The 56614-nt window shown below is 72.8% G+C and carries 51 protein-coding genes, 1 pseudogene and 1 riboswitch (1 of these 53 cut by a window edge); of the genes and pseudogenes, 15 read left to right on the top strand and 37 right to left on the bottom strand.

All coding sequences use genetic code 11. The features are described 5' to 3' along the window. The 3 genes in view from VK501_RS26810 to VK501_RS26800 are tightly spaced (each overlapping or abutting the next) and all read left to right on the top strand, a layout consistent with a single transcriptional unit that may run on beyond the window. On the top strand, nucleotides 1-439 hold the 3' portion of the coding sequence (locus tag VK501_RS26810; RefSeq protein WP_324343056.1) for a MurT ligase domain-containing protein. Its footprint begins 947 nt before the window's first position; the window shows 439 of its 1386 coding nt (coding positions 948-1386); the start codon falls outside the window, past its left edge; the stop codon is at nucleotides 437-439. Next, nucleotides 436-1173, top strand: a complete 738-nt coding sequence (locus VK501_RS26805; protein WP_324343054.1) for a class I SAM-dependent methyltransferase — start codon at nucleotides 436-438, stop codon at nucleotides 1171-1173. The genes VK501_RS26810 and VK501_RS26805 overlap by 4 nt, the downstream gene beginning before the upstream one ends. Then, on the top strand, nucleotides 1166-1906 hold the full coding sequence (locus VK501_RS26800; protein ID WP_324343052.1) for a glutamine amidotransferase: 741 nt from the start codon (nucleotides 1166-1168) through the stop codon (nucleotides 1904-1906). The genes VK501_RS26805 and VK501_RS26800 overlap by 8 nt, the downstream gene beginning before the upstream one ends. A gap of 92 nt (nucleotides 1907-1998) precedes the next feature. Here VK501_RS26800 and VK501_RS26795 read toward each other — a convergent pair whose 3' ends face one another. Next, nucleotides 1999-2427 carry a GFA family protein gene (locus VK501_RS26795; protein ID WP_324343050.1) on the bottom strand — a complete coding sequence of 143 codons (429 nt, stop codon included), beginning with the start codon at nucleotides 2425-2427 and terminating at the stop codon, nucleotides 1999-2001. Nucleotides 2428-2633: 206 nt separating this feature from the next. On the opposite strand from VK501_RS26795, the gene VK501_RS26790 reads away from it, so the two are divergent. The 3 genes from VK501_RS26790 to VK501_RS26780 are packed head-to-tail and all read left to right on the top strand — an operon-like array spanning nucleotide 2634 to nucleotide 5871. Further along, entirely contained in the window at nucleotides 2634-3446 is an 813-nt protein-coding gene (locus tag VK501_RS26790) for an ABC transporter ATP-binding protein (RefSeq protein ID WP_324343048.1), read from the top strand. Continuing rightward, nucleotides 3443-4162: an ABC transporter permease gene (locus tag VK501_RS26785; protein WP_324343046.1), complete on the top strand. Its 720-nt coding sequence runs from the start codon at nucleotides 3443-3445 to the stop codon at nucleotides 4160-4162. The genes VK501_RS26790 and VK501_RS26785 overlap by 4 nt, the downstream gene beginning before the upstream one ends. Then, entirely contained in the window at nucleotides 4159-5871 is a 1713-nt protein-coding gene (locus VK501_RS26780) for a glycine betaine ABC transporter substrate-binding protein (protein WP_324343043.1), read from the top strand. Before VK501_RS26785 ends, VK501_RS26780 begins: the two co-directional genes overlap by 4 nt. A gap of 52 nt (nucleotides 5872-5923) precedes the next feature. On the opposite strand, the gene VK501_RS26775 is transcribed toward VK501_RS26780, so the two are convergent. Beyond that, nucleotides 5924-6622, bottom strand: coding sequence for a DUF4097 family beta strand repeat-containing protein (locus VK501_RS26775; RefSeq protein WP_324343041.1), 699 nt, complete (start codon nucleotides 6620-6622; stop codon nucleotides 5924-5926). 119 nt (nucleotides 6623-6741) lie between these two features. Here VK501_RS26775 and dut point away from each other — a divergent pair, with 119 nt between their 5' ends. Together dut and VK501_RS26765 are read left to right on the top strand one after the other, a co-directional pair. Continuing rightward, complete coding sequence (dut, locus tag VK501_RS26770; protein WP_324343039.1) at nucleotides 6742-7194, top strand: dUTP diphosphatase; 453 nt, start codon at nucleotides 6742-6744, stop codon at nucleotides 7192-7194. 75 nt (nucleotides 7195-7269) lie between these two features. Next, nucleotides 7270-7566, top strand: a complete 297-nt coding sequence (locus VK501_RS26765; protein WP_324343037.1) for an antibiotic biosynthesis monooxygenase — start codon at nucleotides 7270-7272, stop codon at nucleotides 7564-7566. Nucleotides 7567-7578: 12 nt separating this feature from the next. Here the strand turns inward: VK501_RS26765 and hflX are convergent, their stop codons facing one another. Then, nucleotides 7579-8886, bottom strand: coding sequence for a GTPase HflX (gene hflX / locus VK501_RS26760; RefSeq protein WP_324343036.1), 1308 nt, complete (start codon nucleotides 8884-8886; stop codon nucleotides 7579-7581). A gap of 172 nt (nucleotides 8887-9058) precedes the next feature. Here hflX and VK501_RS26755 point away from each other — a divergent pair, with 172 nt between their 5' ends. Genes VK501_RS26755 through VK501_RS26745 form a run of 3 tightly spaced genes read left to right on the top strand, consistent with a single transcriptional unit; the run spans nucleotide 9059 to nucleotide 11665 of the window. Then, complete coding sequence (locus VK501_RS26755; protein ID WP_324343035.1) at nucleotides 9059-9454, top strand: TOBE domain-containing protein; 396 nt, start codon at nucleotides 9059-9061, stop codon at nucleotides 9452-9454. A gap of 28 nt (nucleotides 9455-9482) precedes the next feature. After that, the gene (gene dapE / locus VK501_RS26750) at nucleotides 9483-10547 is read left to right on the top strand and encodes a succinyl-diaminopimelate desuccinylase (RefSeq protein ID WP_324343033.1); all 1065 of its coding nucleotides are present in this window, start codon (nucleotides 9483-9485) and stop codon (nucleotides 10545-10547) included. Next, entirely contained in the window at nucleotides 10538-11665 is a 1128-nt protein-coding gene (locus VK501_RS26745; protein ID WP_324343031.1) for a pyridoxal phosphate-dependent aminotransferase, read from the top strand. The genes dapE and VK501_RS26745 overlap by 10 nt, the downstream gene beginning before the upstream one ends. A 465-nt stretch (nucleotides 11666-12130) precedes the next feature. On the opposite strand, the gene dapD is transcribed toward VK501_RS26745, so the two are convergent. The 3 genes from dapD to miaA are packed head-to-tail and all read right to left on the bottom strand — an operon-like array spanning nucleotide 12131 to nucleotide 14893. Then, nucleotides 12131-13132, bottom strand: a complete 1002-nt coding sequence (gene dapD, locus VK501_RS26740) for a 2,3,4,5-tetrahydropyridine-2,6-dicarboxylate N-succinyltransferase (protein WP_324343030.1) — start codon at nucleotides 13130-13132, stop codon at nucleotides 12131-12133. Between the two features lie 12 nt (nucleotides 13133-13144). Beyond that, on the bottom strand, nucleotides 13145-13993 hold the full coding sequence (gene dapF / locus VK501_RS26735; RefSeq protein ID WP_324343029.1) for a diaminopimelate epimerase: 849 nt from the start codon (nucleotides 13991-13993) through the stop codon (nucleotides 13145-13147). A gap of 12 nt (nucleotides 13994-14005) precedes the next feature. Further along, a complete protein-coding gene (gene miaA / locus VK501_RS26730) occupies nucleotides 14006-14893 on the bottom strand; it encodes a tRNA (adenosine(37)-N6)-dimethylallyltransferase MiaA (protein ID WP_324343028.1) in 888 nt (295 codons plus the stop codon). Between the two features lie 60 nt (nucleotides 14894-14953). Here miaA and VK501_RS26725 point away from each other — a divergent pair, with 60 nt between their 5' ends. Next, a complete protein-coding gene (locus tag VK501_RS26725; protein WP_324343027.1) occupies nucleotides 14954-15745 on the top strand; it encodes an SDR family NAD(P)-dependent oxidoreductase in 792 nt (263 codons plus the stop codon). A gap of 241 nt (nucleotides 15746-15986) precedes the next feature. On the opposite strand, the gene VK501_RS26720 is transcribed toward VK501_RS26725, so the two are convergent. The 12 genes from VK501_RS26720 to VK501_RS26665 all read right to left on the bottom strand — a co-directional run bounded on the left by VK501_RS26720 (nucleotide 15987) and on the right by VK501_RS26665 (nucleotide 33692). Beyond that, complete coding sequence (locus tag VK501_RS26720) at nucleotides 15987-18071, bottom strand: intein-containing Rv2578c family radical SAM protein (RefSeq protein ID WP_324343026.1); 2085 nt, start codon at nucleotides 18069-18071, stop codon at nucleotides 15987-15989. A 39-nt stretch (nucleotides 18072-18110) separates the two neighbouring features. Continuing rightward, nucleotides 18111-19442 carry a tRNA (N6-isopentenyl adenosine(37)-C2)-methylthiotransferase MiaB gene (miaB, locus tag VK501_RS26715; protein ID WP_324343025.1) on the bottom strand — a complete coding sequence of 444 codons (1332 nt, stop codon included), beginning with the start codon at nucleotides 19440-19442 and terminating at the stop codon, nucleotides 18111-18113. Between the two features lie 18 nt (nucleotides 19443-19460). Beyond that, complete coding sequence (gene rny, locus VK501_RS26710; protein ID WP_324343023.1) at nucleotides 19461-20915, bottom strand: ribonuclease Y; 1455 nt, start codon at nucleotides 20913-20915, stop codon at nucleotides 19461-19463. 371 nt (nucleotides 20916-21286) lie between these two features. Continuing rightward, nucleotides 21287-22420 (bottom strand): peptidoglycan-binding protein, encoded by a 1134-nt coding sequence (locus VK501_RS26705; protein ID WP_324343021.1) that lies wholly within the window; start codon nucleotides 22418-22420, stop codon nucleotides 21287-21289. A gap of 6 nt (nucleotides 22421-22426) precedes the next feature. Next, nucleotides 22427-22585, bottom strand: a riboswitch (cyclic di-AMP (ydaO/yuaA leader). Nucleotides 22586-23931: 1346 nt separating this feature from the next. After that, nucleotides 23932-24450: a GNAT family N-acetyltransferase gene (locus VK501_RS26700; RefSeq protein ID WP_324343019.1), complete on the bottom strand. Its 519-nt coding sequence runs from the start codon at nucleotides 24448-24450 to the stop codon at nucleotides 23932-23934. A gap of 10 nt (nucleotides 24451-24460) precedes the next feature. Continuing rightward, a complete protein-coding gene (locus tag VK501_RS26695; RefSeq protein WP_324343017.1) occupies nucleotides 24461-24937 on the bottom strand; it encodes a regulatory protein RecX in 477 nt (158 codons plus the stop codon). Between the two features lie 109 nt (nucleotides 24938-25046). Further along, nucleotides 25047-26159 (bottom strand): recombinase RecA, encoded by a 1113-nt coding sequence (gene recA / locus VK501_RS26690; protein ID WP_324343015.1) that lies wholly within the window; start codon nucleotides 26157-26159, stop codon nucleotides 25047-25049. A gap of 115 nt (nucleotides 26160-26274) precedes the next feature. Continuing rightward, a complete protein-coding gene (gene thpR, locus VK501_RS26685; RefSeq protein WP_324343217.1) occupies nucleotides 26275-26829 on the bottom strand; it encodes an RNA 2',3'-cyclic phosphodiesterase in 555 nt (184 codons plus the stop codon). Next, the gene (locus VK501_RS26680; protein ID WP_324343013.1) at nucleotides 26826-28148 is read right to left on the bottom strand and encodes a competence/damage-inducible protein A; all 1323 of its coding nucleotides are present in this window, start codon (nucleotides 28146-28148) and stop codon (nucleotides 26826-26828) included. Before VK501_RS26680 ends, thpR begins: the two co-directional genes overlap by 4 nt. Next, the gene (locus VK501_RS26675; protein ID WP_324343011.1) at nucleotides 28145-28969 is read right to left on the bottom strand and encodes a helix-turn-helix transcriptional regulator; all 825 of its coding nucleotides are present in this window, start codon (nucleotides 28967-28969) and stop codon (nucleotides 28145-28147) included. Before VK501_RS26675 ends, VK501_RS26680 begins: the two co-directional genes overlap by 4 nt. Nucleotides 28970-28996: 27 nt before the next feature. After that, entirely contained in the window at nucleotides 28997-31708 is a 2712-nt protein-coding gene (locus VK501_RS26670) for a DNA translocase FtsK (RefSeq protein WP_324343009.1), read from the bottom strand. A 49-nt stretch (nucleotides 31709-31757) separates the two neighbouring features. Beyond that, the gene (locus VK501_RS26665; RefSeq protein ID WP_324343007.1) at nucleotides 31758-33692 is read right to left on the bottom strand and encodes a bifunctional diguanylate cyclase/phosphodiesterase; all 1935 of its coding nucleotides are present in this window, start codon (nucleotides 33690-33692) and stop codon (nucleotides 31758-31760) included. A 123-nt stretch (nucleotides 33693-33815) separates the two neighbouring features. On the opposite strand from VK501_RS26665, the gene VK501_RS26660 reads away from it, so the two are divergent. Next, nucleotides 33816-34505 carry a response regulator transcription factor gene (locus VK501_RS26660; RefSeq protein WP_324343005.1) on the top strand — a complete coding sequence of 230 codons (690 nt, stop codon included), beginning with the start codon at nucleotides 33816-33818 and terminating at the stop codon, nucleotides 34503-34505. After that, nucleotides 34502-35938: a HAMP domain-containing sensor histidine kinase gene (locus VK501_RS26655; RefSeq protein WP_324343003.1), complete on the top strand. Its 1437-nt coding sequence runs from the start codon at nucleotides 34502-34504 to the stop codon at nucleotides 35936-35938. Before VK501_RS26660 ends, VK501_RS26655 begins: the two co-directional genes overlap by 4 nt. A gap of 103 nt (nucleotides 35939-36041) precedes the next feature. Here the strand turns inward: VK501_RS26655 and VK501_RS26650 are convergent, their stop codons facing one another. Genes VK501_RS26650 through VK501_RS26640 form a run of 3 tightly spaced genes read right to left on the bottom strand, consistent with a single transcriptional unit; the run spans nucleotide 36042 to nucleotide 38952 of the window. Then, a complete protein-coding gene (locus VK501_RS26650; RefSeq protein WP_324343001.1) occupies nucleotides 36042-37706 on the bottom strand; it encodes a ribonuclease J in 1665 nt (554 codons plus the stop codon). A gap of 6 nt (nucleotides 37707-37712) precedes the next feature. After that, nucleotides 37713-38585, bottom strand: coding sequence for a 4-hydroxy-tetrahydrodipicolinate synthase (gene dapA, locus VK501_RS26645; protein ID WP_349261067.1), 873 nt, complete (start codon nucleotides 38583-38585; stop codon nucleotides 37713-37715). Between the two features lie 10 nt (nucleotides 38586-38595). Then, entirely contained in the window at nucleotides 38596-38952 is a 357-nt protein-coding gene (locus VK501_RS26640) for a hypothetical protein (protein ID WP_324342998.1), read from the bottom strand. A 60-nt stretch (nucleotides 38953-39012) separates the two neighbouring features. Here VK501_RS26640 and VK501_RS26635 point away from each other — a divergent pair, with 60 nt between their 5' ends. Then, nucleotides 39013-41133 (top strand): ATP-dependent RecD-like DNA helicase, encoded by a 2121-nt coding sequence (locus VK501_RS26635; protein WP_324342996.1) that lies wholly within the window; start codon nucleotides 39013-39015, stop codon nucleotides 41131-41133. 33 nt (nucleotides 41134-41166) lie between these two features. Here VK501_RS26635 and VK501_RS26630 read toward each other — a convergent pair whose 3' ends face one another. The 16 genes and pseudogenes from VK501_RS26630 to nusA all read right to left on the bottom strand — a co-directional run. Continuing rightward, entirely contained in the window at nucleotides 41167-41565 is a 399-nt protein-coding gene (locus VK501_RS26630; RefSeq protein WP_324342994.1) for a hypothetical protein, read from the bottom strand. A 98-nt stretch (nucleotides 41566-41663) separates the two neighbouring features. Further along, on the bottom strand, nucleotides 41664-42002 hold the full coding sequence (locus VK501_RS26625; protein WP_324342992.1) for a hypothetical protein: 339 nt from the start codon (nucleotides 42000-42002) through the stop codon (nucleotides 41664-41666). A gap of 14 nt (nucleotides 42003-42016) precedes the next feature. Beyond that, nucleotides 42017-42940: a GNAT family N-acetyltransferase gene (locus tag VK501_RS26620; protein WP_324342990.1), complete on the bottom strand. Its 924-nt coding sequence runs from the start codon at nucleotides 42938-42940 to the stop codon at nucleotides 42017-42019. Beyond that, nucleotides 42937-43596 (bottom strand): 4-hydroxy-tetrahydrodipicolinate reductase, encoded by a 660-nt coding sequence (locus VK501_RS26615; protein WP_349261071.1) that lies wholly within the window; start codon nucleotides 43594-43596, stop codon nucleotides 42937-42939. The genes VK501_RS26620 and VK501_RS26615 overlap by 4 nt, the downstream gene beginning before the upstream one ends. Before the next feature lie 17 nt (nucleotides 43597-43613). Beyond that, nucleotides 43614-44870, bottom strand: coding sequence for a pitrilysin family protein (locus tag VK501_RS26610; RefSeq protein ID WP_324343216.1), 1257 nt, complete (start codon nucleotides 44868-44870; stop codon nucleotides 43614-43616). Between the two features lie 52 nt (nucleotides 44871-44922). Then, nucleotides 44923-47241, bottom strand: coding sequence for a polyribonucleotide nucleotidyltransferase (locus VK501_RS26605; protein WP_324342988.1), 2319 nt, complete (start codon nucleotides 47239-47241; stop codon nucleotides 44923-44925). Nucleotides 47242-47318: 77 nt separating this feature from the next. Next, a complete protein-coding gene (locus tag VK501_RS26600) occupies nucleotides 47319-47771 on the bottom strand; it encodes a DsbA family protein (RefSeq protein ID WP_324342987.1) in 453 nt (150 codons plus the stop codon). Between the two features lie 361 nt (nucleotides 47772-48132). Beyond that, complete coding sequence (locus tag VK501_RS26595; RefSeq protein WP_324342986.1) at nucleotides 48133-48609, bottom strand: redoxin domain-containing protein; 477 nt, start codon at nucleotides 48607-48609, stop codon at nucleotides 48133-48135. Further along, nucleotides 48606-48878: a 30S ribosomal protein S15 gene (gene rpsO / locus VK501_RS26590; protein WP_324342985.1), complete on the bottom strand. Its 273-nt coding sequence runs from the start codon at nucleotides 48876-48878 to the stop codon at nucleotides 48606-48608. Before rpsO ends, VK501_RS26595 begins: the two co-directional genes overlap by 4 nt. A gap of 25 nt (nucleotides 48879-48903) precedes the next feature. Further along, nucleotides 48904-49785, bottom strand: coding sequence for a bifunctional riboflavin kinase/FAD synthetase (locus VK501_RS26585; protein ID WP_324342984.1), 882 nt, complete (start codon nucleotides 49783-49785; stop codon nucleotides 48904-48906). Next, on the bottom strand, nucleotides 49782-50612 hold the full coding sequence (gene truB, locus VK501_RS26580) for a tRNA pseudouridine(55) synthase TruB (RefSeq protein ID WP_324342983.1): 831 nt from the start codon (nucleotides 50610-50612) through the stop codon (nucleotides 49782-49784). The genes VK501_RS26585 and truB overlap by 4 nt, the downstream gene beginning before the upstream one ends. 11 nt (nucleotides 50613-50623) lie before the next feature. Continuing rightward, nucleotides 50624-51634 (bottom strand): DHH family phosphoesterase, encoded by a 1011-nt coding sequence (locus VK501_RS26575; protein ID WP_324342981.1) that lies wholly within the window; start codon nucleotides 51632-51634, stop codon nucleotides 50624-50626. After that, nucleotides 51634-51990 carry a 30S ribosome-binding factor RbfA gene (gene rbfA / locus VK501_RS26570; protein ID WP_324342979.1) on the bottom strand — a complete coding sequence of 119 codons (357 nt, stop codon included), beginning with the start codon at nucleotides 51988-51990 and terminating at the stop codon, nucleotides 51634-51636. Before rbfA ends, VK501_RS26575 begins: the two co-directional genes overlap by 1 nt. Before the next feature lie 105 nt (nucleotides 51991-52095). Continuing rightward, nucleotides 52096-55233, bottom strand: coding sequence for a translation initiation factor IF-2 (gene infB, locus VK501_RS26565; protein ID WP_324342978.1), 3138 nt, complete (start codon nucleotides 55231-55233; stop codon nucleotides 52096-52098). After that, nucleotides 55211-55447 (bottom strand): annotated as a pseudogene (locus VK501_RS28855) (YlxR family protein); the annotation flags it as partial. The pseudogene VK501_RS28855 and the gene infB, both read right to left, overlap by 23 nt. Nucleotides 55448-55473: 26 nt before the next feature. Next, nucleotides 55474-56614: transcription termination factor NusA (nusA, locus tag VK501_RS26560; RefSeq protein WP_324342976.1), on the bottom strand; the 1141-nt coding region annotated here is incomplete at its 5' end.

The raw sequence follows: 56614 nt of genomic DNA, 5'->3' as shown, positions 1-56614 counted from the left end.
CGCGGAGACCGTGACCGTCGGCGGCCACGACATGCTGCTCCTGCTGGTCAAGAACCCCGCGGGCGCCAACGAGGTGCTCCGCACGCTGGCGCTCGAGGACGGCGAGCACGACCTGCTGGCGGTCCTGAACGACCACACGGCCGACGGGCGCGACGTCAGCTGGATCTGGGACGCGGACTTCGAGACGCTGGCCGGGCGCCTGCGCCGCGTGACCTGCAGCGGCACGCGCGCGCCGGAGATGGCGCTGCGGCTGAAGTACGCGGGGGTGCCGGAGGACCGGCTCGTCGTCGAGCCGGAGCTGGCGGCCGGGCTGGACCGGGCGCTGGCGGCCGTCCCCGACGATCCCGGCCGGCTGGTGGCGATCCCGACCTACACCGCGATGCTGGAGCTGCGGCGCGAGCTGGTGGCCCGCGGCGTCGCCGGGAGCAGCTTCGGATGATCCTCGACGTGCTGTGGCACGACGTCGAGTGCGGCGGCTACGCGGAGGACCTCCCGCTGTGGCGCCGGCTCGCGGAGTCCGAGACGGACGGCGGTCGCGGCCCGGTGCTCGACGTGGGCGCCGGGACCGGGCGCGTGTCGCTGGACCTCGCGGCGCGCGGCGTGTCCGTGGTGGCGCTCGACGCCGAGGCGACGCTGCTGTCAGCCCTGGACGAGCGCGCCGCGGGGCTGCCGGTGCGGACCGCCGTGGCCGACGCCCGCGCCTTCGCCCTAGGCGACGACGCCCGGTTCTCGCTGATCATCGTGCCCATGCAGACGCTGCAGCTGCTCGGCGGGCCCGAAGGACGCGCGGGCTTCCTGCGCAGCGCCCGCGCGCACCTCGCGCCGCGCGGCGCGGTCGCCGCGGCGCTCGCTGACGCGCTGGAGAGCTTCGACTCCGAGAGCGACGGCCTGCCGGAGCCCGACACCTGTGAGCTCGACGGGGTGCGCTACGCCAGCCGGCCCCTGGCGGTGGTCGACGAGGGCGACCGCGCGGCGATCCACCGGCTGCGCCAGGTCGAGGACGCCGGCGGCGCCGTGACCAGCGAGGCGCACGACGTGATCCGGCTGGATCGCGTCAGCGCGGCGGAGGTCGCGGAGGAGGCCGAGGCGCTCGGCTTCACCGCCGAGTCGGCGCTGCGGATCCCGGCCACCGACGTCTACGTCGGCTCGACGGTGGTGGTCCTGCGTGGCTGACCGGTTGCGCGTCTGCGCGCTCTACCCCGACCTGATGAACATCTACGCCGACCGCGGCAACATGCTGATGCTCGAGCGGCGGTGCGCCTGGCGCGGGATCGGCTTCGAGCTGACCGCGGCCGGCCTCGGCGAGCCGGTCGACCCCGACGCCCACGACCTCTTCTACCTCGGCGGCGGCCAGGACCGCGACCAGAAGCTCTGCGCGCAGGATCTCGTCGACACCAAGCGCGAGGCGCTGCACGCGGCCGCCGACCGCGGCGCGATCGTCCTGGGGATCTGCGGCGGCATCCAGCTGCTCGGCGACCACTACGAGCTGGGCACCGAGCGCGTCCCGGGCATCGGCCTCGTCGACCTGCACACGGTCCGCTCGATCGACGGCTCGCGGCTGATCGGCAACGTCGCGATCGAGGTGCAGCTGCCCGGCCTCGACGGCCCGCGGACGCTCGCCGGCTTCGAGAACCACGGCGGGCGCACGTTCCTGGCGACCGGCGAGCAGCCTCTCGGGCGCGTGCTCCGCGGCCACGGCAACGACGGTCGGTCGGGCGTCGAGGGCGTCCGCCGCGGCACGGTCATCGGCACGTACCTCCACGGTCCGCTGCTGCCCAAGAACGCCTGGTTCGCCGACTGGCTGCTGGCGACCGCCCTGCGGATCGAGCCGGCGGCGCTGGCGCCGCTGGACGACGCGCTGGAGGACGCGGCGCACCAGAGCGCCCGGCACGCGGCCGGCGTCTAGCTCGGAGCATGGTCCCGAACCCGCCGCGGGTTTCGCCCCCTGGGCGAACACCCGCAAGGGAACCTGGCCGTCTGGGCCAGTGTTCCCCGGGCTCATCGCGGCGGTGAGGATGCCACGCCGTCGAAGCGCGGCAGGCCGTCGTCGGAGAGCTGCTCCCAGACGGCGGCGTTCTCAAGGTGCTGGTGGTAGCCGGGGCGGATCCCCGGATCGCCGTCGATCGTGCCGATGCGCACGCCCATGAGCTCGGGGTTCTCGGGATCGTGGGCGAAGATGCCGCTGCCGCAGACCGTGCAGAACACCTTGGCGTTGCCGCCGTCCGGCGGGTACCACGCGCGTAGCAGCTCCTCGCCGGCGGTGATCCGGAAGCTGCCGGGCACCACGCGCGCGGAGACGCCGGCGCCGACGCCGGCGCGGCGCTGGCAGCGCGTGCAGTGGCAGTAGCCGGCCGACACCAGCGGCTCGGAGATCTCGTAGCGCACGCCGCCGCAGAGGCAGCCGCCGGTGAGGGGAAGCTCGCTCATGGACGGAGCTTGGCACGCTCGGGCGCCCGTCTCCACACGGTCGCCGAAGGTCTCGCAGGCGCCGTTCTGCGATGGCCCGCCGGCGCATCGGGGTAGGATCGTGCGTTCCGCCGGCTGCGGAGTGTCATGACCCTTCCCAACTCCGCCCACCCCGAGGGGCCGTTGGCCTACGCCGAGCCGTTTCCAAGTAGATTGGTGGACAACTGATGTCCCCGTCCCCGTCTGCCGCCACCGTCGAGTTCGACCACGTCTCCAAGCGGTACCCCGGCGCCACCGAGCCGGCGATCCGCGAGCTGACGTTCGAGGTCCCCGCCGGCGAGGTCTGCATCCTGATCGGCCCGTCGGGCTGCGGCAAGACGACCGCGATGCGCCTGGTCAACCGCATGACCGACCTGACCTCCGGCGACGTCCGCGTCGACGGCGTCAGCGTGATGGACCGCCCGCCCGCCGAGCTGCGGCGCTCCATGGGCTACGCCATCCAGCAGATCGGCCTGTTCCCCCACCTCACGGTCGCCGACAACATCGCGACCGTCCCCAAGCTCCTCGGCTGGGACGCCGCCCGCATCCGCTCGCGCACGGCCGAACTGCTGGAGCTCGTCGGCCTGGAGCCCTCGATGGGCACGCGCTACCCCGCGCAGCTGTCTGGCGGCCAGCGCCAGCGGATCGGCGTGGCCCGCGCGCTCGCGGCCGACCCGCCGCTGCTGCTCATGGACGAGCCGTTCGGCGCCATCGACCCGATCACGCGCGGCCGCCTGCAGGAGGAGTTCCGCAAGCTGCAGCAGGATCTCGGCAAGACCGTCATCTTCGTCACGCACGACATCGACGAGGCGCTCAAGCTGGGCGACCACATCGCGGTGATGAAGCCCGGCGGCGTGCTCGCCCAGTACGCGACGCCCGAGGAGCTCGTGCGCTCGCCGGCCGACGAGTTCGTCGAGGAGTTCGTCGGCGTCGACCGCATGGTCGCGCGCCTGGAGTGGCTGCTGGCCGTGCGCCGCCAGGGACAGGAGCAGGACGCGTGACCGGCGCCCTGCAGATCCTCGGGCAGGTCCAGCTCCACAACCGCGAGAGCGGGAAGCTGAGCTGCGTCCAGAACAACGGGATCTGCCCCGACTGGATCGTCCATCATCTCGGCGACTACGCCTCGCCGACGTGGCGGCACGTGCAGCTGACGCTGGCCGCGGTGCTGATCGGCTTCGTCATCGCCTTCGCGCTGGCGATCGTCGCCCACCGCCACCGCTGGCTGACCGGCCCGATCATCGGCGTCACCGGGATCCTCTACACCATCCCGTCGCTGGCGCTCTTCGCGCTGCTGATCCCGCTCACCGGCTTCGGGTTCGTCACCGCGTTGATCCCGCTCACCGTGTATACGCTGCTGATCTTGTTTCGCAACATCGTCGCGGGCCTGGACAACGTGCCCGCCGAGGCGCGCGACGCCGCGCTCGGCATGGGCTTCACCGACCGCCAGCTCTTCTGGCGCGTCGAGCTGCCGCTCGCGCTGCCCGAGATCTTCGCCGGCCTGCGCGTGGCGACGACCTCCACCGTCGGCCTGGCGGCGCTCGCCTTCTACGCGGGCGCCGGCGGCCTCGGCCAGCAGATCCTCAGCGACATCGCGTTCAAGTCCAACGTCCTGACCGCCGGGGCGATCTGCATCCTGCTGGCGTTCGTGCTGGACCTCGGGCTGCTCGGCGCCCAGCGGGCGCTGCTGCCCTGGCAGCGGGCGAGGGCCGTCGCATGATCGACGTGCTCGACTACCTGCTGCACTCGCGCGAGTCGGTCGGCGGCGGCGTCCAGGTCGGCGGCAGCCACCTGCTGCCGCTGCTGTGGACCCATCTGCGCGTGACGTTCGAGGCGATCGTCATCGCGGTGGCGATCACGCTTCCGCTCGCGCTCTGGCTCGGCCACAAGGGCCGGGGCCAGCTCCTGGCCAGCACCGCCGCCAACGTCGGGCGCGCGGTCCCGAGCTTCGCCGTGCTCGTGTTCGCCAGCACCTACATCGGGCTGAACGTCACGAACCTCGTCTTCGCGATGGTGCTGCTGGCCATCCCCCCGATCTTCACCAACACGTACGTGGGCGTTCGCCAGGTCGACCGCGACGTGGTCGACGCCGCCCGCGGGATGGGGCTCACGGAGCGCCGGCTGGCACTCGGCGTCGAGCTCCCCCTGGCCCTGCCGCTGGTGTTCGGCGGCATCCGCACCTCGGTCGTCAACGTCCTGGCGACCGTGACGCTCGGGCCCTACGTCGGGGTCGACACCCTCGGCGTGCCGATCATCAACGCCAACGTGCACGGCGACGCGGGGCGCCTCGGCACGGCGCTGCTGATCGCGGTCCTGGCCATCGGTGCAGAGCTGCTGTTCGCAGCGCTGCAGGGGGCCGTGACGCCGCGCGGGCTCAAGCTGTCATCAGAGAAGACCAACACCCCTACGAGGAGGAACCGACGCATGCGATCCCGCAGCGTTCTCGCACTGCTCGCGCTGGCCCTGGCCTTCGGCCTGGCCGCCTGCGGCAGCGACAACAACACCAACACGAGCGGTGACACCGGCGCCGCCGCCGCGACCGCCACCGAAACCGCCACGACCACCGACTCCAAGGTCATCCAGGCCAACCCCGACAACGCGAGCAAGCCGACGATCACGATCGGCTCGAAGAACTTCACCGAGCAGTTCATCCTCGGCGAGATCTACGCGCAGGCGCTGAAGGCCGCCGGCTACAAGGTCAAGAAGCAGCTGAACCTCGGCTCCGAGCAGATCGCGCTCAAGGCGCTGAAGGCCGGCCGCGTGGACGCCTACCCGGAGTACACCGGCACGATCCTGACGAGCTTCTGCAAGGTGAAGGACAAGGCGGTCCCGCACGACGCGGCCGCGGCCTACGACCAGTCGAAGACCTGCATGGCCAAGGAGGGCATCACCGCTGAGGCGCCGAGCCCGTTCACGGACTCCAACGGCTTCGCCGTGACGCAGGCCGAGGCCAAGAAGCTCGGCGGCATCACCACGCTGTCGCAGCTCAAGGGCAAGTCCCAGGACCTGACGATCTCCGGTCCGCCGGAGTGCCAGCAGCGCACGGACTGCCTGCTGGGCCTCGAGAGCGTCTACGGCCTGAAGTTCAAGAAGTTCCTTTCGATCGACCTGGCCAAGCGCCACGAGGTCATCAAGAACGGGCAGACCGACGTCGGCGAGGTGTTCACCACCGACGGCCAGATCAAGGCCGACAACCTGGTCCTCCTCAAGGACGACAAGCAGCTGTTCCCGCCCTACAACGCGTCGCTGCTGGCCAAGACGTCGGTCGCCGATGCCGCCGGCGCGGACTTCCAGAAGACCGTCGACGCGGTCACCGGTGGGCTGTCGCTGGAGGTCATGCAGGAGCTGAACTCCCGCGTGGACCTCGACAAGGAGACCCCGGCGAAGGTCGCCGGGGAGTACCTCTCCGAGGCGGGCTACGTGCAGTAGGCACGCCGGTCGAGAGCCTTGCCCAGGGCCGCGCGAGCGAGCCCTGGGCGAGCTACCGCGCGCGCACCGTGATGTCGCCCGCGTCGGTCAGGGCGGCGATGGCCTGCGGGGCGAGGTCGTCGCGGATCACGCCCTCGACCTTCACGTTGCCGGCGGCGGTGTCGGCGTCCACGCGGTAGGGGCCGTAGGGGACGGTCACGCGGACGTCGCCGCCGTTGCTGCTGGCCTCCGTCCGGGCGGGCTCGCCGAAGAGGTCGAGCGAGACGTCGCCGCCGTCGGCGCTGGCGCGGACCGTGACGGGCTCGAGGCGATGGGTGCGGATGTCGCCCGACGTCGTCTGGATGTCGGCCCGGCCGCTGAGGCCGCGCAGGTCGACGTCGCCGGTGTCGGCGCGGACCGTCACGTCGACCTCCGGGGGCGCGTCGATGCGCAGGTCGCTGCGGCAGCGCAGCACGTTCTTCAGGCTGCCGCAGTGCGTCTCGATCGTCAGCACGCCGCCGGCGTAGCGCTCGCTGATCTGCGGGCGGTCCAGCAGCCACGCGTCGTGGCGCCGGATCATCACGTCGCGGGTGAGGCCGGCGCGGACGTCGACGTCACCGACGTCGGTCCGGACGACGATCTTGCGGACGTGGGCGGTCAGCGTCGAGCTCGTGTCGACGCTGCGGTGGAGCGTCTCGGACAGCGCGAACGCGGCCCCGCTCAGCACGAGCAGGCCGAGCGCGGCCAGGAGGACGATCCGGCGGGTCGACACAGCCGAGAAGGTAGACCTGCGGCGCGACCCCGGAGGTACGGCTGACACCCCTTCTTGCATCCCCACTGCAGGTGTCCCCCAACGGGGGATGTCCTGCTCAGACGCTAGCTTCTGCGCCCATGGATCCGGTCGCCGTCGCCCTCGATCAGCTCGAGATCAAGCTCGTGCGCGAAGGCGCCCGCGCGCCCGAGCGCTCGCGTCCCGGCGACGCGGGCTACGACCTGCGCTGCCTGGCCGCCGTGGCGCTCGCGCCGGGCGGCCGCGTGAAGGTCGACACCGGCGTGGCGATCGCGCTGCCGGCCGGCTTCTGCGGCCTGGTCGTCCCCCGCTCCGGCCTCGCGGCGCGGCACGGCGTCGTGCCGGCGCTCGGGCTGATCGATCCGAACTTCCGCGGCGAGCTGGCCGTCACGCTGCTGAACACGGGCGCCGAGCCGTTTCGTGCCGAGGCCGGCGACCGGATCGCCCAACTGCTCCTGCTGCCGTTCTGGGCCCCGGCGCTGGCCGTGGTCGACGAGCTGCCGCCGTCGCCCGACGATCGCGGCGTCGACGGCTGGGGCTCGTCGGGACGCTGACGCGGCATCCGGCGGTTCGTCTCTCGCAATCCGGGGCATCGCCGTGGATCAACACCCGATCGACGAGGAGCGACGATGGCAGACGTGAGCGTGGGACTGTTCGTGCGGCTGGAGGCGGCCGACGGCCAGAGCGAGGCCCTTGCGGAGTTCTTGCGCAGCGCGAAGGCGCTCGTCGCCCAGGAGCCCGGCACGATCGTCTGGTACGTGCTGCGGTTCGGGCCCACGACGTTCGGCATCTTCGACGCCTTCGCCGGCGAGGACGGCCGTCAGGCCCACCTCGCGGGCGCGGTCGCCCAGGGCCTGGCCGACCACCCCGAGCTCTTCGGCGCGCCGCCGTCGATCGAGCAGGTCGACGTGCTGGCCAGCAAGTAGGGCCCGGCGCGGCTACCGGCCGACCGCGAAGCGCGAGAAGCGCTCCGCGGTGGCCGCGGGCAGGCGGGCGAAGACGTGGACGCCGTCGGCGGTGTCCTCGCGCTGGAGGTCGCCGGCGACGTCGTGCAGCTCGGCGAGCCGGCCGCCCTCGGAGTAGGGCAGCAGGAGCTCGACGGGCTCCAGGGTGCGGACGAAGGCCTCCTCGATCGCGCGGCTGAGCTGCTCCAGGCCCTCGCCCGACAGGGCGCTGACCTGGATGCCGTCGGGATGCTGGAGCCACAGGGCCTGCCGGCGCTCCTCGTCGAGCGCGTCGACCTTGTTGAGGACGAGCAGCCGCGGCCGGTCGCCGGCGCCGATCGCCTCGAGCGTCTCCTCGACCGAGCGCAGCATCTCCCACAGCTCGTCCTCGTCGGCCGAGGCGTCGACGACGTGCAGGATCAGATCGGCGAGGCGCGTCTCCTCCAGCGTCGCGCCGAAGGCGTCGACCAGCTGGTGGGGCAGCTTGCGGATGAACCCGACGGTGTCGGTCAGCAGGTAGGGCCGGCCGTCGATCTGCAGCTGGCGCGTCGTCGGGTCGAGCGTGTGGAAGAGGCGGTCGCGGACGCCGACGTCGGCGCCCGTCATCGCGTTGAGCAGCGTGGACTTGCCGGCGTTCGTGTAGCCGGCGATCGCCACCTGCGGCAGGTGCGCGCGCTCGCGCTCGGCGCGCTGGACGGCGCGCGTGCCCTTGACGTGCTCGAGCCGGCGGCGCAGCGCGGCGATCCGATCGCGCGCCAGGCGGCGGTCGGTCTCGATCTGCGACTCGCCCGGTCCACGGGTGGCGAAGCCGCCGCTCGACACGCCGCCGAGGCGCTCGAGGTGGGTCCACAGCCCGCGCATGCGCGCGAGGTTGTACTCGAGCTGGGCCAGCTCGACCTGCAGCTTGCCCTCGGCCGTGTTGGCGTGCGCGGCGAAGATGTCGAGGATCGTCGCCGTCCGGTCGACGACCGACATCCCGAGGTCCTTCTCCAGGTTGCGCTCCTGGCGGGGGCTCAGCTCGTCGTCGACGACGACGACGTTGGCGTCGGCCGCCTTCGCGGCGTCCTTGACCTCCAGCAGCTTGCCGGGGCCGAGGTAGGTGTTGGGATGCGGCTTGTCGCGGTGCTGGACGGCCTGGCCGACGACGGCGACGCCCGCGGTGCTCAGCAGCTCGCGCAGCTCCGACAGGTCCTCGCCCTCGTCCAGCGCGGCGATCAGGTACGCGCGCTGCTTGGCGCGTCCTTCGGTCGGCGTGGCTCCTGAGCGGGTGGGTGTCGTGCGTCCATTGCGACTGCGTTCCATGTGCTACGTGAGTCTAGGTGCTTGGCATGGCCTGTCCAGGTGCCGCGACGCACCGGAAGTCGGACCCTGGCCCACCGCTCTGGCTAGTCAGTTGTGGGTGGTTGCCCTGGACAGATGATGCAGGTTGCCTGGGTACGGTCGGAGTAGCGTCGGGGGCCAAGGAGGTGGGCTGGTGTCGGAAGTGACCGGACGGCCAGAGGACTGGATCCGCATCGGAGCGGCGGCGGCGGCCCTCGGGGTCAGCGTCGACACCCTGCGGCGCTGGGAGCGTGACGGTCGGATCCAGTTCGAGCGGCGCGGGCAGCAGCGCTACCTGCGGGCCGACGAGCTGGCGGCGCTCCTGCGCGAGCGCGCGCGCGAGGGACGCTCCAGCGCGCGAAACCGGCTTCAGGGCATCGTGCTCGGGGTGCGGCGCGACGGCGTGATGGCCCAGATCGACATGGCGTGCGGCCCGTACCGGATCGTGTCGCTGATGTCCCGTGAGGCCGCCGACGACCTCGGGATCAAGCCCGGTGACCAGGCCGTGGCGCTGATCAAGTCGACGACGGTGGTCGTGGAGAAGCGCTGAGGGCGGGCGGGCGATAGCGTGGCGCTCCATGCCCGACGACGGCCTCGCCGAACGCCTCGCCGCCCGCGTACTGGAGCTCGTCGACGTCCCGTCGGAGTCGGGGTCCGAGGCGGCGCTGGCCGCCCACGTGCTCGACGTGCTGGCGCCGGCGGCCGGCGCCCGCGATGCTGGCGACACGTGCGTGGTGGCGGGCGCGACGGCCCGGGGCGACCGGTCGCTCGTGCTCCTCGCCGGCCACCTCGACACCGTGCCCGCGCAGGGCAACTTCCCGGGGTCGCGCGACGGCGACTGGGTGCACGGCCTCGGCGCCGCCGATATGAAGGCCGCGCTGGGCGTGATGATCGAGCTGGCCCTCGCCCCTCCGGACGCCACGGTCGACGTCGGGTTCGTGTTCTTCGGGCGCGAGGAGCTGCCGTTCGGCGACAGCGCGCTGACGCCGCTGCTGCAGCGCGAGCCCGGGCTGCGCGAGGCCGATCTGGTCCTCGTCATGGAGCCGACCGGCAACGGCCTGCACGCCGGCTGCGTCGGGAACATCAACGCGACGTGGACGTTCCGCGGCGTCGCGGGCCACAGCGCCAGGCCATGGCTGGCCGACAACGCGATCCACCGGGCCGGCCGTGGGATCGCGGCCCTGGCGGAGGTCGAGCCGGTCGACCACGCGTTCGCGGGCCTGACGTTCCGCGAGGTCGTCTCGGCGGTGACGATCCACGGCGGCGTCGCCCGCAACGTCGTGCCCGACGCCTGCGTCGTGGAGGTCAACATGCGCTACGCGCCCGGCACGAGCGCGGCCGAGGCCGAGGCGCGGCTGCGCGCGCTGTGCGAGCCGTTCGGGGAGGTGCGGATCGACGGAAACGCGCCGTCCGGTGCGGTGCCCGACGGCAACCCGCTCGTCGCGCGGCTGATCGAGACCGGCGGCCTGTCGGTCGCGCCCAAGCAGGCGTGGACGCCGGTCGCCGAGTTCGCGGCCGCCGGCGTCGACGCCGTCAACTTCGGTCCCGGCGATCCGCAGTACGCCCACCGCCGCGACGAGCGCGTGGCGGTCGCCTCGCTGGTCGACTCCTACAACACGCTGGTGAGGTTCCTGTGCGCCTGAACCCGGTCCTGGAGTCGCTGGGCACCTACCCGTTCGTGCGGCTGGACGAGGCCAAGCGCGACGCGCTGGCGCGCGGCATCGACCTGATCGACTTCGGCGCCGGCGAGCCCCGCGAGGAGACGCCGGCCTTCATCCGCGCCGCGCTGGCCGGCGCGCTGGACCCGGTCTCGACCTATCCGAAGGCCCACGGGCTGCCGGCGCTGCGCGAGGCGATCGCGAGCTGGGTGGGACGGCGCTACGGCGTCGCGCTCGATCCGGCGACCGAGGTGGTGCCGACGCTCGGCTCCAAGGAGGCGGTGTTCCACCTCGCGCAGGTGGTGGGCGGCGAGGCGGTCGCGGTGACCACGCCGGGGTATCCCGTGCCCGATCGCGGCGCGCGCTTCGCCGGGCGCGAGGTGGTCGAGCTGCCGCTCGATCCGGCACGCGGGTTCCTGCCCGACCTGGACGCGCTGGCGCCGTCGGTGCTCTCCCGGCTGGCGATCCTCTGGCTCAACTTCCCCAACAACCCGACGGGCGCGGTCGCGCCGATGGCGCTGCTGGAGCAGGCCGCGGCGCTGGCGCGCGAGCACGACTTCGTCCTGGCCTGCGACGAGGCGTACTCCGAGCTGTGGTTCGACGGCGACGCGCCCGTCTCGGGCCTGCAGCTGGCCGACCGCACGAACGTCGCGGTGCTCAACACGCTCTCCAAGCGCTCGTCGATGCCCGGCTACCGCTCCGGGTTCGTCGCCGGCGACCCGGCGCTGATCGCGGCGCTGAAGCGCTACCGGCCGAACGTCGGCGTCGCGCCGCAGGAGTTCGTCCAGCGCGCGTCGATCGCGGCGTGGAACGAGGAGTCGCACGTCGAGGAGGTCCGGGCGCGCTACCGGCGCAAGCGCGACCTGCTGCTGCCCGCGCTCCACGCCGCCGGCTTCCGCAGCGCCGGCGGGCACGGGACGTTCTTCCTGTGGATGACGACGCCCGACGGCGAGGACGACGAAGCCTGCGCCGTGCGCCTGCTCGAGCACGGCATCGTCTGCGCGCCCGGATCCTACTTCGGGCCCGGCGGCGCCGGCCACGTCCGCTTCGCGCTCGTCCCGACGCCCGAGGCCTGCGCCGCGGCGGCCAAGCGCCTGCGGTAGTTGGCGGCGCGGCGAGGCGCGGCCCGCGCACACAACCTCCACCGCCGCCGGCGCGTTCGCTGCGCTGGCGTTCGTGGCGTTCCGTTCGCGCGGTTGGATGGTGCGACGCGCGGTGCGGATCACGGACGAGAGCGAGCCAAGTGGTGGCGCCGGCGCTCCGGGCTCGTCCGCCGGCGTCGTGGGGTGGGTCATTCGGGCATGAACGGCCGTTCTGGACGACCGACGGCGGTTTGTGGTCGCAGGGCGACCCCCACCCGCCATCCGTGCGCGCCCCACCTTCGCGGACGACCGGCCGCGCCCGCGCCGCCGGCTCCGCTCGTTCTCGTCACTGACCCCAGACCACGTCCCGCGCCACGACGGCGCCAGCGCGGAACGCCGGTTGCGTCGTCCCTCGACGCCGCTCGCGGAACGCCGGTTACGTCGTCCCTCGACGCCGCTCGCAGCACCCGGGCGCTGGGCTCGTTGCTAGTTGGCGTGCAGCGCGGCGTTCAGGCCGCTCCACGAGGTGCCCGAGCGCGGCAGCACCTCGACGGCGCCGGTGACGCTGTTGCGGCGAAACAGGAGGCCGCTCGCGCCGGAGAGCTCCTTGGCCTTGATGGTCTCGCCCTCGGGCGTCAGGACCCTTGTGCCGGCGGTGACGTAGAGGCCGGCCTCGACGATGCAGTCGTCGCCGAGCGAGATCCCGAGGCCGCCGTTGGCGCCGATCAGGCTGCCCTTGCCGATCGAGATGATGTCCTTGCCGCCGCCCGAGAGGGTCCCCATGATCGAGGCGCCGCCGCCGATGTCGCTGCCGTCTGCGACGACGACGCCCTGGCTGATGCGGCCCTCGACCATCGAGGCGCCGAGCGTGCCGGCGTTGAAGTTCACGAAGCCCTCGTGCATGACCGTCGTGCCCTCGGCGAGGTGCGCGCCGAGCCGCACGCGGCGGGCGTCGGCGATGCGCACGCCCGACGGGACGACGTAGTCGGTCATCTGCGGGAACTTGTCGACCGACGTGACGCTCAGCGGCCGGTCCAGCACGCGGGCGCGCAGGCGGACGGTCTCCAGCGCTGCGGGATCCACCGGACCGCGGTTGGTCCACGCCACGTTGGGCAGCGCGCCGAAGATGCCGTCCAGGTTGATGGTGTTGGGCGCGACGAGCCGGCTGCTGAGCAGGTGCAGCCGCAGGTAGGCGTCGTGGACGTCGGCGGGCGGCGCCTGCAGGTCCTCGATGACCGTGAGGACCGCGGCGACCGTGACGCCGCGCAGCTCGTCGGCGCGAGCGGCGCCGGCGAACGCGCCGCCCCCGAGGTCGGTGGCCTCGGCGAACTTCAACGGACGCGTGCCACCGGGCGCGCCGGCCGGCACGCCGTCGAGGCCGAGGGTCGGCGAGAGGTACAGGGTGTCCAGGACGCGGCCCTCGGCCACGGTCGCGGTCGCCAGGCCGATCGCCCAGGCGCCGCCGGAGATGCGCTGCTGCTCGGTCATGTGACCTGAACCCTAGAGCGCTTGGAGATCGGCCAGCAGCTCGGGGCTCAGCTCGCCCGAGTAGACCGGCACGGCCCACCCGGTGAGCGTGAACAGCAGGCTCTCGTCGACGTCGACGGTCAGCTCGCCGCCGTCGAGCTCGACGGTCACCGGGCTGTCGCCGCCGTGCAGCACGTGGGCGATCGCGGCCCCGCAGGCGCCGGTGCCCGACGCGCTCGTCTCCCCCACGCCGCGCTCGAAGATCCGGGCGCGGACGCGGTCGGGCGCGAGCGCGCGGAAGAACGACAGGTTGGTGCGGTTCGGGAAGTCGCGATGCTGCTGGAGCGCGGGACCGATCGCCGCGAGGTCCAGCGCCTCGAGCTCGCCGGCGTCGGCCACGTGGATCGCGCACTGCGGGTTGCCGACCTGGACGTGCTGGAAGTGCCAGGTGCGGCCGCCGGCCTCCAGGGTGCCGAGTCCGTCGGGGCCCCCGGACGGGTAATCGGCCGACTGCAGCCGCGCGCGCCCCATGTCCAGCGTGCACGTCCGCTCGTCGAGGATCGTCGGGCGGATCTCGCCGGCGGCGGTCTGGATCGAGAACTGGCTCTGGTCGGTCCAGCCGGCGCGGCGCAGGTAGAGCACGGCCTCGCGGGCGCCGTTGCCCGACAGCTCGGCCTCGGAGCCGTCGGGGTTGAGGATCCGCAGGCGGGCGACGAAGCCGGGCGCGTCGGGCGGCGACAGCTCCAGGATGCCGTCGGAGCCGATGCCGTGGTGCATCTCGCAGAGCCGCTGGACGCGGGGCGGCGTGAGCGCGAACGGCAGCGCCTCGCGTTCGACGATGATGTAGTCGTTGCCCAGCGCCTGCCACTTGTGGAACCTCATCGGCGCGCGACGTTACCCGACGAGCTCGGTGGCGACGTCGCGCGGGTCGCGGCCGGTGATGTCGACCAGCTCGACGTCGGGCAGCTTGCGCAGCCAGGTGAGCTGCCGGCGCGCGTAGCGGCGGGTGCGCGTCTTCATCGCGTCGACGTCGCCGCGGAGCAGCTGGTCGAAGCCGAGCGCTTTTCGCGCGGTCAGCGAGGCGCCGGCGGCGTCGGCGGCGCGGACCTCGGCGAGGACGCCGGCAGCGACCATCGCGTCCACGCGCGCGTCGATCCGCGCGTGCAGGGCGGCGCGCTCCATCGTGAGCGCGATGAGCCGCGTCGGGTGGCGGGTGTCGTGCGTCCAGAGGCGGTTCTCGTCGGGGGCGGGCGGGCTCGGGAGCGCGCCCTGGACCTCGAGCTCGAGCGCCCGGACGACGCGATGGCGGTCGTGCGGATCGATCGTCGCGGCCGCCTCGGGTGCGCGCTCGCGCAGCTCGGCGTGCAGCGCCTCGGGCCCGCGGGCGGCGATTTCGGCCGTCAGGCGCTCCCGGACGCCGGGCGGCGGCGGCGGGCGCAGCTCGAGCTCGGCGAGCGCGGCGCGCAGGTAGAGGCCGGTCCCGCCGACGACGATCGGGGTCGCCCCTTCGCGCAGCAGCGTGTCGATCTCGGCGTGGGCCATCCGGGCGTATTGGGCGACGCTGAACGTGGCATCGACGGGGAGGAACGAGACCAGCCGGTGCTCGAGGCCCTCCTGCTCGGAGCGCGTGGCGGTGCCGGTGAGGATCTCGAGCCCGCGGTAGACCTGCAGCGCGTCGGCCGACACGGCGACCGGGCGCTCGCCGCGGTCGCGCAGGCGCTGGGCCACCGCCAGCGCGACGGCGGTCTTGCCGACGCCGGTCGGCCCGAAGAGGGCGAGCACTGCTTGGCCGGTTCCTGGGTCCGTCGACGGCACGTGGCGGAGCATGTCAGGCTTGCGCGCATGGAACTCCGCGGCTCGTCCGTCCTGCTCACCGGCGCCACCGGCGGCATCGGCCACGCGATCGCCCGGCAGCTGCACGCTGCGGGCGCCTCGCTGCTGTTGACCGGCCGGCGTGCCGACGTCCTCGAGCCGCTCGCTGCCGAGATCGGCGGCCGGGCGATGCCGGTCGATCTGTCGGACCGCGGAGAGGTCGACCGGCTGCTCGAGGACGCCGGCGCGGTCGACGTGCTGGTCGCCAACGCGGCCCTGCCCGCCTCGGGCGACATCCTGGACTTCAGCGTCGAGCAGATCGATCGGGCCCTCGAGGTCAACCTGCGCGCGCCGATGATCCTGTCGCGCGTGCTCGGAGAGCGGATGGTGGAGCGCGGGAGCGGTCACATCGTGCTGATCTCGTCGCTGGCGGGGAAGTCCAGCCAGCCGTCGAGCTCGATCTACAGCGCGACGAAGTTCGGCCTGCGCGGCTTCGGGCAGGGGCTGCGCGGCGACCTCGGCCCCCGCGGCGTCGGCGTCTCGGTCGTCTTCCCCGGCTTCATCCGCGACGCGGGCATGTTCCACGAGTCGGGCGCCAAGCTGCCCAAGGGCGTCGGCACGAGCACGCCCGAGGACGTCGCGGCCGCGGTCGTCCGCGCGATCACCACCGACAAGGGCGAGATCGACGTCGCCCCGATCGGCATGCGCGCCGGCACGACCTTCGCCTCCATCGCCCCCACGATCTCCGCCAAGGTCGCCAAGCGCCTGGGCGGCGACAAGGTGGGCGAGCAATTGGCAGCCGGCCAGGCCAACAAGCGCTAGACGGAGGGGTCGACGCGCAGCCACGGTTCGCGGCACGGCCGGGCCGAGGCAGCCTGAGGGGCGGTTGCCGTGCCGTCCGGCGCGATGGCGCAGCCGGCGAGAGACGTTCCGCCCAGGGGCAGGTGCGGTTTGCGGCCCGACCGGTCGTGGTTGACGGTCGCCGGCGAGCGCAGGCGTACGGCCGTACGTCAAGCCGGTGGCGGCCGTCAGGCGCGGGCGGGCGGCCCGCAAACCGTGCCTGCTAGAACAATGCTTCCTGCTCGGGTTCCGGTGTCCGGGGGGCGGCCGGCGCGCCTGGACGGCGGCGCATCAGCCGCTCCATCGGACGGTCGTCGGCGGGGTCGCGGCGGAACGGCCGCGCGCGGGGCGCCCCGCCGGCCCGCAGCAGCCCGCGGATGCGGTCGGACTCGTCCCGCGGCAGGTAGGCGCCGCGCGCGTAGAGCTCCTCGTAGTGCTCGACCAGATCGGGCCGGTAGGACTTCAGCCACTCCATGAACACCCCACGGACCTCGCCGCGCAGGTGCAGCCCGATCCCGCCGATGCTGGTCGCGCCGGCGTCGATCGCCGTCTGGATGATCTCCTCGACCTGCTTGGGGTCGTCGTTGATCCCCGGCATCAGCGGCGCCACGAGGATCCCCGTCGGGATCCCGTTGCGGTTGAGCTCCGCGACCGCCTCCAGCCGCGCCCGCGGGTTCGGCGTGTGCGGCTCGGTCGCGCGCCAGGCCTTCTCGTCGATCGTCGGCACGCTCAGGTTCGCGCTGACCTCGGTCACCTCGGCGATCTGCTTCAGCAACGGCAGGTCGCGCAGCACCAGCGGCGACTTGGTCAGCACCGAGCACGGATTGCGGAAGTCGCGCAACGCCTCCCAGATCCCGGGCATGAGCTTGTAGCGCCCCTCGACCCACTGATAGGGGTCGGTGTTGGTCCCCATCGCGATGTGCTCGCCCTTCCACGAAGGCCGCCGCAACTCCGCCCGCAGCACCTCCGGCACGTTGACCTTGACCACGATCTCGCGCTCGAAGTCGCGCCCGGCGTCGAAGTCCAGATATGTATGCGTTGGACGGGCAAAGCAGTTGTGGCTCACGACCCCGTTGGCGATGAAGTCCCCGGTGCCGGTCGTGATGTCGTACAACCGCATCGTGGTCCCAAGCGGCTCGATGGACCGCACGCCGAGCTTGGCCTTGGTCTTGATCGCCCGTCCTTCCAAACCCCACTTCCGGCTGATGGCCGGACCAGTGAGATGGAAGAACCGTAACTTCTCGACGAGGCCGCCCCGCACCCGCCCGCAGCGCACGCCGATGGCGTTGGGCGGCTCGACGACGCAGTCGAACCCGAACGACCTCAAGCAGCTCTCGGTCCACGACAGCATCGTGGGGTCCGCGTTGGAGATCCGCAGCGCCTCCGAGCCGCACGAGCCCTCCGCGTCGAAGATGCCCGCCAGGAAGCCCTTGCGCCATTGCGCGTCCGGCGACAGGGGCCACCGCGTGAGCTCCTCGATCGCCTCGACGTGGGCCCGTGCCGACGTCCGGATCGCGCGCACCGGACTGCGCGTGGCCGTCGCGGTGGCGAACGCGAGCTCGGTGGTGAGCACGCCGGCCGCGGCGAGGTAGGCGCTGGAGCGGTCGAGCGCCTCCTGGTCGATGAGCGCGAGGCGGAAGCGGTGGTGGTCGTCCACAGTCCGGCCGGGGCGTTGGTACGAATACCGGCCGAGGTGGCCATCCCCACGGACCATGCCGCACAAGTAACCGCGCCGGTACGCCTCGTTCTCCTCGGGCGCCTCCGCGAACCGTCCCGTGCCGAGGAGGTCAACGCCGGTCGTCAGATGCGGACGGCGCTGTGCTCCCTGCTCGGCGCCGAGCACGTGCTTCCACCCGCGGTTGGTGAGGAAGCGGTGGTCGGCGGACGCGATCAGCTCGGTGCCGTCCTCGAGCGTCACACGGTGGGCGGGCTTGACGCTCGACCAGTGCGCCCGGACGTGCGTGCGCACGTAGCGGCGGTAGTGCCCTTGGCGCTCGGTCCCGTAGATCTCGTCGCCGACGCGCAGATCCGCGAGCGCCCGGTGGCGCCCGTCGGCCATGAGCACCCGCGTGTCCCCGGAGACGCAGTACACGCAAGCGTGGCTGCAGCCCCTGTACGGGTTGATCGTCCATCGGAACGGCATCCGCGACGCCTCCGGCACGCGGTTCAGCGCCGACTTCGCGTGGATCTCGTAGAAGCGCATGTCGAGCGCTTCCGGGGCGTCGAACCGGCGGATGGTCGCCGGGTCGCGGTAGCCGGGAAGGCGGGCGCCCTCTTCGGCTTCGATCTTGAGGTTGTCCCAGCGCACGAACGTATGTTCGCACGCGGGGCGGATGGATGCGACCGACTAGGTCAGCGCCCTGGCCAGCAGCGACATCTCGCCGGCCAGCGTCTGCGAGGTCGCGGACGTGATCGCGACCGGCACGATCTCGCCGGGTTCGGCCAGGCCGGAGAAGTTCACGACCTTGCCGTGTCCGATGCGGCCGCGCAGGCGCGCGGCGTCGGTGCGCGAGGAGCCCTCGACGAGCACGTCGAGCGTCCGCCCGACGAACCGCCGGGCCTGCTCGCCGGCGCGGCGCTGGATGACCTCGACCAGGCGGTCCATCCGCTCCACGCTGACCTCGTGCCCGACGAAGTCGGCGACGAGCTCGGCCGCCTCGGTCTCGCGCCGCGGCGAGTAGATGAACGTGAACGCACCGTCGAACCCGACCGCCTCGCAGACCTCCAGGGTCTCCGCGAAGTCCTCTTCAGTCTCCCCCGGGAAGCCGACGATGACGTCGGTCGTCAGCGCGATGTCCGGGTTGTGCTCGCGGATCAGCGCGACGCGGTCCAGGAACCGCTCGCGGTTGTAGGTGCGCCGCATCGCCTTGAGGATCCGTGACGAGCCCGACTGCAGCGGCAGGTGCATATGCGGGCAGACCGAGTCCAGCTCGGCGTGCGCGAGGACGACGTCCTCCTTCATGTCCTGCGGATGCGGGCTGGTGTAGCGGATGCGGTCCAGGCCGTCGATGGCGTCGAGCTCGTGCAGGAGCTGCGCGAACGACCCGCGGCCCGCCCCGGCCCTCATCTCACGCCCGTAGGCGTTGACGTTCTGCCCGAGCAGGGTGACCTCGCGCACGCCCTCGGCGACCTGGGCCCGGACCTCGGCGACGAGCTCGTCGAGCGGCCGGTCGACCTGGCGGCCCCGCGTCGAGGGCACGATGCAGTACGAGCACTTCATGTTGCAGCCGACCGAGATCTGCACCCACGACTGGAAGCTCCGGGCGCGCTTCTCGGGCAGGTGCCCGGTGAAGCCCTCGAACTCGAAGAACCCCTGCGCCGTCAGCGACTCGCTGGTCAGGAACTCCGCGAGCTTGTGGACCTGGCCAGGCCCGAACGCGACGTCGACGAACGGGAACCGGCGGAAGACGTCCTCCTTGACCGACTGCGCCCAGCAGCCGCCGACCCCGATGACGATCTCGGGATCGCGGCGCTTGTAGGACGCCGCCAGCTGCAGGTAGGAGATGAAGCGGCTGTCGGCCTTCTCCCGGATCGAGCACGTGTTGAACAGGATCAGGCCCGCGTCCTGCTGCTCGGCGGTCTCGGTGTAGCCGAGCGACTCGAGCATGCCCTTCATGCGCTCGGAGTCGTGCTCGTTCATCTGGCACCCGAAGGTGGTGACGTGGAAGGTCTTACTCACGGCCGCCAGAGGGTAGCTCTACTTGGCGTAATCCACCGCCCGGGACTCGCGGATCACCGTCACCTTGATCTGGCCTGGGTACTCGAGCTCCTGCTCGATCTCGCGGGCGATCGTGTGGGAGAGCGCGACGGCCTTGTCGTCGGTGATGGCCCCGGGCTCGACGATCACGCGGATCTCGCGGCCGGCCTGCATGGCGTACACCTTGTCGACGCCGTCGTGGCGGGTCGCCAGCTTCTCGAGGTCGCGCAGGCGCTTGACGTAGGCCTCCAACGACTCGCCGCGTGCGCCGGGCCGAGCGCCGGAGAGGGCGTCGGCCGACTGGACGATCACGGCCTCCACGGTCTGCGGCTCGACCTCGTTGTGGTGGGCCTCCATCGCGTGGGCCACGGCCTCGGATTCGCCGTGGCGACGGGCGAGGTCGCCGCCGACCAGAGCGTGCGGTCCCTCGATCTCGTGCGACACCGCCTTGCCGATGTCGTGCAGCAGCGCGGCGCGGCGCGCGGTCTTGGTGCTCGCGCCCAGCTCGGAGGCCATGAGCGCGGCGAGGTGCGCGCACTCGACCGAGTGCGCGAGCACGTTCTGCCCGTAGCTGGTGCGGAACTTGAGGCGGCCCAGGACCTTCACGAGCTCGGGGTCCAGCCCCTGGACGCCGGCCTCGAAGACCGCCTCCTCGCCCGCCTCCATCATGTGGCTCTCCAGCTCGGACTTCGCCTGGTAGAAGGTCTCCTCGATGCGCGCCGGGTGGATCCGGCCGTCTTGCAGCAGCTTCTCGAGCGTCATGCGCGCGATCTCGCGCCGCACGCCGTCGAAGGCGCTGAGCACGACCGCGTTGGGCGTGTCGTCGATGATGAAGTCCACGCCGGTGAGGTTCTCCAGCGCGCGGATGTTGCGACCCTCGCGGCCGATGATCCGGCCCTTCATGTCGTCACTGGGCAGTTGGACGACCGACACCGTGGTCTCGGCCGCGTGCGAGCCGGCGAGGCGCTGCATGGCGACGCTGAGGATCGAGCGCACGCGCCGCTCGGCGTCGCGCTTGGTCTCCTCCTCGACCTGCCGCAGGACGCGCACCGACTCGTGGCGCGCCTCGTCCTCGACGTCCTTGAGCAGCGCCTGCTTGGCCTGCCCGGCGCTGAGGCCGGCGATCCGCTCGAGCGCGCCCTCGCGCTCGACGCGCAGGCGCTCGAGCTCGGTCGCGTGCGCGCGCAGGTGCTGATCGCGCCGCTCCAGCTCGGCCTCGCGACGGTCGAGGTCCGCACTGCGCCGGTCCAGCGCGGCCTCGAGCGCGTGCGTGCGCTCGGCGCTGCGCTCCAGCTCCGCGGCGCGCCGCAGGAGCTCGGTCTCCTCGGGGGTCGCCGTCGCGCCGACGACCACGGCCCCGGGCATGGCCGCCACGGCGGGCCGCCCCCTGCCGTACACGACGGCGGCGATCACGATGGCCACACCGATGAGGCCCGCGCCGATCAGGGTTTCCATTTGGGTGTCCTCTCCCCAGCCGCCGATGGAGGCGACGCCTGGTCTCCGGTGCTGCGATCAGGGAGCGAGGGACGGGGCCGCCCGGGCGAGGTGGGCGGAGGGTCTCGGGTGCTGCGGGTGCCGGTCGCGCTCAGTGGTGCGCGGGTACGGCGGGCACTGCGGTACGAAACTGCTGGAACTTCTCAGGTTCGGTCGCCGTGGAGGGCCAGTTCTTCGCTGGCCGGGATCGTAGTACCGGACGGGTTGCGCGTGCAATCAGCCTGATCGGTGGGCCACTAGGAGACTGTGTCGCCATCGCGACTGGGGACCCACCTCCGGCGGCGACGGCCGGCCGTGGTGGGCCTCGGCCTCGCTGGCCGCCTACGGCACCCCTAGCCCACCCGGCGCGCGCCGACGAAGTGCGAGCCCCAGTAGCTGTCGAAGATCGCGTGGGTCATCACGCCGTGGGTGGTCGCCGAGACCGCCGTGGTCGGGCCGGTGGCCAGGCCGACGTCCGAGGCGCCCGGTCCCGCCGTGTTGAAGAACACGAGGTCGCCCGCCTGGATCGAGTCCTTGCCGACCGCGGCGCCGATCCCGTACTGCGCGAAGCTCGTGCGCGGGATCGAGATCCCGGCCTGGCTCATCGCCCAGCTGGTGAGCCCCGAGCAGTCGAAGGAGCTCGGCCCGGTGGCGCCCGAGACGTAGGGCGAGCCGATCTTGGACATCGCGGCCGCCACGGCCGCCTGGACGCCCGAGCCCGAGGTGGACGTCTTGGAGGCGGTGGACGTCGGGGAGTCGCTGCTCGTGCTCGCGCCGGTGGACGTGCTCATGGAGACGCCGAGCGCCTGGAGCGTCTGAGGGCCGACGATCCCGTCGACCGTCAGGGCGTGGGAGCGCTGATAGGCGACGACCGCCGCGCGGGTCTTGGCACCGAACACGCCGTCGGCGGAGAGGCCGAGAGCGCGCTGGACCGCGCGCGTGACGGAGGCCGAGGGCGCCGGCGCGGAGGCGGACGCGCCGAGGTCGGCCGTGCTCGCGCTCGCCGTGGCGCTGCCGCTCAGGCCCAGTGCCGCGGACGTCTTGGGTCCGATACGCCCGTCGACGGTGAGGCCGTGCGCCTTCTGGAACGAGCGGACCGCGGCCCGCGTCGCGGGGCCGAAGACGCCGTCGGCGGCCAGCCCGAGGGCGCGCTGCGCGGCCGCGACGGCGTCGCCGCGGGAGCCCGAGCGCAGGTCCCCGCCGGCTTGCGTGGTCTGGGCGGCCTGGGCCGCCCCGACGAGTGGCGCCGTCTGGCCGATGATGCCGGCGGCGATCAGCACCGCGGAGATGCGCGCGGTCGCGGCCTTCGGCAGCGCGATCACCCGCGCGGCCGCCGCCTGCCGCCGGCGCCGCGAGCGCGCCAGCGAGTGCTCCCATGGTTCGATCGCCCCCAGATCGCGGATGCCAGGCGGCTCGGCGAAGATCGCAAACCGGTCGTCCGGGCCCCGCAGCAGGCCGTCCATGATGGTCTGGGCGCACGCGTCCATCGAAGATGCTCCTCGGCTTGGGCGGCCTACGAGGTGAGCTGACGGGCTCGCGCAGTGCGCTACGCCGCTGGACGGCGGCGATTCGCCCCAGGACCGGCAGCGCCGATCCGAGTGGTTCCCCCGCTCCCGCCGTCCGGAGACGACGGGACTCGGCCTGGTCAATCAGGTCGGGCTACAGAACACCGCCCGGGGCAGGAGTTGCGGTGCGCGCGTCGAGACTCAGGATTGGGGTGGGCGCGGGCGGGTGTGGCGGGCCGCTCGCGGGGCGCCGGCGTGGCCGGGCGGGCGCGCGACGCGGGGCCGGTGCGGGCGTGGCTGGCGCTCCGCTCGAGGGCGGGGTGCGGGCGTGGCTGGCGCGCCGCTCAGGGCGCTGGTTGTGCTGCGGCGCGGGGTCTGGCAGCACCGACGAGTGCGCACGCGGTGCCCGGACGCTGGCGTGTCCTCCGCGGACGCCGCGGTAGCCGGGCGGGCGTCCGCGGGACGGATGGCGAGTTGACGTTGCATCTCAACGGCAAATCGCCATCCGTTCGGGCGGGCGTGGCGGGCCGCTCGCGGGGCGCCGGCGGGCGTTGCGGGCCGCTCGCGGGGCGCCGGCGGGCGTGGCGGGCCGCTCGCGGGGCCGGTGCGGGCGTGGCTGGCGCGCCGCTCGCGCGCTGGTTGTGCTGCGGCGCGGGGTCTGGGAGCACCGACGAGTGCGCAAGCGGTGCCCGGACGCTGGCGTGTCCTCCGCGGACGCCGCGGTAGCCGGGCGGGCGTCCGCGGGACGGATGGCGAGTTGACGTTGCATCTCAACGGCAAATCGCCATCGTCGGCCGGCGAGCGGCACCTAGCCGTTGTATCTCAACGTCCAGGTGCCTTTCGCCGCCGCCACAAGACGGACGGCGAGTAGGGGTCGTATGCCGACCCCCACCCGCCATCCGTCAGCCATTCGCGCCCGAACGACCCCGACCCCGGCGCCGGCGGAGGACACGGGGCGCCGGCGCCTCCCGGTCACGCACTCCTCATCGCCCCCGGACCACGCCCCGCACCACCACCCGCGCCCCGAGCGGAGCCCCAGCCACGCCACGCGCCGCCGCCACAAGACGGACGGCGAGTAGGGGTCGTATGCCGACCCCCACGCGCCATCCGTCAGCCATTCGCGCCCGAACGACCCCGACCCCCCGGCGCCGGCGGAGGACACGGGGCGCCGGCGCCTCCCGGTCACGCACTCGTCATCGCCCCCGAACCACGCCCCGCGCCACCGCCAGCGCCGCGAGCGGAACGCCAGCCGCGCCCCGCCCCGCCGCCACAAGACGGACGGCGAGTTGGGGTCGTATGCCGACCCCCACCCGCCAGCCGTCAGCCAATTCGCCCCCGAACGACCCCGACCCCCGGCGCCGGCGGAGCACACGGGGCGCCGGCGCCTCCCGGTCACGCACTCGTCATCGCCCCCGGACCACGCCCCGCGCCACGCCACCGCCGCGAGCGGAGCGCCAGCCACGCCAGCCCCGCCCCGCCCCGCGCCCCCCCCCTCACCGCCCCAGCCGGTACAGCACATGCGGCAGCCCGGCATGCACGATCTCGCGCTCGTACTCCATGCCCAGCTTCTCCATCACCGCGCGTGACGGACCGTTGGCCGGCGTGGTGAACGCGACGACGTCGTCGAGCTCGAGGACCTCGAAGGCGACGCGGACCGCCTCGCGGGCCATTTCGGTCGCATAGCCGCGGTTCCAGACCTCGGAGGCGAAGAACCATGCGAGCTCGACCTCGGGCCGGCCCTCGACGGTCGTGTGCGACAGGCCGGCGTCGCCGACGGGCACACCGGACTCGAGCACCGTCCAGCGACCGAAGCCCCAGCGCTCCCAGTGGCGGATCGCCGCCTCGACCTGCGCGCGGGCGTCGTCGGCCGTCCGCAGATGCTCGGGCCAGGCCGCCTCGTCCACCGCCGGGTCGGTGTACCACCGGACCCACGCGTCAGCGTCGCCCTCCTCGGGCCTGCGCCCCACCAGCCGCGCGGTCGCGACCCGATCGATGCCGAAGTCGCCCGGCAAACGCGCGCCCTCAGCGGCGGCCGTAAGCCCGGATCGCGTCGTAGGCGACCTCGAGCTCGTAGCCCTTGCGGACCAGGAACCCGAGCGCCCGCTCGCGGTCGCGATCGGTCTCGGGCGGCTCGCGGAACCGGCGCGACAGCACGGTCAGCGCCGCCTCGAGCTCCCCACCGTCGTCGCGGTCGGCCAGCGCGGCCTCGACGAGGTCGCCTGCGATTCCCGACGAGAGCAGCTTGCGCTCGATGCGCTCGTTGCCCCAGTGGTCCAGGGTGCGCCGGTCCTCGACGAAGCGCCGGGCGAACCGCGCGTCGTCGAGGTAGCTCAGCTCCAGCAGCTCGGCGATCGTCTGCTCGATCGTGTCCGGCTCGACCCGCTTGGCCTCCAGGTGCCGCCGCACCTCGAGCACCGTGCGATCACGGAACCCGAGGTAGCGGTAGCTGAGATCCAGCGCGTGCTGCAGGCGCGCTTCGGGAGTCGTCTCGGTGATCATCCGTCTGGCGCCGCGGGACGGTGCTCACGGGCCGCGGGGATCTCCGGGACGGCTCCCAGAGGATCGAGGGCCCGCTCGGCGGTCGTCACGACCGGCCTCCCTGCGTCGCCTAGGCGGCCGCGGCAGTCGTGCGCTCGGCCTTGATCTCGCCGGTCACGGGATCGACGCCCTCGGGGATCTCGTCGCGGTCGATCTCGGCAACGAGGTCGCGGTTGAAGTCGAGCGCCTCGTAGACCTTGGCCTCGATCTCCTTGGCGATCTCCTGGTGCTCGTCCAGGAAGCCCTTGGCGTTGTTGCGCCCCTGGCCCAGGCGATCCTCGCCGTAGGAGAAGAACGAGCCGGACTTCGTGACGATGTTGTGCTCGATCCCGAGGTCGAGGATGCAGCCCGAGCTCGAGATGCCCTTGCCGAACTCGATGTCGAACTCGGCCTGGCGGAACGGCGCCGCCACCTTGTTCTTGACGACCTTCACGCGGACGCGGTTGCCCACGGCCTCCGTGCCGTCCTTCAGCGTCTCGATGCGCCGGATGTCGAGGCGCTGCGACGAGTAGAACTTCAGCGCGCGACCACCGGGCTGCGTCTCGGGCGAGCCGAACATGACGCCGACCTTCTCGCGGATCTGGTTCGTGAAGAGGCAGAGCGTCTGGGTGCGGTTCAGGTTGCCGGCGAGCTTGCGCATCGCCTGGCTCATCATCCGCGCCTGCAGGCCGACGGTCTGGTCGCCCATCTGGCCCTCGAGCTCGGCGCGCGGCGTCAGGGCCGCGACGGAGTCGATCGCCACGAGGTCGACCGCGCCGGAGCGCACCAACATGTCGCAGATCTCCAGCGCCTGCTCGCCGTAGTCGGGCTGCGATACGAGCAGGTTGTCGATGTTGACGCCGATCTGCTGGGCGTACAGCGGGTCCATGGCGTGCTCGGCGTCGATGAACGCGCAGACGCCGCCGAGCCTCTGGGCCTCGGCGAGCACGTGGTAGACGAGCGTCGTCTTGCCGGAGGACTCCGGCCCGAAGACCTCGACGATGCGGCCGCGGGGCATGCCGCCGATGCCGAGGGCGAGGTCCAGGGACAGCGCCCCGGTCGGGATGGCGTTGACCTTGACCTGCGCGCCCGGGTCGCCCATGCGCATGACCGAGCCCTTGCCGAACTGGCGCTCGATCTGCGTCAGGGCGCCGGCCAGCGCGGTGTCGCGGGCCTTGATGGCCTTTTCGTCGGTAGCGGGCATGCGGGTGAAGCCTCTCTCTTGCGCGGAAGTGCAACCAGTGTGCGGGTCGCGTCGGACGGAAACTGGGACGGCCCGAACCGTACGCACGTTCGTGTCACGACACGCGCGCGCCGCGTCACGATTCGGCAGCGAACTCCGCACGGGCCAGCGGCTCGTACCGCGCCGGACCACCGCCCAGCCACGAGCGCAGCAGCACCAGCGCGGACGGCTGCAGCGGCCGGTCGGGGAAGTCGGGCAGCCGGTGATTCGGAGCCGTCCAGCCGTGGCGCACGCGGGCGACCGTCAGGTGCGGGCGGAACGTCCGCCGCTCCCGCACGTGGCCCAGATCCTCCAGACCCTCCCACAGCCGCTCGTGCAGGGCCCGCAGCACGCCGGTCTCGTCGGCCACCGCCACCGTCAGCACGTGCGGCTTGCGCGGTGAGAGCCACAGCGCCCCCGCCGTCCGCAGCGGGACCGGCGCGGCGACGCCGTCCAAGCCGGACACCAGCTCCGACAGCGGCTCGATCTCGTCCATCGCCCGATGACCCAGGAACGCCATCGTCAGGTGCACGGCGTCGGGCGACACCACGCGCATCCCGCGGTCGGTTCCCACCACCTCCTCGGCCCACCCCACCAGCGACCGGCGGTCCTCCTCGCCGATCTCCAGGGCGACGAAGAGGCGCGCGCTCAGGGCTCGGCCCGGTCCCCGTCGCTCTCACCCTGCAGCAGCCGGCGCACCAGGTGCATGGCCACGGTCGTCGAGCGATCCCGCACGTCGAAGCGCCCGCCGGGCAGCACGACCCGTCGCGTCAGCCGGCCACCGCCCCGCGCGGCGACCGAGAAGCACACCGTCCCCACCGGCTTGTCCGGCGTGCCCCCGCCCGGGCCCGCGATCCCGGTGATCCCGACGCCGACGTCGGCGTCCAGCGCGGCGATCGCGCCGTCGGCCAGCGCCTCGGCGACCTCGACCGACACCGCGCCCACGCGCTCGATCAGCGCGGGATCGACGCCCGCCAGCGCCACCTTGGCCTCGTCGGAGTAGACGACCAGCCCGCCGCGGACGTAGTCCGAGGATCCCGGCAGGTCGGTCAGCCGCCCCGCGAGCAGCCCGCCCGTGCACGACTCGGCCGTGGCGATCGTGCGGCCCGCGCGGGCGCCGTCGCCGCGCAGCAGCGCCGCCACCTGCTCGTCGACCGACGAGCCGTCGTCGGAGAACAGCGTGCCGGCGTGGCGGTCGCGCACCACCGCCGCGAAGGCGTCGTAGATCGCCTGCTGCGGCGGCTCGAACCGGGTGACGACCTCCACCTCGCCGCGGCGCAGGCAGGTGGTGATCTCCAGCGCATCCAGGTCGACCCCCGCATCGCGGGCGCGCACGAGCGTCTCGGCGATCTCGGACTCCGGGATCCCGAACAGGCGCAGCGTGTGCTGGCGGTAGACCGTCGCGCCCGCCACCGCGGCGCGAAACGGCGCGGTGTCCACCGCGGTGGCCCACATCGGCTGCAGCTCGCGCGGCGGCCCCGGAAGCACGACGACGACCGGTCCGGATCGTCCCGCCGCCGGCGGCACGATCAACCCCGGCGCCGTGCCCACCGGCTCCAGCACCGTGGCGCCGTCGGGCACCAGCGCCTGCTTGCGGTTCGAGCGCCGGATCGCCTCCTCGTCGAGATCGGGCCAGCGCACGCGCAGCCCCTCGAGGATCGCCCAGATGCGGCCCTCCAGCGGCTCGTCGAGCGCCATCGGGCGGCCCTGGAAGTCTGCGACCACTTGGGCGGTCAGGTCGTCCTCGGTCGGCCCCAGGCCGCCGCTGGTGACGATCAGCCGCACGCCCGCATCAGCGAGCCAGCGCAGCGCGTCGGCCACGTCGGACGGCCGGTCGCCCACGACGATCGTGTGCGCCTGGTCGACCCCGAGCTCGCGCAGGCGCTCGGCCAGGAACGGCCCGTTGCGGTCGGCCACGCGTCCGGTCAGGACCTCTGTCCCCGTAACGACGATGCCGGCCCGGACGCTCATCCCGCGCAGTCCGGCGCCGTGGTCGCGTCGACCCGCTTGAAGGTCGTGCGCGTGATGGTGAACGCCACCGGGCTCGCGTTCGGCACGCTGCGGATCTTGCCGTTGATCCGCAGTCGCACGTTGCCGTTGCCGAGCTTCAACCTGAAGGACTTGGAGCGGTACGGACCGGCCGTGCTGTTCTGCTGCAGCGTGGCGCCCGGGATGCGCGCCTGGCCCGCGGCATCGACGAGGCAGACCGACACCGGGCCCGGGCCCGTCGCGATCACCTGCATCCGCACCAGGCGCGACGAGGACGAGGCCTTCGACGAGGACTGCTTCTTCGACGACGTGGTCGACGTCTTCGTCGTGCTCGCCGGCACGCGCGTCGTCGTCGTGCGGCTGGTCTGCGTGCCGACGGACGCCGAGCCGCCGTTGTTGCCGCCGCCCCGGCCCAGCAGGTACAGCGCGCCGAGCAGCAGCACGACGACCACGCCCACCACCACCCCGCGCGGCACGCCGCGCGGCTCCTGATGGCGCACGGGACCGCCGCGGCCGCCGCCGCCTCGCCGGCGCGGCGAGCCGATCGGCATGAGGTCGTGATCCGACGGCCGCTCGTGGCGGAGCTTGTACTCCTCCAGCAGCAGCTTGGCGTCGAGGTCGAGCGCCTCGGCGTAGGTCCGCAGGAAGCTGCGCACGTACGCCGGGCCGGGCAGCAGCCCCCACTCCTCGTTCTCGAGCGCCCGGAGGTACTTGGCACGGATCTTCGTCTCGGCTTCGATATCCGAGATGTCGATGCGGGCGCGCATGCGCGCCTCGCGAAGTGTGGCCCCGATCTCCGGCATGCGTGGGCCCGCAGTCTATGGAGCGGCCTACGAAGGCCGGTCGCCGGCTGCGGCGGCGTCGTCGTCCTCGCCGCCGGGCAGCGGCGGCGGGAGCTCGACGTCGGCCTGCGGGGCGACGTCGCCGCGCTCCGCCAGAGCCGCCAGCACGCGCGGCACGTCGGACTCCGTGATGAGCACCTGGCGCGGCTTGGAGCCCTCGTAGCCCGAGATGACGTTGCGGCGCTCGAGCATGTCCATCATGCGCCCCGCGCGGGTGTAGCCCAGGCGCATCCGGCGCTGCAGCATCGAGGTCGACGCGGTGCCCATCTCGACGACGAGCTGGATCGCCTCGGCCAGCAGCGGATCCTCGTCGGGGTCCTTGCCGTCGGCCTCGTCGCGGCCGCCGTCGGACGCCTCGGCCGCGACCTCCTCGAGGAGGTCGGCGCGCAGCTCCGGCTCGCCCTGGCGGGCCCAGAACTCGGTGATCTGGGCGACCTGCGCCTCGTCGATGTAGGCGCCCTGGATGCGCTGCAGCTTGGACGAGCCGACCGGGGAGAACAGCATGTCGCCCATGCCCAGCAGCGACTCGGCGCCGTTCTGGTCGAGGATGACGCGCGAGTCGATCTGCGAGCTCACGGCGAACGCGATCCGCGACGGCACGTTGGCCTTGATCATCCCGGTGATCACGTCCACGCGCGGGCTCTGCGTGGCGAGCACGAGGTGGATGCCGACCGCGCGGGCCTTCTGCGCGATCCGGATGATCGAGTCCTCGACGTCGCCCGGCGCGACCATCATGAGGTCGGCGAGCTCGTCGATCACGCACAGGATGTAGGGAAGGCGCTTCTCGCCCTCCTCCTCGCGCACGCGGTTGAGCTCGTTGAGCGAGCGCGTGCGCTTCATGGCCATGATCCCGTAGCGCCACTCCATCTCGCGGACGAGGTTCTGCAGGGCGTTGGCGGCGAGGCGCGGCGACGTGATCACCGGCGTCAGGAGGTGCGGGACGTCCTCGTAGTGGTTGAGCTCGACCTGCTTGGGGTCGACCAGCACGAGCCGCGCCTCGTCGGGCGTGGCGTTGAGCAGGATCGACGACAACATCGCGTTGATGCACGCCGACTTGCCGGCGCCGGTCGTGCCGGCCACCAGGATGTGCGGCATCTTGGCCAGGTCGGCGCCGATCGCCTTGCCGGAGACGTCCTTGCCCAGCCAGACCGTGAGGGGCGAGTGACCCTCGGGCCGCGCGCGGAAGACGTCGCCGAGGTGCACGATGCGGCGGTCGCGGTTGGGGACCTCGATGCCGACGGCCTGCTTGCCGGGGATCGGGGCGAGGATGCGGATCTCGGTCGCGGCCAGCGCGTAGGCGAGGTCGTCCTTGAGCTGCGCGACCTTGCTCATCTTCACGCCGGGCGCCAGGCGCAGCTCGTAGCGCGTGATGTGCGGGCCGCTGACGGTGCCGACGACCTGTGCCTCGACGTTGAAGTGGCTCAGCGCCTCGACCAGCGACGCGGCGACCTTCGCGTTGCCGCTGGTGTCGGGGCGGATCTGGTCGCCGGTGGAGCGCTGGAGCACGCGCGGATCCGGGACGACGTACTCGATGTCCTCCTCGTCGTCCTCCCCGCGCGCCGCGGGCAGCTCGAGTTGGCGCGGCTTGCCGTCGTCGGCCGGATCGTCGACGTGGTCCTCGGAGAGCACCGCCTCCTGCACCGCCGCGTCCAGCGGATCGGGCTCCTCCTCCTCCTCGACGGCGCCGCCCAGGTCGGGCAGGTCCGGCTCCTCGACCTTCGCGCGCTTGGCCTTCGCGCCCTTGCGCCTGATGCGGGGCTCGTCGAGCTCCGCGGCGAGGTCGTCGGGCGTGGGCGCCTCGTCGTCGCCGAAGATGTCGGGGTAGCGCTCCTCGCCGTCGAGCGCCGGCGCCTCGACGTGCGTGGCCTTGACGACCACCTCGTCGTCGCCCGGCTCCGGGACCCGCACGCGCGGGCGAGCGCCCGCGACGGTCGCGCCCTTGGGGGCCGAGGCCGCCGCCGCACGGCGCCCCGCGGTGGTCTCCGGCGTGGCGGACCGCCGCAGGCCCATCGCGTCCGGCGCGGTCCGCAGCACGCGGGTGGTGTCGGCGACGCTGGTGCCGGTGGCCTTCAGCACGCCGGCGACCGAGGCGCCGGTCAGCAGCAGCACGCCGGCCAGCAGCAGGAAGAGGGCGAGGATGTGGGTGCCGATCGTGCCGATCAGCGTGCTCGACGTGTAGAACAGCGCCTCGCCGAGGTAGCCGCCGCGGTCGCGCAGGAACTCGTCGTGCCAGTACCCGTGGCGCACGCCTTCGGGGCCGACGCCCAGCGTGCCCGCGGCGAACATCAGTGCGAGCGCGAGGACGAGGAGCAGCCCGCCGGACTTGAACGGCCGCACCGAGGGCAGCACCGGGCGCAGCACGATGACCGCGCCGGCGGCGATGACGCCCAGGGGCGCCACGAACCGCAGCGCGCCGAAGCACAGCGCAAGCCCGTCGAGGACGGCATCGCCCGCCCGCCCCCCGTCCCAGCCGAAATACAGCGGGAACGCGAGGAAGACGCCGCAGGCCACCAGCGCGAGGCCGAAGAGGTCGAGGTGCCGCTGCTCGATGACGGGCAGGCGGGGCGCCCAGGTCGCCGACGATCGCCGCGCGCGGGTGCGCGAGGCCGGCTTGCGCTTGCGCGCGGCCGACGAGGCGGTCGTCTTGGACTTGGGGGCAGGCTTGCGCTTGCGCGGGGCGGGGGTGCGGGTCGTGGCCATAACTCGGACCACCTGCTTCGACGCCGTCCGCGGCGTCCCTGCCGCGACGTCAAAGCGTCGCGGCGGCGAGCAGTCCGGCGACGGCGTCCGGCGCCATCGGCCGTGCGAAGTGAAAGCCCTGCGCGGCGTGGCAGCCGATGTCGGCGAGCACGTCGGCCTGGGCGGCGTGCTCGACGCCTTCGGCCACGCACTCCAGGCCGAGGCCGGCCGCCAGCCGGACCACGGCCTCGACGATCGCGGCGTCCTCGGGGTCGTCGACCACGCCGTCCACGAACGACTTGTCGATCTTCAGCGTGTCGACCGGCAGCAGCTGGCGCAGATGGCGCAGCGACGCGTGCCCGACCCCGAAGTCGTCGACCGCCACACGGACGCCGATGGCCTTCAGCTCGGCGAGCATCGCCCGCGCGCCGTCGGCGTCGGCCAGCAGCGCGGTCTCGGTGACCTCCAGGCACAGCCGCCGCGGCGGCACGCCCGTGCGGGCCAGCACGCTGCGCACGACATCGGCGAAGTCGCCGTCCTCGAGCTGGCGCGCCGAGACGTTGACGGCGATCTCCAGCGCGTCGCTCTCCCAGCGCATCGCCTGCGCGCAGGCCTCGTGCAGCACCCACGCGCCGATCTCGACGATCTGCCCCGTGCGCTCGGCGATCGGGACGAACACGCCGGGAGGCACGGTCCCGAGGCGCGGATGGCGCCAGCGCAGCAGCGCCTCGACGCCGACGACCGCGCCGCCCGGCAGCGCGACCTGCGGCTGGTAGTCGAGGTAGAGCTGGCCGCGGCCCGGCGCCTCGCGCAGCGCGCTCTCGAGCTCGAGGCGCTCGACGGCGCGGGCGCGCATGGAGTCGTCGAAGACCTCGCAGCGGTCCTTGCCCAGCTCCTTGGCGCGGTACATCGCGGCGTCGGCGTCCTGCAGCAGCGACGCGGCGTGTGTCGCCTCGCGGTCGCGGTCACGGTCGCGATCGCCGGCGAGCGCGACACCGACGCTGGCGGTGACGAACCGCGCCTCGCCGTCGAGGTCGATCGGCGCCCGCAGGGCGTCGGCCAGCCGCTCGACGATCCTCAGCGCCTGGCGCTCGCCCGTGACGCCGGGCAGCAGGATGCTGAACTCGTCGCCGCCGAAGCGCGCGATCACGTCCTGCGGGCGCACGGCCGAGCTCAGGCGCTGCGCGACGGCCTCCAGCAGCCGGTCGCCGGCGGCGTGGCCGAGCGAGTCGTTGACGACCTTGAAGTCGTCGACGTCGACGAACAGGACTGCCACGTGGGCGGCGGCCCCCGCCGGCGAGGCGGCGCAGCGCTCCAGGGCATCGTCGATCCGCTGCACGAACGCGCGGCGGTTGGGCAGGCCGGTCAGCGGATCGTGGTGCGCCTGCCAGAGCAGCTCGTGCCGGAAGCGATCCGCGCTGGCGCCGGCCTCGATGCGCGCGGCCTCGTTGGAACGCCAGCTGACGAGGTTGACCCCGGCCAGGGCGGAGATGAACCCCGCGTGGATCAGCGCCCACTGCAGCGGGTGCTGCGCAGCGTCGGCGTGGGTGCCGTAGACCGACTTCGGGTCCAGCACGCCCATGATCCCGTGGTGGACGAGGACGTACCCGCACGCCAGGCCCCACGGGACCCAGTCCTCGTACAGCGAGAGCAGCGCGACGACGACGAAGAAGTGGAAGTGGGCCTCGGTGACCCCGCCCCACAGGTGGGTGAAGACCGCCGAGCAGGTCACGAGCCCGAGCGCCCCGAGCGACGCGCGCCCGCGGCGATCGAAGCGGTGGGCGGTCGCGCCGGCGGCGCAGAGGACGACCGGCAGCACGTCCAGCAGGCCGTGGCGCAGCGCGTAGCCGCGGGCGACGGCGAAGGCCGGGAGCGCGAGCACGTGCAGCCACAGGAGCCAGACGACCGCGCGATGGCGCGCCTCGAAGGCGGCATCGGGCAGCGTGCCGCCGACCGGAAGCCAGTCGCGGGCGAGGGCCGAGCGGGTGCGGGTGGGGGTCCCCACCACCTCTGAATCGGCACGCGGTCCCGGATCTTGCCCCGGACGGGTGGTCTGGGCCGGGAATCCCCGTCCGGCGAATCGTCCTGCCCTTGACCTGCGCTTGAGAGTTGGCCCTACCCTTCCAGTGTGATCGACGGTCATGACCGGCAGGCACGCGTGCTCATCGTCGAGGACGACGACGACATCGCACAGGTCCTCCAGCGCTCCCTGCGGCTGGAGGGCTACGAGACGCGCATCGCCGGAGATGGCGAGGCGGCGCTCGGCGCGGCCGCCGACTTCGTGCCCGACCTCGTGCTGCTGGACCTCGGCCTGCCGAAGATCGACGGCATGGACGTCGCGCGGCGCCTGCGCGCCTCCGACGACGTGCCGATCCTCATGCTGACCGCGCGCGACGCGCTGGAGTCCCGCGTCGAGGGCCTCGACGCCGGTGCCGACGACTACCTCGTCAAGCCGTTCGAGCGCCAGGAGCTGCTGGCCCGCCTGCGCGCGCTGCTGCGCCGCCGTCCCCCGCGCGGGACCGCGTCGCTGGTCGTGGCCGATCTGTCGCTGAACCCCGACACCCACGAGGTGCGCCGCGGCGACCGCACGGTCGAGCTGACCCAGCGCGAGTTCGAGCTCCTGGAGTACCTGATGCGCAACGAGCGCATCGTCGTGCCGCGCCAGCGCCTGCTCGAGGACGTCTGGGGCTACGACCCGTTCGCGACCACGAACACCATCGAGGTCTTCGTGTCCAACCTGCGCCGCAAGCTCGAGGGAGGCGGGGAGCCGCGCCTGCTGCACACGATCCGCGGCGCCGGGTACGTCCTGCGCGCATGAGGGCGCTGCTCAGCACGCTCTCGATCCGCTGGCGTCTGGCGCTGCTCTCGGCGGGCTTGACGTTCGTCGTGCTGTGCGCGTTCGCGGTGGTCATCGGCCAGCTGACGGCGTCCGGCATCCGCAGCGACTTCCGCAAGGAGATGACCACGGCGGTCGTCAACCTCCGCGATCGCCTGGACTTCCAGTTCGTCAACGGCCGTCCGCAGATCGCCGCGCCGCTGGTCACCACCTACGCCGCGTCCAACCGCGCCGTCATCCGCGTCGTGCTTCCCAACCGCGTGGTGATCGCCCAGACGCCCGGCGCCCCGAACTTCGAGCAGCTCGGGCTGAAGGCCGGGCAGACCGGGCAGGTCGGCGGCTACCGCGTCGACACCCGCCCGACCGTCCTGAAGGTGCAGGACAAGGACTCGATCATCGCGCTGCACGCCTACGTGCAGTACGCGCGGCTCGTCGGCCCGGTCGAGGACCGGATCCATCGCGTGCGCGTGTTCCTGCTGTTCGGCGTGCTGCTGGGGTCGGGGCTCGCGCTCGCCCTGGCGCTGGCGCTCTCGCGCCGTGCGCTGGCGCCGATCACGCGCCTGACGTCGACGGCGCGCGACATTGCCAACACGCGGGACCCCAACAGGCGCGTGCCGATTCCCGACACCGAGGACGAGGTTGCCGAGCTGGCCCGGACGCTGGACGAGATGCTCCAGGCGCTGGAGTCCTCGCGCGCCGAGGGCGAGGCGATGCTCGTGCGCCAGCGGCAGTTCGTCGCCGACGCCAGCCACGAGCTGCGCACCCCGCTGACGAGCGTGCTGGCCAACCTGGAGCTTCTGGCCGAGGTGCTCGAAGGCGAGCGCGGCGACGCCGCCCGCTCCGCGCTGCGCTCCACCCAGCGGATGCGACGCCTGGTCGCCGACCTGCTGCTGCTCGCGCGCGCCGACGCCAAGCGCGAGGTGCCGCACCAGCCGACCGACCTCGGCCGCGTCCTGGTCGAGGCGGCCGCCGAGCTGGGGCCGATGGCCACCGAGCACGTGCTGAGCGTCGACGCCCGGCCGGTGCAGATCGACGGCGCGCGCGACGAGCTGCACCGCCTCGCGCTCAACCTGATCCAGAACGCCGTGCAGCACACGCCGCCGGGCACGCACGTCCAAGCGTCGGTCAGCCAGGACGGCGGGCGGGCGCGGCTCGTCGTCGTGGACGACGGACCGGGCGTGGCGCCCGACCTGCGCGACGAGGCCTTCGGGCGCTTCGTGCGGGCCGAGGGCGACCGCGGCGGCTCGGTGGGCCTGGGCCTGTCCATCGTCCGCGCGGTGGCGCGCTCCCACGGCGGCGACGTCGTGCTCCAGTCGCCGCCGGAGGGCGGTGCGCGCTTCGTGGTGACGCTGCCCGCGCTGCCGGCCACGACGGACGCCGGCTCCGACGAGCCGGCCACCGCCACGGCGCACTAGGAGACTGTGTCGCTGTCGCGACTGGGGACCCACCTCCGGCGGCGACGGCTGGCCGTCGTGGGCCTCGGCCTCGCTGGCCGCCTACGGCACCCCTCGGGCTGCGTCAGACTTCGACGACGACCGGGAGCACCATCGGGCGCCGGCGCAGCCGCTCGTACACGAACTTCGCCAGGTCGTCGTGCAGCGTCTGCTGCAGGAGGTCGATCTCGCGGATCTCCTCCTTGGCCGCGCGCTCCAGCGAGTGGTTGACCGTCTCGCGGATGTCGCCCAGCAGCCCCTCGGCGTCCTCGGAGTAGGGCACGCCGCGGAAGATGATCTCGGGGTCGGCGACCGAGGCGCCGTCCTGCTCGGAGATCGTCGCGACGACGACGAAGATGCCGTCGGCGCTGAGCATCCGGCGGTCGCGCAGCGCGACGTCGGTCGGATCGCCGATGTCGACGCCGTCGACGTAGATCATGCCCGCGCGCTCGGGCTTGCCGAACCGCGCGCCCTTGGCGTCGATCTCCAGGGGCAGGCCGTTCTCGCCCTTGAAGATGTTCTCGGCCTTGACGCCGACGGCCTCGGCCAGCTCGGCGTGCAGGTGGATGCGCTTGTGGTCGCCGTGGAACGGCATCACGTACTTCGGCTGGGTCAGGTTGAGCATCAGCTTGATCTCCTCCTGATAGCCGTGGCCCGAGGCGTGGATCGGCGCCTCCTTGGCCGTGATCACGTCGCAGCCGATGTGGTAGAGCCGATCGATCGTGTCGTTGACCGCGCGCTCGTTGCCGGGGATCGGCGTCGCGGCGAAGACCACCGTATCGCCCTGGTGCAGCTCGACCTGCGGATGGTCCTTGTAGGCCATCCGGCGCAGCGCGCTCAGCGGCTCGCCCTGGCTGCCGGTCGAGACGACGACGAGCTTCTCGTCGGGGAAGTCGCGGGCCTCGCGCGGCTGCACGAGCATGCCGTCGGGCACCTCGATGTGGCCGAGCATGCGCCCGATGTTGATGTTCTTGCGCATCGAGCGGCCGACGAGCACGACCTTGCGGTTGTAGAGCTTGGCGGCGTCGATCACCTGCTGGACGCGATGGATGTTCGACGCGAAGCACGTGACGACGATGCGTCCCTTGCAGCGGCCGAAGACCGCCTCGAGGCCGGGCCCGGCGACCGACTCGCTCGGGGAGAACCCGGGCCGGTCGGCGTTGGTCGAGTCGCCGCACAGCAGCAGCAGCCCCTCGCGGCCGAGCTCGGCCAGGCGGGTGACGTCGGCCGGCTTGCCGTCGACCGGCGTCTGGTCGAACTTGTAGTCGCCCGTGATGAGCATCGTCCCGAGCTCGGTCGTCAGGGCGACGCCCATCATGTCCGGGATCGAGTGCGTGAGATGGATCAGCTCGATGTCGAACGGGCCCAGCTCGAGCGTCTCGCCCGGCGTGACGTCGGTGAGGTCGGTCTCCTTGAGGCGGTGCTCGTCGAGCTTCGACCGCGCCATCGCCATCGTCAGCGGACCGCCGAACACCGGGATGTCGGTGCCGAGCTCGCGCAGGATCCACGGCAGCGCGCCGAGGTGGTCCTCGTGGCCGTGGGTGATGACGATGCCCTCGATGTCGTCGGCCCGCTCACGGAGGTACGCGAAGTCGGGGAGCACGAGGTCGATGCCGACCTGCTCCGACGTGGGGAACCGCAGTCCGGTGTCGACGACGACGATCGATCCGTCGTACTCGACGACGGTCATGTTCTTGCCGATCTCGCCCAGTCCGCCCAGCGGAAGGACGCGCAGCTTGCTGTTGGCCATGTTCTCCTAGGAAGCCCCGGCAGAGGCGAGCAGCCCGTGGCGCTCGAGGACGGCGCGGATCTGTGCGCGCTCGTCCTCGTCGGCCTCGACGAGCGGCAGGCGCAGGCCACCGACCGGATGGCCGATCAGCTCCAGCGCCGCCTTGACGGGAATTGGATTCGTGGTGACGCCCATCGCGGCGTAGACGTCGCGCAGCGCCGCGTCGATCGCGGCCCGCTGCCCGGGCTCGTCGATCATGCGGCGCATCTCGTCTCCGACGACGTGGCTGGCGACGCAGATGCCGCCGCAGCCGCCGATCTCGAGCGTGCGCAGGAGGATCTCGTCGTTGCCGGCGTAGATGCCGAGGCCGTCGATGGGTGCGAGGTTGTCGTTGTTGGCCTGCTTGACGTACTCGACGTTGTCGAGTTGGGCGAGCTCGGCCAGAAGGTCGTTGGGAACGTCGACGACCACGCGTGACGGGACGTTGTAGAGGATGATCGGCTTGTCGGTGGCCCGCGCGATCTCCTCGTAGTGGCGCACGATCCCGCGCCGGTTCGGCCTGTTGTAGTACGGCGTGACGCTGAGGACCGCGTCGACGCCCAGCGCGGTGGCGCGCTCGGTCAGCTCGACCGCGTGGCGCGTGTCGTTGGAGCCGACGCCGGCGGTGATCGAGACGCCCGCGGGGCGCTGGGCGATCGCCAGCTCGACGACGCGGAGGTGCTCCTCGTCGGTCAGCGTCGAGGCCTCGCCCGTGGTCCCGCAGACGACGAACCCGTCCGAGCCGTGGGCGGCGAGGTGGTGCATGAGGTCGACGAACGCCTGTTCGTCGACCCCGAGGTTGTCGTCGAACGGCGTGACGATCGCCGTGAGGATGCCGCCGAGCTCAGCCACGGGACGCATTCTCCCAGGATCAGCTCGCGAGCGGATCGCCGCCCGTGACCTTGGGCGCGGCCTCGTGGCTGCGGTCGACGCCGGCGGCGTCGCCGCTGGGCGGTGCCGCAGCGGGCGCGGCCGGCGTCTCGGCGGCGTCGGCGACGGTCTCGGCCGCGGCGGTGGTGGCCTCGGGCGACGGCGCGGGCGTCTCCGCCGGCGGCGTGCCCGGCGCCGGCACGGGCTTGTCGGCGCCCTGCTGGCGCTCGTTGAACTGCGACTGGACCTCGTCGATCTTGGCCTGCGCCTGGTCGGCCATCGCCTTGGCCCGCTCCTTGAGCGTGCCGTCCTTGGCTTCCCTCTGCGCCTGCTCGGCCAACTTCTTGGCCTTGTCCATGAAGCCCATCGTCTACTCCGTCTGTGGGGATCGGTCGGCCACGAAGCGTACCCTCGTCGGGTGCCGGATCCGCCTCGCTCCCTCGCCGCCGAGATCGTCGCGGTGCGCTGGCGCGCGGACGACGGCGCGTTCGCGGTGCTCGCCGCGGTCGACGACGGGGGCGACGAAGTGGTCCTCACCGGACCGATCGCGCACCTGCACGAGGGCGACACCGTGGAGGTCGAGGGCGCCTGGCGCGAGCACCCGCGCTTCGGGCGCCAGCTGCACGTCGAGCAGCTGCGCGTGGGCGCGCCGGCCAGCGAGGAGGGGCTGCTGGCGCTGCTGGGCTCGGTCAAGCACGTGGGTCCGCGCGGCGCCGAATGGCTGCTGGGGCGCCATGGCCCCGAGGTGCTCGAGCGCGTCGACCGCGACCCGGGCGCGCGCCTGCGCGAGGTGCCGGGGATCGGGCCGGCGCGGCTGCGCGCGGCCGTCGCCTCGTGGGAGCAGCAGGCCGGCGGCCGCGCGCTGCGGCTGCTGCTGGCCGAGCACCACGTGCCCGCCGCCGCGGCGGCGCGCGTGCTCAAGGCGCTGGGCGGCGGCGCGATGGCGCTGCTGCAGGAGGACCCCTACGCGTTGGCCAAGGTCGAGGGGATCGCGTTCGCGACGGCCGACGCGGTCGCCCGGGCGCTGGGGACCCCGGCCGACGCGCCCGAGCGCCTTCATGCCGCGCTGGAGCACACGCTGCGCGCCGCCGAGCAGGACGGCCACTGCTTCCTGCCGCGCGGTGAGCTGGTGCCGCGGGCCGCGCGCCTGCTGGAGCTGCCGCTGGAGGTCGTGGCGGGCGCGCTGGACGGCGCCGGGCTGGTGGTCGACGGCGACCGGATCCTGGAGCCCCGGATGGACCGGACCGAGCGGCGGCTGGCCGAGCGCGTGCGCGATCTGGCGGTGGCCCCGCCGACGCTGGACGTCGACGTGCCGGCCGACCCGCCGGAATCGGACCCGTCGACCCACCACGCCCCGACCCCGACGCAGTGGGCGGCGGTGTGCGCCGCGGCCAAGCACCGGTTGTCGATCCTCACCGGTCTGCCGGGCACCGGCAAGACGGCGACGATGCGCGCGCTGGTCGACCTGCTGCGCGAGTCCAAGCGGACCGTGCGCCTGTGCGCACCGACCGGCAAGGCGGCGAAGAGGCTGTCGGAGGCCACGGGCGCCGAGGCGACGACGATCCATCGCCTGCTCGAGTGGGTCCCGGGCGAGGGCTTCGCCCGCGACGCCGACGATCCGCTGACCGGCGTCGACCTGCTCGTCGTCGACGAGGCGTCGATGCTCGACGTGCGGCTGGCCGCCGCGCTGCTGGAGGCCGTCGGACCGCGCACGCACGTGCTGCTGGTGGGCGACGTCGACCAGCTGGCGCCGGTCGGCCCCGGGCGGGTGCTGGAGGACCTGATCGCCTCCGGAGCGCTGCCGGCCACGCGCCTGACCGAGGTCTTCCGCCAGGCCGCGCGGTCGCTGATCATCCGGGCGGCACATGCGATCGACCGGGGCGAGCTGCCACCGACCCAGGCCGCCCCCGACGACGTCCGCGACTTCTTCCTGATCGAGCGCGACAGCGCGCAGCAGGTCTTCGACGAGGTGGTCTCGCTGGCCGCCCGGCGCCTCCCCTCCCGTTACGACCTGGATCCGGTCGCCGACCTCCAGGTCCTCGTCCCCATGCACAAGGGGCCGGCGGGGATCGACGCGTTCAACACCACCTTGCGAGAGCGGCTCAACCCGGACGGCCGGGCGGTCAAGGGCACGCCGTTCCGGCTCGGCGACCGCATCATGCAGACGCGCAACAACCACGAGCGCTCGTTCTACAACGGCGAGATCGGCGTGATCGTGGCCGCCGACCCCGGCCGCGGGACGCTGACGCTGGTCGGCGACGACGGCCGCCGGCTGACCCTCGACACGCAGGAGGCCGCGACCCTGCGGCTGGCCTACGCCTGCTCGGTCCACAAGATGCAGGGGTCGCAGGCGCCCGCCATCGTGATCGCGCTGGCCCGCGGCCACGCCCCGATGCTGACCCGCAACCTCGTCTACACCGCCGTGACCCGCAGCCAGACGGCCTGCGTCGTGGTGGCCGAGCGCGGCGCGCTGCCGACGGCGCTGGGTCGCGTCGACGCCTCCCGGCGCAACACGCGGCTCGTCGAGTTGGTGTCGTAGGAGACTGTGTCGCTGTCGCGACTGGGGACCTAGCTAGGCGACCGTCCGCGCCGGTGCGCGCTCGGACACGATGTGGGTCACCGGGGCGTCGACCGCACGGCCGATGCGCTGGGGCAGGTCGATGCGCAGCCAGCGCGAAGTGCCGGTCGGCAGGGTCGAGACGAGGACCTCGTCCCAGCGCCGCGGATCCCAGATCTCGATGACCGCGCACGCCGGGTCGACGTCGCCGAGCATGGCCTCCGCCTCGATCCCGGCCGCGTGCAGGCGCTCCAGCGCCGCGTTGACGCGGTGGGCCGAGCCCGCCTGCGAGTCCTGGGGCACCAGCAGGGTGACCGCGAGCGGGCCTCGGTCGGCGCGGGCGCGCAGGGTGTCGTACAGCTCGTCGGAGTCGACCGTCTGGTTGGCCACGACGAGGAGCTTGGTCCGGTACATCACTGCTCCTCTTCGGGTGAGAGCTTCCGCTCCTTCGACCGTACTCCCCACCCCTGCCCGTCGCAATGCACGGACCATGCCAGGTCGTCCAGGCACCCCTATTCGGCGTCGCGGCGTCGTTCGTCGTCGCGCTTGAGCGCGTCGGTGTAGCGCCGTGGCACGCGCGGCGGGGCCACCCCGCCCTCCTGCTCCCACAGGGTCACGACGATCAGCTCCGCACCCTCGCGCCGGCAGACGAAGACCACCGAGCGATCGACGAGGTCACGGACGTAGACGGAGCCGCGGGCGGCGGTCGCGCCCGGCGGCGGATCGTCGGTCAGGCGTCCGGCCTGCACCGCCCGGGTGACGCGCCCGATGATCTCGGTCCGCGCGTCCAGCGTGCCGGCGACGCGCTGGCGGAAGCGCTCCACGGCGTGATCGGTGACGGCGACCAGCATGCGCGGGGCGCGCGCTACAGGGCGCGCCGGTAGCGGACCTCGGAGACCCCGGGCGACCGCTCCTGCTCGGCGCCGTCCAGGGTCCAGCCGTGGCGCTCGTAGAGCGCGCGGCTCGCGGCGTTCTCGCGGAACGTCCAGAGCAGCGCCATCGTGTGGCCGCGGTCGCGCAGCACGCCCTCCGCGTGTCCCAGCAGCGCGCTGCCCACCTCGCTGTCGCGGAAGGCGGGATCCACGTGGAGGATCCCGATCTCGCCCTCGGCCACGCCGACCACGCCGGCGATCGAGCCGTCCTGCTCGGCCAGCCACGCCTCGCCGGGGCGCACGCCGTTCCACAGCCCGGTGCGGTCGGCGATCGTGGGCATGTCGGCCTCGTCCACGAACCCGGCGTACTCGGCGCGCCAAGCGCGGACCTGCAGCGCGGCGATGGCGTGCACGTCGCCGGCCTTGACGAGGCGGATCGTCATGCCGCCAAGGCTGAGGCGGTAGCGAATGCTCGGGACCCCGGCCCACTCCTGCGCCTCGCCGGCGGGCTCCCATCCGCGCCGCTCGTAGAACCCCCGGGCGTGGCCGTTGGCCGTGAACACCTCGAGGATGGCGGAGCCGAACCCCGACGCCCGCAGCGCCTGCACCGCGTGGTCGTGCAGCGCCGCGCCCAGCCCCGCGCCCTGGGCCGCGGGATCGACGTAGAGCCCGCGCAGCCGGCCGACCGCGCCGTCGACCTCGGCCGGCTCGGGCCCGATCTGCACCACACCCGCGATGCGCCCCTCGACCTCGGCCACGAACGCGCCGTCCAGCGCCCCGCCGGTCCACCGCGCCTCGCGCGCCTCGATCGTCGGCATGTCGCCGTCGGGCACGACGTCGACGAACGCCCAGCGCCACGCCCGGACCTCCAGCTCGGCGATGGCGCGCGCGTCGGCGCGCCCGGCGGGGCGGATCACGCCGCCGGGAAGAGGAGCTGCTCGAGTCCCACGACCAGCGGCTCGTCCTGGTCGGCGACGCGGCGCACGGCCAGCAGCACGCCGGGCACGAACCCTGTCCGGTCGGTCGAGTCGTGGCGGATCGTCAGCGTCTGACCGACGTCGCCGAGCAGGACCTCCTGATGGGCCACGAGCCCCGGCAGCCGCACCGAGTGGATCGGCACGTCGCCGTCCATGAGCTCCGCCGTGCGCTTGGCCGTGCCCGAAGGCGCGTCGAGCTTGGCGTCGTGGTGCAGCTCGATGATCTCGGCCTTGGCCATGTGCTGAGAGGCCTCGGCCGCGAAGCGCATCATCAGCACCGCGCCGATCGCGAAGTTCGGCGCGAGGAACGCGTTCCCGGGCGGGCGGGGCCGGATCTCGCGCAGCGGCGCGGGGTCGAAGCCCGTCGTCCCGATGACGACGTGCACGCCGGCCTCGACGCACGCGATCGCGTTGTCCAGCGCCGTGTCGGGCCGCGTGAAGTCCACGACGACGTCGCAGTCGCCGAGGATGTCGGACAGCGAGGTGCCGAGCGCTGGATCCGCGCGACCGGCGAGGACGAGATCGCTCGCCTCCTCCACCCCCACGCAGATCGCCTGCCCGACCTTCCCCGCCGCGCCGGCGACGCCGACGCGCAGCACCGCAGGCGGCGCGCTCATGCCACCAGGTCGGCCAGCGCGGGGCTGACCGGCACGAGCGCGTTGCGGAACACGGACTCGTCGCCGCCGATGCCGGCCGCGCTGAGCTTCTCCGGCGCGTACAGCTCCCGCGCCAGCGCCACGACCTCGTCGGCCGTGACCGCGTCGATGCGCTCGACGACGTCGTCGACCGTGAGCACCGGCATGTCGGCCAGCACCGAGGACCCGAGGCGGTTCATCCGCGCCGTCGTGGACTCGAGCGCCAGCACGACCCGGCCCTTCACGTTCTCCTTGGAGCGGTGCAGCTCCTCGGCGGTGATGCCGTCGGCCAGCAGCCGCTCGAGCTCCTCGCCGACGACCTTCATCGCCTTCTGCACGTTGTCGGGCCGGGTGCCCAGGTACAGGCCGATCTGGCCGGTGCCCGCGTAGGACCCCGTGAACGAGTAGACCGAGTAGGCCAGGCCGCGCTTCTCGCGCACCTCCTGGAACAGGCGCGACGAGGAGGTCCCGCCGAGCACGCCGTCCAGCACGCGCAGCACGAAGCGACGGTCGTCGTCGCGGGCCACGCCCGGGGCGCCGAGCGCCACGTGGTACTGCTCGGTCTCCTTGGCGAAGAACCGGCGGCGGGCCACCGCGCCGGTCGGGAGCGCCAGCGGCGCCGGCGGCGCGCCCGTGCGCACCGGATCGCCGATCGTCTGCTGCACGAGCTCGACGATGCGGTCGTGGTCGACCGACCCGGCGGCCGCGACGACCACGTTCTGGGTGGTGTAGCGCCCGGCGTGGAAGGCGGTCAGCTCGGCGGCGGGCGTGCCGGACACGACCTCACGCGTCCCGATGATCGCCCGTCCGAGCGGGTGATCGCCGAAGACGGCCTCGCCGAGCACGTCGAAGACGCGGTCCTGCGGGTCGTCCTCGTACATCGCGATCTCCTCGAGGACGATCTCGCGCTCTTGGGCGAGGTCCTCGTCGGCGATGCGCGGACGCCACACCATGTCGGCCATGACGTCGAAGGCCTGCTCGAGATGCACGTCGAGCACGCGGCTGTAGACCGAGGTGGTCTCCTTGCCGGTGCCCGCGTTGATCTCGGCGCCCATGCCGTCGAACAGCTGGTCGATCTGCACCGACTCGTAGCGGTCCGTCCCCCGGAAGAGCATGTGCTCCAGCAGGTGGGACAGGCCCGCACGGTCGGCGTCCTCGAACCCCGAGCCCGTGCCGATCCAGAACCCCAGGGCCGCGGATCGCACGGAGTCCATGGACTCCGTGACGATCCGCACGCCCGAGGGCAACTCGGTCAGGCGATGGTCTTCGCGCAGAGCCGTGGCTCCGTCAGTCGCGGTCGGGATCGCGGTCGGAACGGTGCCGCGGGCGGCCGGAGCCGCGCGGGCGGTCGCCGCCGTCACGGTCGCCGCGGGGGCCGCGGTCGCCGCCGCCCCCACCGCCGCGCGGGCCGCGGTCGCCGCCGCGCTCACGCCGCGGGCCGCCGCCGTTGCCGCCACCGCCGGCGTTGACCGTGGCGAGCTCCTCGACCGACTTGCCGGCGATCTCGGGGTCCTCGGCGAGGCGCAGGCCGATGCGGCCACGCTCGCGGTCGACCTCGACCACGCGGACGTCGATCTCGTCGCCCTTGTTGAGGACCTGCTCGACCGTGTCGACGCGCTCGCCCGGCGCGACGTTGCTGATGTGCAGCAGGCCGTCGGTGCCCTTGGCCAGCTCGACGAAGGCGCCGAACGTCGTGGTCTTGACGACCTTGCCCTTGAAGGCGTCGCCGACCTCGACCTCCTTGGTCATGGACCGGATCCGCTCGGCCAGCTTCTCGCCGAGCTCGCCGTTGGCGGAGTACACGAGGACCTGACCGTCGTCGTTGACGTCGATCTGGGACTCGAACTCCTCCGACAGGCCGCGGATCGTCTCGCCGCCCTTGCCGATCAGCAGGCCGATCTTGGACGGGTCGATCTGCACCGTGAGGATGCGCGGCGCGTACTGCGACAGCTGCTCGCGCGGGGCCGGCAGGGCCTCGTGCATCTGGCCGAGGATGTCCAGGCGGGCGTCCTTGGCCTGCGCCAGCGCGTCACGCAGGATGTCGAACGTGACGCCCGTGATCTTGATGTCCATCTGCAGGGCGGTGATGCCCTCCGACGTGCCGGCGACCTTGAAGTCCATGTCGCCGAGGTGGTCCTCGACGCCGGCGATGTCGGTGAGGACGGTGTAGTCGTCGCCCTCCTTGATGAGCCCCATCGCGATGCCGGCGACGGGCGCCTTGATCGGCACGCCCGCGTCCATCAGGCACAGCGAGGATCCGCAGACCGACGCCATCGACGACGAGCCGTTGGACTCGAGGATGTCGGAGACCACGCGGATCGTGTAGGGGAAGTCCTCGATCGACGGGACGACGGGCACCAGCGCGCGCTCGGCGAGCGCGCCGTGGCCGATGTCACGGCGCTTGGGGCCGCGCATGAAGCCGGTCTCACCGACGGAGAACGCCGGGAAGTTGTAGTGGTGCCAGTAGTACTTCTTGGTCTCGAGCCCGAGGGTGTCGAGCCGCATCTCCTCCTTCAGCGTGCCGAGGGCGGCGACGCTGAGGGCCTGGGTCTGGCCGCGGGTGAAGAGCGCGGAGCCGTGCGTGCGGGGAGCGACCGAGGTCTCGATCGAGATCGGCCGGATCTCGCGCTCGCCGCGCCCGTCGGGACGCTTCTTCTCCTTGGCGATCCGCTCGCGGATGATCTGCTTCTCGAGCTTGGCGAACGCGGCCCGGGCCTTGGTGCTGTACTCGCCGTAGGTGTCGGCCTCGGGGTCGCCGGAGTACTTCTCGACGACCGCGGTCTCGAGGGCCTTGGTCGCGGCCTGGCGCTCGAGCTTGTCGAAGACCTGCGTCGCGTCGCGCAGCTGGCCGCCGTGGCTGGCCTCGATCTCGCTCAGCAGGCCCGGGTCGACGCCCGGGACCTCGACGACGAGGTTCTCCTTGCCGGCCTTCTCGCGCAGCTCCCACTGAGCGGCGACGAGCTTCTTGATCGCGTCGTGCGCGATGTCGAGCGCGTCGAGGATCTCGGCCTCGGACACCTCGTTGGCGCCGGCCTCGACCATCAGGATGGCCTCGTCGGTGCCGGCCACGATCAGGTCGAGGTCGGTGTTGTCGAGGAGGTCCTCCTCGGGCGGGTTGACCACGAAGTTGCCGTCGATCTTGCCGATGCGCACCGCGCCCACGGGGTTGGGCAGCGGGACCGGGCTGAGCATGAGGGCCGCGGAGGCGCCGTTCATGGCCAGGATGTCGTACGGGTGGACGTGGTCGATCGAGAGCGGGATCGCGACGATCTGCGTCTCGTAGCGCCAACCCTTGGGGAAGAGCGGGCGGATCGGCCGGTCGATCATGCGGGCGGTGAGGGTGCCCTTCTCGCCGGAACGACCCTCGCGCTTGAAGAACGAACCGGGGATCTTGCCCGCGGCGTACATGCGCTCCTCGACGTCCACGCTCAGCGGCAGGAAGTCGATGTCGCGAAGGTTGCCGATGGTGGCGGTGTTGAGCACCATCGTGTCGCCCTGGCGGACGACGACGGCGCCAGAGGCCTGCTTGGCCATCTTGCCCGTCTCGAATGAGATCTCCGAGCCGGCGATCTCGACGGTGACCGTGGTCACAGCGTCATTTGACATATGTCAATCCTCCTGGGGCCCGCGCGTCGGACTCGGCGGGCCGGGTGTCTCTTGTCTCACGATCCGAAAGTTCCGCCTCAGTCTACCGAGGGACGGAGCAGGGCAGGCGTCGCGGTCACGCCCGCGCGCATTCCCTCGCGCAGGTCCCGCTGGACGTGCGCCGCGACCTCGGGCCGGCGGCGATCGGCGTCGAAGCGCGCCACGTCCAGGCCGAGCCGCTCGCAGCGCTCCCACAGGTGCGGGTCGTCGAGATGGCCCTGGTCGGCGAAGAGCGCGTCGTGGAAGGGCCAGAACGCGCCCTGGAGGGCGGCGGCCTCGGCGGCGTGGGCCAGCGCGACGGCCCGCGGGTGCCGGGTCTTGAGCGCGAAGTGGCGGAAGACGACGCGCGCCCCGCCGGCGCGGAGCTCGAGCGCGGCGACCGCGCAGCGGGGGCAGCTGAAGTCGGCGTACATGACGACCAGCTCGCCGTCGCCCCGGACATGGTCCTCGGGCCGCGGTCCCGCGACCGCCGCGCTGGTGAGATCGCCCATCAGGCCTGGACCGTACAACGACCATGGGGCCCAGCGCGGGCGCCGGGGTGACGCAGGCACCCGTCGTCCGCCGGCCTCGTGGGGCGGGGTTCGGTCCCGCCCGCCCAGGGATGGCGCGCCGGGGTCGGTATGCGACCCCGACCTGCCATCCGTCCCTCGACGGCCGATGGCGAGTTGTCGTTGGATGCCAACGTCAACTCGACATCGGTCCCGTCCGCCCCCGGCGCGCGCGGACGACCGACCCCGCCGGCGCCCACCCCAGCGCTCGTTCTCGTCGGTGATCCCAGGCCACGCGCCGCAGAACGACCGCGCCCGCGCGGAACGCCATCGACGCGCCGCCGTCGCCGTCGCTGCGCCCGCGCTAAGCGGCGCGACCCGCGACGGCCGCGAGGCCGTCGAAGATCAGGTTGACGCCGGGCAGGTCGCCGGGTGATCCGGCGAGATGCGACCAGGCGACGGTGCCGTCGGGGCCGACGATGACCAGCGCGCGGTTGGTCATGCCCCCGGGCTCGAAGTAGGCGCCGAGCTTGCGGGCGGTCGCGCCCTTGGGCTCGAAGTCGGAGAGCTGCTCGATCGAGACGCCGAGCCTCTCCTGGAAGGCCGTCTGCGCGTACGTCGGGTCGGTCGAGACGCCGTACAGCGTCGCGCCCTGCTCGCGCAGCTCGTCGACGGCCTCCTCGTAGACCTGCAGCTGGTCGGTGCAGACCGGGCTGAAGGCGAACGGGTAGAAGACCAGGACCGTCGTGGTGCCCTGGAGGTCCTTCTCGGTGAACTCGCTGCCGTCCGCGCGGTGCAGGACGAAGTCGGGGACCTTGGTCCCCGCAGCGATGATCGTCACCGACGCAGGCCGAGCTCGGCGATGAGGGCGCGGTAGCCCTCGAGGTCGTTCTTCGCCTGGTAGTTCAGGAGACGACGACGCTGGCCGACCAGCATGAGCAGCCCGCGACGGCTGTGGTGATCCTTCTTGTGCTCGCGAAGGTGTTCGGTGAGATCGTTGATGCGCGCGGTGAGCAGAGCGACCTGGACACGGGTGCTTCCGGTGTCCTGGGCGGTCTCCCCAAACTTGGCGACGATCTCCTGCTTGCGTTCTGCGGTCAGCGTGCTCATGTGCGGCGTGAGAGGCTAGCAGGGGCTAACCGGCGAGGCTTCGCGCCTCGTCGACGTCGCGTCCCATCTGCTCGATCAGCCCCTCGACGCTGTCGAAGCGGCGCTCTCCGCGCAGCCGGCGCAGGAACTCGATCCGGATCCGCTGGCCGTAGAGGTCGCCGCCCCAGTCGATGAGGAACGCCTCGATCAGCTCGCCCCGTCCGGTCACGAACTGGGGCCGCACGCCGACGTTGGTGGCCGCCGGCACCCGCGTGCCGTCGGCGAGGTGCACGCGGGACGCGTAGACGCCATGGCCGGGCACGACGAAGCCGGGAGCCGGCACGAGGTTGGCCGTCGGGAAGCCGAGGGTGCGGCCGCGCTTGTCGCCGTGCTGGACCGCGCCGTCGACCGCGAACGGCGCGCCGAGCAGCTCGTCGGCGTAGTGCACGGCGCCCCCGGCGACGAGGCCGCGGATGTGGCTGGAGCTGACGACCTCGCCGTCGACCTCCAGCAGCGGCACGACCCGCGTCTCGAACCGCTCGTCGGCGCCGAGCAGCGCGACGTCGCCCTGGGCCTTGTGGCCGAAGCGGAAGTTCTCCCCCACGCTCACGTGCGTTGCGGCCACGCGCTCGACGAGGACGTGGTCGACGAAGTCCTGCGCGCTGCGCTCGGCGAACGCGCCGTCGAACGGGATCACGACGAGCTCCTCCACGCCGAGCGACGCGACCAGCTCGGCCTTGCGATCCAGGGTCGTCAGCAGCCGCGGCTGCGTGCCGGGCGCGACGACCGCCTGTGGGTGCGGATCGAAGGTGACGACCGTGTCGGCGCCGCCGATGACCTCGCGGTGGCCGAGGTGGACGCCGTCGAACGTGCCGATGGCCACCCGGCGGGGCCGCGGCACCACGTCAGGCAGGTACGTGAGCTTCACGCCCGGAAGCCTACGCGGGGCTTGGCGAGACCGTCCGCCAGCTCCGCGACGCACACCGGCTCGCCCGCCGGGTCGAGCAGCAGCACGTGGCCGGCGGGCGCCGCGTCGACCGGCACGGTCTGGCCGTATCCGGCACGCACGGCGAGCGCCTCGTCCAGCGTGTGCGACGGCAGCACATCGGCGAGCGCGCGCGCCAGCGACAGCGGCTCGCCGGCGAGGCCCGTGGCGTCACGCTCGGGCGGCGCCACCGCATCAGCGACCCGGAACGGCCCGATCGCGGTCCGGCGCAGCTCCACGCAGTACGCGTCGTCGAGGTCGGCGATCAGCGAGCGCACATAGGTGCCCGAGGAGCAGTCGATGGCGAACGCCGCGCGGTCGTCCTCGCGCCAGAGCTGCTCGAAGCGCTCCACGTGCACCTCACGCTCCGGGATCTCCACGACCTCGCCGGCGCGGGCGATCGCGTAGGCGCGCCGGCCGCCGATCTTGATGGCGCTGTAGGCCGGCGGGCGCTGGCGGACCAGGCCGGTCGGCAGCGCCGGCGGATCGGCCGGCGTCCGGCCCGTGTGGACCAGCTCGCCCTCGGGGTCGCCGGTGGTCGACGTCCACCCCAGCCGCGCGACCGTCTCGTAGGACTTGGGCAGCTCCATCAGGAACCGCTGGACGCGCGTGGCCCGCCCCAGCAGCACGATGAGCAGACCCGTGGCGAACGGGTCCAGCGTGCCGGTGTGGCCGACCTTGACCCCGCGCGGCAGCGCGCGCCGCACGCGGGCGACGACGTCGTGCGACGTCGGCCCGGCCGGCTTGTCGACGAGCAGTACACCCTCCATGGCGAAGGCTCCTACGTCGACGACAGCGCCATCTGCGCGGCGATCTGCTCACGCAGGAAGGCCACGAGCTGCTCGTCGTCGAGCTCGGTGGAGAACCCGGCGGCCTGGCGGTGCCCGCCCCCGCCGCCGGCGCGGGCGATGGCCGACACGTCGACCTCCCCGTCGGTCGAGCGCAGCGAGACCTTGCTGTGGTGCACGTCGCCGTCGATGCCGATCTCGCGGGCCAGCGCCGCCACCTTCGTGCCCTCGACGGACCGCAGGTGGTCGATGATGCCCTCGGTGTAGCTGTCCTCGGCCCCGGTGGCGTCGAAGTCCTCGCGGGTCAGGTGGGCGATCGTCAACGCGCCGCCGTCGTGGCGCTCGACCCGCGCAAGCGCCCGGGCGAGCAGCGCGAGCTTGGCGTAGGGCATGTCCTCGTAGAGGCGGCGGTAGATCGCGTGGGTGTCGACGCCGGCGTCGATCAGCTCGGCGGCCATGACGTGCGCCCGCGGCCCGGTGTTCTCGTACATGAACTTGCCGGTATCGGTCACGAGGCCCACGTACAGCGCCTCGGCGAGATCCTGGTCGGGCTCCACGCCCAGCGTGCGCATGAGGTCCCAGACGATCTCGGCCGTGCACGAGGCCGCCGGATCCACGAGGTCGACCGTGCCGAAGCGCGTGTTGTCGTGGTGGTGGTCGATGTTGAGGATGTGGGCGTCGTCGCCCTTGACCACGGCCAGCGGCGTGCGGTCGATGTTGCCGCAGTCGAGGAAGATGATCGTGCGCTGCACGAGGTCTGACGGCGGCACCGTCGAGAGCCCCTGCAGGTCGAAGAAGCGGTACTCGTAGGGCAGCGGGAACTCGTCGGCCGCCATGAGCATGACCGAGTCCTTGCCCAGCGCCGTGAGGATCCTGTGCATAGCGACCAGCGAGCCGAGGGCGTCGCCGTCGGGGTGCTCATGGGTCACGAGCACGAACCGCTCCAACTTGCGGATCTCGTCGAGCACCTGCTGCCGCGCGGCCGTGGCCCCGTTGCGATCCATCAGTCAGCGTCCTCCGTGACGTCCTCGATGATGGCCTCCAGACGGGCGGCCTTCTCCGCGGTGTCGTCGAGTGCGAACTCGAGAGCCGGGGTGCGTTTCATGCGGAGCTCGCGAGCGATCCGCGCCTGGAGGATGCCATGCGCGGAGCTCAGCCCCTCCAGCGTCGCCGCCTGCTCCTCGGCGGTCCCGAACACGCTGACGAACACCCGCGCCTGGCGCAGATCAGGGCTCGTCCTCACCTCGGTGACTGTCACGAATCCGACCCGGGGGTCCTTGAGATCTTGGGTCACGGCAGCGCCGAGGACTTCGCGGACGGCCTCGTCCACTCGACGCATACGTGCTCCTCCGGAACCCATCCTAGACCTTCGCGGTGCTCGGATGGGCCCCGAAGAGCCGATTTGTACAGATGTCGTGCGGATTGTCCGCTGAGGCGCTCACCGCGCGGGTGGGTGCGACCCCAGTCACTGCGGCTGGAGCTCGCGCTCCACCTGCCGCGTCTCGAAGACCTCGAGGATGTCGCCCTCGCGGACGTCTTGGACGTTGTGGAGCACGATGCCGCACTCGTAGCCGCTGGCGACCTCGCGGGCGTCCTCGTTGAAGCGGCGCAGCGTGTCGATCGTCGTCTCGGTGACCACCGTGCCGTCGCGGACGAGGCGCACCTTCGCGCCACGGCGCACGACGCCGTCGGTGACGTAGGAGCCGGCGATCGTGCCGATCTTCGATGCGCGGAACGTCTGACGGACCTCGACGGTGCCGATGGTCTCCTCGACCTCGTCGGGCGTGAGGAGGCCCTGCATGGCCGCCCGCAGCTCGTCGAGCACCGAGTAGATGACCGAGTAGTTGCGGATCTCGACGCCCATGCGGTCGGCGAGGGAGCCTGCGTCGCCCACCGGCCGGACGTTGAAGCCGATGATCACGGCCTCCGACGCGGCGGCCAGCATGACGTCGGACTCGTTGATCCCGCCGACGCCGCTGTGGATGACGTTGACCAGGACCTCGTCCTGCGGCAGGCGGGCGATCTCGTCCTCGAGCGCCTCCACCGAACCGGCGACGTCGCCCTTGACGACCAGCGCGAGCTCGGCCAGCTCGTCCTCGCGGGCGCGCCGGAACACGTCCTCGAAGGAGACCTTGCGGCCGGACCGGCGGGCGATCTGCTCGGACTTCTCGCGCGTCTCGCGCTCCTGGGCCAGGCGACGGGCCTCGCGGTCGTTGGCGACCACGCGGACCTGCTCGCCGGCGTCGGGGACGCCGTCGAAGCCGAGGATCTCGACCGGGTCGCCGGGGACCGCTTCCTTCACCCGCTGGCCACGGTAGTCGATCATCGCGCGGACGCGGCCCGGCTGCGGGCCCGCCACGAGCGCGTCGCCGATCTTCAGCGTGCCGCGCTGGATCAGCACCGTCACGACCGGGCCACGGCCCGGATCGAGCTTGGACTCGATGACCACGCCCGACGCCTCGGCGCTCGGGTTGGCCTCGAGCTCCTCGAGCTCGGCGACGACCAGGATCGTGTCGAGGAGGTCCTCGAGGTTCTGGCCGGTCTTGGCCGAGACGTCGACGTACTCGGTCTCGCCGCCCCAGTCCGACGGCTGGAGGCCGCGCTGCGTGAGCTCGGTGCGCACCCGGGTGGGGTCCGCGCCCTCCTTGTCGATCTTGTTGACGGCGACCACGATCGGCACGTCGGCCGCGTGGGCGTGGTCGATGGCCTCGTCGGTCTGCGGGCGCGCGCCGTCGTCGGCGGCGACCACGATCACGGCGATGTCGGTCACCCGGGCGCCGCGGGCACGCATGGCGGTGAACGCCTGGTGGCCCGGGGTGTCCAGGAAGGTGATGGTCTTGCCGTTGTGGTGGACCTGGTAGGCGCCGATGTGCTGCGTGATGCCACCGGCCTCGCCCGCGGCGACCTCGGTCTTGCGGACGGCGTCCAGCAGCGAGGTCTTGCCGTGGTCGACGTGACCCATGATGGTCACGACGGGCGGGCGCTCGACGAGATCCGCATCGGCGTCGTCGTACTCGATCTCCTCGTCGGCCTCGTCGCCGAGGTGGACGATCTGCATCTTCTTGCCGAGGGCCTCGGCCACGGCCTCGATCTGGTCGTCGGCCAGCGTCCGGGTGAGCGTCGCGAGGACGCCCATGCCCATGAGCTGCTTGATGACCTCGGGAACGCCGACGCCGAGGTACTCGGCGACTTCCTTGACGCTGGACCCGGAGTTGATCTTGACCGTGTCGGTGCGCGTCAGCTGATCGGCAGCCAACATGTCCGGCGTCTCGGGCATCGGCGTGCGGCGGCGGCGCCGGCGGCGACGCGGCGGACGCTGCGGCGCGGGGCCGGGACCGGCGCCGGGGCCGCGACGGGCGGCCTGGGAGTCGATGACGACGCGGCGCTTGCCGACGCCGGGGCCACCCTCGGAGCGCATGCCGCCGCGCGTGGGACGGCCCGCGCCCGAAGGCTGGGACTGCGTTTCGTCGCGCTTGGGGCGCTTGGGGGGCTCGGGGACCGAGATGATCCGCGGGCCGGTGCCGGGCTTGGGCGGCTCGACGTGCGGGACGAGCCCGGAGGCCTTGTCGTCCTTGCCGGGCTTCGCGCCGGCGGCGCCCTGCTTGGCGTCGGCCGGTGCGGCGGCCGCGGCCGCGGCCTCGGGGGCCGGCGCAGCGCCGGCGTCGGCCGCGGGTGCGGCGGCGTCGGGTGCGGCGGCGGCGGGCTGCTCGGCCGCGGGTGTCGCGGGAGCCGGGGCCTCGGCGGGGGCGGCGGCCTCAGTGGCCGGGACGTCGGCGGCCTGGGCCTCAGTGGCCGGGGCCTCCGCGGCGGGCGCCGGAGCCTGCGTCTCGGGCGTCGCCGGAGCCTGCGTCTCGGGGGTCACCGGAGCGGCGGCCTGCTCGGGCGCCGGCGTCGTCGGGACCTGCGGCTCGGTGACCTGCTCGGGGGCGGCGGGCTGCTCGGGGGCCGGTGCGCCGGGACGCTGGCTGCCACGGGCGGGAGCCGGGCCACCACGGCCCATCTGACGGCGCGGATCGACCGGGAGGTCGTCGAGCACGGGACGACGCGGCACGGGCCGGATGGGCTCGCGCTGCGCGGGCTGACGGCTGCCGGGGGGCGGGCCGCCGCGCGCGGCGGCCTGGCCGGGGCGCACGGGACCACCGCGACCGGCGGGGGCGCCACGGCCACCGCCGCCGCCCTGGCCGCCCTGCTGCGGGCGCACCGGGGCGCCACGGCCCTGGCCGCCGCCGCCGCTGCCGGGGCGCACGGGCTGTCCGCGGCCGGCGGGCGGCCGCACGGGCTGACCGCGTCCCTCCGGGGGACGCACGGGAGCGCCGCGGCCCTGCGGGGGCCGCGCGGACTGGCCACGCCCAGCGGGCGGCTCCGCCGCCGCGGGTGCGGCGGGCTTCGCCTCGCTCGGGGCGGGCGTTGAAGGTGAGTTCGAGGTCGCGGCGCCGTTTCCGGCAGCCTGGGAGCCGGTGCTGATCGCGCGCAGCACGTCAGCCTCCTCGACCGAGGAGGCAGCAGCCTTCACGTCGAGGCCGGCGGCCTGGAGCTGATCGAGCAGGTCCTTGCTGGACATGCCCCGCTCCTTGGCGATCTCATGGATTCGCTTTTTCGCCATGCAGTCTCACTGATTCTACGAAGTCGGGAGGGATCTCCACCTTGCGCCTCAGCGCACGGGTCACGGAGCGGCGCTGAACAGCCTGTTCAGCGCACGCTGGGCCGCACACGTATGCGCCGCGACCCGGCAGACGGGCCCCCGGGTCGGTGACGACCCGGGACCCAGCCGCAACGATGCGCAGCAGCTCGGCCTTGGGACGGATCGTCCCGCAGCCGACGCAGCGCCGTTGCGGAACAGAGCTTACGACGCCGGCTCCTCAGACTCCACGTCGACCGCGCCGTCAGGCTCGGCATCGACGGCGCCGTCGGGCTCGGAGGCCTCCGGCGCGGGTTCGAGGGCGGGGTCGGCATCGGCGACCGGCTCCGCGCCGTTCTGGACGGGCTCCTCGCCCTCCACCGGCAGGACGTCGTCCTCGATGGACCCGATGAGCGCGCCGTCCTCACCCTCCTCGAAGTCGTCGTCGCCTTCGGTGGCGACGATCTCCTCCTGGTCGCCGAAGAGCTCCTCGGCGCGGGTGACGACGTCGACGACGTCGTCCCAAGTCTTGTCCGGATCAGCCAGGTCGGCGATCTCCTCGTCGCTGAGCGGCTCAAGGATCGCGACGGCGGCGGTCGTGAAGCGCGACAGCGCCTGGTGCTTGGGCAGGCCGCAGAACGGCGAGCCCGGCAGGGCCTCGTTCGGGCAGCGCCGGCCGCGCACGGAGACGGCCTGGCAGCGCCCGCCGGTCTCCTCCCCCTCGTACTCCTCGGAGGCGGTGGCCGTGGCCGCGAAGTCGGTCTCGGACTTGATGTCGATGCGCCAGCCGGTCAGGCGGGCGGCCAGGCGGGCGTTCTGGCCCTCGCGGCCGATGGCCAGCGACAGCTGGTCGTCGGGGACGATGACCGTGGCCTGCTTGGACTCGTCGTCGACGAGCACCTCGCGGACGCGGGCGGGCGACAGCGCCTTGGCGACGAACCGCGCGGGCTCGTCGTTGTAGGGGATGATGTCGATCTTCTCGCCGCGCAGCTCGGAGACGACCATGCGCACGCGGGAGCCGCGGGGGCCGACGCAGGCGCCGACCGGGTCGACGCCGTCGGCGTGCGAGATGACCGCGATCTTGGAGCGGTAGCCGGGTTCGCGGGCGACGTTGGCGATCTCCACCAGCCCGTCGGCGATCTCCGGGACTTCGAGCTCGAACAGCTTCTTGATCAGCTCGCCGTCGCGGCGGCTGACGATGATCGAGGGACCCTTCGTGGAGGGAGAGACCTCCTTGATCACGGCCTTGACGCGCTGGCCGTGGTCGTAGCGCTCGCCGTCGACCTGCTCGCTCTTGGGCAGCAGGGCCTCGACGCGGTCGCGCAGCTGCACGAGCGTGTAGCGGGAGTCCGACTGCTGGACGATG

Origin of the sequence: Baekduia sp., assembly GCF_035318805.1 — a bacterium.
Classification (GTDB): domain Bacteria; phylum Actinomycetota; class Thermoleophilia; order Solirubrobacterales; family Solirubrobacteraceae; genus Baekduia.
Note: the sequence above shows the minus strand (reverse complement) of the source record. Positions and strands in the feature narration are given on the sequence as shown.

Excerpts from the sequence above, each read along its gene's own strand:
- VK501_RS26695 (WP_324343017.1), bottom strand. The coding sequence starts at position 24,937 with ATGATCACCGAGACGACTCCCGAAGCGCGCCTGCAGCACGCGCTGGAT.
- VK501_RS26600 (WP_324342987.1), bottom strand. The coding sequence starts at position 47,771 with ATGGGCGATCTCACCAGCGCGGCGGTCGCGGGACCGCGGCCCGAGGAC.
- VK501_RS26605 (WP_324342988.1), bottom strand. The coding sequence starts at position 47,241 with ATGTCAAATGACGCTGTGACCACGGTCACCGTCGAGATCGCCGGCTCG.
- rny (WP_324343023.1), bottom strand. The coding sequence starts at position 20,915 with ATGGAAACCCTGATCGGCGCGGGCCTCATCGGTGTGGCCATCGTGATC.
- dapE (WP_324343033.1), top strand. The coding sequence starts at position 9,483 with ATGCCCGACGACGGCCTCGCCGAACGCCTCGCCGCCCGCGTACTGGAG.
- VK501_RS26670 (WP_324343009.1), bottom strand. The coding sequence starts at position 31,708 with ATGGCCACGACCCGCACCCCCGCCCCGCGCAAGCGCAAGCCTGCCCCC.
- dapA (WP_349261067.1), bottom strand. The coding sequence starts at position 38,585 with ATGCGTCCCGTGGCTGAGCTCGGCGGCATCCTCACGGCGATCGTCACG.
- dut (WP_324343039.1), top strand. The coding sequence starts at position 6,742 with ATGGATCCGGTCGCCGTCGCCCTCGATCAGCTCGAGATCAAGCTCGTG.
- VK501_RS26795 (WP_324343050.1), bottom strand. The coding sequence starts at position 2,427 with ATGAGCGAGCTTCCCCTCACCGGCGGCTGCCTCTGCGGCGGCGTGCGC.
- VK501_RS26625 (WP_324342992.1), bottom strand. The coding sequence starts at position 42,002 with ATGCTGGTCGCCGTCACCGATCACGCCGTGGAGCGCTTCCGCCAGCGC.
- dapF (WP_324343029.1), bottom strand. The coding sequence starts at position 13,993 with ATGAGGTTCCACAAGTGGCAGGCGCTGGGCAACGACTACATCATCGTC.
- VK501_RS26655 (WP_324343003.1), top strand. The coding sequence starts at position 34,502 with ATGAGGGCGCTGCTCAGCACGCTCTCGATCCGCTGGCGTCTGGCGCTG.
- VK501_RS26705 (WP_324343021.1), bottom strand. The coding sequence starts at position 22,420 with ATGGACGCGTGCGCCCAGACCATCATGGACGGCCTGCTGCGGGGCCCG.
- VK501_RS26575 (WP_324342981.1), bottom strand. The coding sequence starts at position 51,634 with ATGGATCGCAACGGGGCCACGGCCGCGCGGCAGCAGGTGCTCGACGAG.
- VK501_RS26725 (WP_324343027.1), top strand. The coding sequence starts at position 14,954 with ATGGAACTCCGCGGCTCGTCCGTCCTGCTCACCGGCGCCACCGGCGGC.
- VK501_RS26675 (WP_324343011.1), bottom strand. The coding sequence starts at position 28,969 with ATGCCGGAGATCGGGGCCACACTTCGCGAGGCGCGCATGCGCGCCCGC.
- truB (WP_324342983.1), bottom strand. The coding sequence starts at position 50,612 with ATGGAGGGTGTACTGCTCGTCGACAAGCCGGCCGGGCCGACGTCGCAC.
- rbfA (WP_324342979.1), bottom strand. The coding sequence starts at position 51,990 with ATGGGTTCCGGAGGAGCACGTATGCGTCGAGTGGACGAGGCCGTCCGC.
- VK501_RS26805 (WP_324343054.1), top strand. The coding sequence starts at position 436 with ATGATCCTCGACGTGCTGTGGCACGACGTCGAGTGCGGCGGCTACGCG.
- hflX (WP_324343036.1), bottom strand. The coding sequence starts at position 8,886 with ATGGAACGCAGTCGCAATGGACGCACGACACCCACCCGCTCAGGAGCC.
- VK501_RS26680 (WP_324343013.1), bottom strand. The coding sequence starts at position 28,148 with ATGAGCGTCCGGGCCGGCATCGTCGTTACGGGGACAGAGGTCCTGACC.
- dapD (WP_324343030.1), bottom strand. The coding sequence starts at position 13,132 with ATGACCGAGCAGCAGCGCATCTCCGGCGGCGCCTGGGCGATCGGCCTG.
- VK501_RS26780 (WP_324343043.1), top strand. The coding sequence starts at position 4,159 with ATGATCGACGTGCTCGACTACCTGCTGCACTCGCGCGAGTCGGTCGGC.
- recA (WP_324343015.1), bottom strand. The coding sequence starts at position 26,159 with ATGCCCGCTACCGACGAAAAGGCCATCAAGGCCCGCGACACCGCGCTG.
- rpsO (WP_324342985.1), bottom strand. The coding sequence starts at position 48,878 with ATGAGCACGCTGACCGCAGAACGCAAGCAGGAGATCGTCGCCAAGTTT.
- VK501_RS26790 (WP_324343048.1), top strand. The coding sequence starts at position 2,634 with ATGTCCCCGTCCCCGTCTGCCGCCACCGTCGAGTTCGACCACGTCTCC.
- VK501_RS26650 (WP_324343001.1), bottom strand. The coding sequence starts at position 37,706 with ATGGCCAACAGCAAGCTGCGCGTCCTTCCGCTGGGCGGACTGGGCGAG.
- infB (WP_324342978.1), bottom strand. The coding sequence starts at position 55,233 with ATGGCGAAAAAGCGAATCCATGAGATCGCCAAGGAGCGGGGCATGTCC.
- VK501_RS26640 (WP_324342998.1), bottom strand. The coding sequence starts at position 38,952 with ATGGACAAGGCCAAGAAGTTGGCCGAGCAGGCGCAGAGGGAAGCCAAG.
- VK501_RS26765 (WP_324343037.1), top strand. The coding sequence starts at position 7,270 with ATGGCAGACGTGAGCGTGGGACTGTTCGTGCGGCTGGAGGCGGCCGAC.
- VK501_RS26630 (WP_324342994.1), bottom strand. The coding sequence starts at position 41,565 with ATGTACCGGACCAAGCTCCTCGTCGTGGCCAACCAGACGGTCGACTCC.